General features: G+C 70.7%; 47 protein-coding genes (1 of these 47 running past the window's edge). 30 read left to right on the top strand and 17 right to left on the bottom strand.

What is annotated here, in order from left to right; all coding sequences use genetic code 11:
• Nucleotides 1-100: 100 nt before the first annotated feature.
• Nucleotides 101-520 carry a winged helix-turn-helix transcriptional regulator gene (locus ACI2K4_RS23105; protein WP_404514392.1) on the bottom strand — a complete coding sequence of 140 codons (420 nt, stop codon included), beginning with the start codon at nt 518-520 and terminating at the stop codon, nt 101-103.
• 108 nt (nt 521-628) lie between these two features.
• Here ACI2K4_RS23105 and ACI2K4_RS23110 point away from each other — a divergent pair, with 108 nt between their 5' ends.
• Complete coding sequence (locus tag ACI2K4_RS23110) at nt 629-1,177, top strand: PaaI family thioesterase (RefSeq protein WP_404514091.1); 549 nt, start codon at nt 629-631, stop codon at nt 1,175-1,177.
• Between the two features lie 80 nt (nt 1,178-1,257).
• On the opposite strand, the gene ACI2K4_RS23115 is transcribed toward ACI2K4_RS23110, so the two are convergent.
• Nucleotides 1,258-2,748, bottom strand: coding sequence for a PLP-dependent aminotransferase family protein (locus tag ACI2K4_RS23115; protein ID WP_404514092.1), 1,491 nt, complete (start codon nt 2,746-2,748; stop codon nt 1,258-1,260).
• 182 nt (nt 2,749-2,930) lie between these two features.
• Here ACI2K4_RS23115 and ACI2K4_RS23120 point away from each other — a divergent pair, with 182 nt between their 5' ends.
• The gene (locus tag ACI2K4_RS23120) at nt 2,931-6,200 is read left to right on the top strand and encodes an AfsR/SARP family transcriptional regulator (protein WP_404514093.1); all 3,270 of its coding nucleotides are present in this window, start codon (nt 2,931-2,933) and stop codon (nt 6,198-6,200) included.
• Here the strand turns inward: ACI2K4_RS23120 and ACI2K4_RS23125 are convergent.
• Nucleotides 6,194-6,697 (bottom strand): Calx-beta domain-containing protein, encoded by a 504-nt coding sequence (locus tag ACI2K4_RS23125; protein ID WP_404514094.1) that lies wholly within the window; start codon nt 6,695-6,697, stop codon nt 6,194-6,196. The genes ACI2K4_RS23120 and ACI2K4_RS23125 overlap by 7 nt on opposite strands.
• 211 nt (nt 6,698-6,908) lie before the next feature.
• Between ACI2K4_RS23125 and ACI2K4_RS23130 the strand changes: the two genes are divergently transcribed.
• From ACI2K4_RS23130 to mmsB, 10 genes are all read left to right on the top strand, one after another.
• Nucleotides 6,909-7,523, top strand: a complete 615-nt coding sequence (locus tag ACI2K4_RS23130; protein WP_404514095.1) for a hypothetical protein — start codon at nt 6,909-6,911, stop codon at nt 7,521-7,523.
• Nucleotides 7,524-7,545: 22 nt separating this feature from the next.
• Nucleotides 7,546-8,247: an SdpA family antimicrobial peptide system protein gene (locus ACI2K4_RS23135; RefSeq protein WP_404514097.1), complete on the top strand. Its 702-nt coding sequence runs from the start codon at nt 7,546-7,548 to the stop codon at nt 8,245-8,247.
• Entirely contained in the window at nt 8,241-9,251 is a 1,011-nt protein-coding gene (locus ACI2K4_RS23140; protein WP_404514098.1) for a sporulation-delaying protein SdpB family protein, read from the top strand. Before ACI2K4_RS23135 ends, ACI2K4_RS23140 begins: the two co-directional genes overlap by 7 nt.
• Nucleotides 9,252-9,738: 487 nt before the next feature.
• Nucleotides 9,739-10,725 (top strand): LacI family DNA-binding transcriptional regulator, encoded by a 987-nt coding sequence (locus tag ACI2K4_RS23145; protein WP_404514394.1) that lies wholly within the window; start codon nt 9,739-9,741, stop codon nt 10,723-10,725.
• 248 nt (nt 10,726-10,973) lie between these two features.
• Nucleotides 10,974-12,713, top strand: coding sequence for a ribulokinase (gene araB / locus ACI2K4_RS23150; RefSeq protein ID WP_404514099.1), 1,740 nt, complete (start codon nt 10,974-10,976; stop codon nt 12,711-12,713).
• Nucleotides 12,710-13,390: an L-ribulose-5-phosphate 4-epimerase gene (locus tag ACI2K4_RS23155; RefSeq protein ID WP_404514100.1), complete on the top strand. Its 681-nt coding sequence runs from the start codon at nt 12,710-12,712 to the stop codon at nt 13,388-13,390. The genes araB and ACI2K4_RS23155 overlap by 4 nt, the downstream gene beginning before the upstream one ends.
• 32 nt (nt 13,391-13,422) lie before the next feature.
• Nucleotides 13,423-14,934 (top strand): L-arabinose isomerase, encoded by a 1,512-nt coding sequence (gene araA / locus ACI2K4_RS23160; protein ID WP_404514101.1) that lies wholly within the window; start codon nt 13,423-13,425, stop codon nt 14,932-14,934.
• An 88-nt stretch (nt 14,935-15,022) separates the two neighbouring features.
• On the top strand, nt 15,023-16,150 hold the full coding sequence (chvE, locus tag ACI2K4_RS23165) for a multiple monosaccharide ABC transporter substrate-binding protein (protein ID WP_404514102.1): 1,128 nt from the start codon (nt 15,023-15,025) through the stop codon (nt 16,148-16,150).
• A gap of 105 nt (nt 16,151-16,255) precedes the next feature.
• Nucleotides 16,256-17,788 (top strand): multiple monosaccharide ABC transporter ATP-binding protein, encoded by a 1,533-nt coding sequence (gene mmsA, locus ACI2K4_RS23170; RefSeq protein ID WP_404514103.1) that lies wholly within the window; start codon nt 16,256-16,258, stop codon nt 17,786-17,788.
• A 6-nt stretch (nt 17,789-17,794) separates the two neighbouring features.
• Nucleotides 17,795-19,063, top strand: coding sequence for a multiple monosaccharide ABC transporter permease (gene mmsB, locus ACI2K4_RS23175; RefSeq protein WP_404514104.1), 1,269 nt, complete (start codon nt 17,795-17,797; stop codon nt 19,061-19,063).
• 90 nt (nt 19,064-19,153) lie between these two features.
• Here the strand turns inward: mmsB and ACI2K4_RS23180 are convergent, their stop codons facing one another.
• Together ACI2K4_RS23180 and ACI2K4_RS23185 are read right to left on the bottom strand one after the other, a co-directional pair.
• A complete protein-coding gene (locus ACI2K4_RS23180; RefSeq protein ID WP_404514105.1) occupies nt 19,154-19,909 on the bottom strand; it encodes a hypothetical protein in 756 nt (251 codons plus the stop codon).
• A 140-nt stretch (nt 19,910-20,049) separates the two neighbouring features.
• A complete protein-coding gene (locus tag ACI2K4_RS23185; protein WP_404514106.1) occupies nt 20,050-21,063 on the bottom strand; it encodes a zinc-binding dehydrogenase in 1,014 nt (337 codons plus the stop codon).
• 115 nt (nt 21,064-21,178) lie between these two features.
• On the opposite strand from ACI2K4_RS23185, the gene ACI2K4_RS23190 reads away from it, so the two are divergent.
• A complete protein-coding gene (locus tag ACI2K4_RS23190) occupies nt 21,179-22,894 on the top strand; it encodes a dihydroxy-acid dehydratase (RefSeq protein WP_404514107.1) in 1,716 nt (571 codons plus the stop codon).
• 150 nt (nt 22,895-23,044) lie between these two features.
• Here the strand turns inward: ACI2K4_RS23190 and ACI2K4_RS23195 are convergent, their stop codons facing one another.
• Nucleotides 23,045-23,800: a hypothetical protein gene (locus ACI2K4_RS23195; RefSeq protein ID WP_404514108.1), complete on the bottom strand. Its 756-nt coding sequence runs from the start codon at nt 23,798-23,800 to the stop codon at nt 23,045-23,047.
• 112 nt (nt 23,801-23,912) lie between these two features.
• Between ACI2K4_RS23195 and ACI2K4_RS23200 the strand changes: the two genes are divergently transcribed.
• The 5 genes from ACI2K4_RS23200 to ACI2K4_RS23220 all read left to right on the top strand — a co-directional run bounded on the left by ACI2K4_RS23200 (nt 23,913) and on the right by ACI2K4_RS23220 (nt 26,270).
• Nucleotides 23,913-24,077: a hypothetical protein gene (locus ACI2K4_RS23200; protein ID WP_404514109.1), complete on the top strand. Its 165-nt coding sequence runs from the start codon at nt 23,913-23,915 to the stop codon at nt 24,075-24,077.
• 438 nt (nt 24,078-24,515) lie between these two features.
• On the top strand, nt 24,516-24,854 hold the full coding sequence (locus tag ACI2K4_RS23205; RefSeq protein WP_404514110.1) for a hypothetical protein: 339 nt from the start codon (nt 24,516-24,518) through the stop codon (nt 24,852-24,854).
• Between the two features lie 128 nt (nt 24,855-24,982).
• Nucleotides 24,983-25,315, top strand: a complete 333-nt coding sequence (locus tag ACI2K4_RS23210; protein WP_404514112.1) for a putative quinol monooxygenase — start codon at nt 24,983-24,985, stop codon at nt 25,313-25,315.
• A 92-nt stretch (nt 25,316-25,407) separates the two neighbouring features.
• The gene (locus tag ACI2K4_RS23215; protein ID WP_404514113.1) at nt 25,408-25,749 is read left to right on the top strand and encodes a hypothetical protein; all 342 of its coding nucleotides are present in this window, start codon (nt 25,408-25,410) and stop codon (nt 25,747-25,749) included.
• Entirely contained in the window at nt 25,746-26,270 is a 525-nt protein-coding gene (locus ACI2K4_RS23220; RefSeq protein WP_404514114.1) for a gamma carbonic anhydrase family protein, read from the top strand. The genes ACI2K4_RS23215 and ACI2K4_RS23220 overlap by 4 nt, the downstream gene beginning before the upstream one ends.
• A 32-nt stretch (nt 26,271-26,302) precedes the next feature.
• Here ACI2K4_RS23220 and ACI2K4_RS23225 read toward each other — a convergent pair whose 3' ends face one another.
• Entirely contained in the window at nt 26,303-27,250 is a 948-nt protein-coding gene (locus tag ACI2K4_RS23225) for an N-acetylglucosamine kinase (RefSeq protein WP_404514115.1), read from the bottom strand.
• A 128-nt stretch (nt 27,251-27,378) separates the two neighbouring features.
• Between ACI2K4_RS23225 and ACI2K4_RS23230 the strand changes: the two genes are divergently transcribed.
• The 6 genes from ACI2K4_RS23230 to ACI2K4_RS23255 all read left to right on the top strand — a co-directional run bounded on the left by ACI2K4_RS23230 (nt 27,379) and on the right by ACI2K4_RS23255 (nt 33,660).
• Entirely contained in the window at nt 27,379-28,296 is a 918-nt protein-coding gene (locus tag ACI2K4_RS23230) for a MurR/RpiR family transcriptional regulator (protein WP_404514116.1), read from the top strand.
• Nucleotides 28,293-29,051, top strand: a complete 759-nt coding sequence (locus tag ACI2K4_RS23235) for a sugar isomerase domain-containing protein (RefSeq protein WP_404514117.1) — start codon at nt 28,293-28,295, stop codon at nt 29,049-29,051. Before ACI2K4_RS23230 ends, ACI2K4_RS23235 begins: the two co-directional genes overlap by 4 nt.
• Before the next feature lie 21 nt (nt 29,052-29,072).
• Nucleotides 29,073-30,494 carry an N-acetylglucosamine/diacetylchitobiose ABC transporter substrate-binding protein gene (gene ngcE, locus ACI2K4_RS23240; RefSeq protein ID WP_404514119.1) on the top strand — a complete coding sequence of 474 codons (1,422 nt, stop codon included), beginning with the start codon at nt 29,073-29,075 and terminating at the stop codon, nt 30,492-30,494.
• A gap of 16 nt (nt 30,495-30,510) precedes the next feature.
• The gene (locus tag ACI2K4_RS23245; protein WP_404514396.1) at nt 30,511-31,428 is read left to right on the top strand and encodes a carbohydrate ABC transporter permease; all 918 of its coding nucleotides are present in this window, start codon (nt 30,511-30,513) and stop codon (nt 31,426-31,428) included.
• Nucleotides 31,425-32,318 carry a carbohydrate ABC transporter permease gene (locus tag ACI2K4_RS23250; RefSeq protein WP_404514120.1) on the top strand — a complete coding sequence of 298 codons (894 nt, stop codon included), beginning with the start codon at nt 31,425-31,427 and terminating at the stop codon, nt 32,316-32,318. Before ACI2K4_RS23245 ends, ACI2K4_RS23250 begins: the two co-directional genes overlap by 4 nt.
• Nucleotides 32,319-32,448: 130 nt before the next feature.
• Nucleotides 32,449-33,660, top strand: a complete 1,212-nt coding sequence (locus ACI2K4_RS23255; protein ID WP_404514121.1) for a carbohydrate-binding protein — start codon at nt 32,449-32,451, stop codon at nt 33,658-33,660.
• Nucleotides 33,661-33,729: 69 nt separating this feature from the next.
• Here ACI2K4_RS23255 and ACI2K4_RS23260 read toward each other — a convergent pair whose 3' ends face one another.
• Nucleotides 33,730-34,626 (bottom strand): neutral zinc metallopeptidase, encoded by an 897-nt coding sequence (locus ACI2K4_RS23260; protein WP_404514123.1) that lies wholly within the window; start codon nt 34,624-34,626, stop codon nt 33,730-33,732.
• Between the two features lie 194 nt (nt 34,627-34,820).
• Here ACI2K4_RS23260 and ACI2K4_RS23265 point away from each other — a divergent pair, with 194 nt between their 5' ends.
• Both ACI2K4_RS23265 and ACI2K4_RS23270 read left to right on the top strand, forming a co-directional pair.
• Complete coding sequence (locus tag ACI2K4_RS23265; protein ID WP_404514124.1) at nt 34,821-36,428, top strand: phospholipid carrier-dependent glycosyltransferase; 1,608 nt, start codon at nt 34,821-34,823, stop codon at nt 36,426-36,428.
• A gap of 10 nt (nt 36,429-36,438) precedes the next feature.
• Nucleotides 36,439-37,533, top strand: a complete 1,095-nt coding sequence (locus ACI2K4_RS23270; protein ID WP_404514125.1) for an amidohydrolase family protein — start codon at nt 36,439-36,441, stop codon at nt 37,531-37,533.
• On the opposite strand, the gene ACI2K4_RS23275 is transcribed toward ACI2K4_RS23270, so the two are convergent.
• Together ACI2K4_RS23275 and ACI2K4_RS23280 are read right to left on the bottom strand one after the other, a co-directional pair.
• Entirely contained in the window at nt 37,523-37,660 is a 138-nt protein-coding gene (locus ACI2K4_RS23275) for a hypothetical protein (RefSeq protein WP_404514126.1), read from the bottom strand. The genes ACI2K4_RS23270 and ACI2K4_RS23275 overlap by 11 nt on opposite strands.
• Nucleotides 37,657-39,147 (bottom strand): OFA family MFS transporter, encoded by a 1,491-nt coding sequence (locus ACI2K4_RS23280; protein WP_404514127.1) that lies wholly within the window; start codon nt 39,145-39,147, stop codon nt 37,657-37,659. The genes ACI2K4_RS23275 and ACI2K4_RS23280 overlap by 4 nt, the downstream gene beginning before the upstream one ends.
• A 455-nt stretch (nt 39,148-39,602) precedes the next feature.
• Between ACI2K4_RS23280 and ACI2K4_RS23285 the strand changes: the two genes are divergently transcribed.
• Nucleotides 39,603-40,346 (top strand): ANTAR domain-containing protein, encoded by a 744-nt coding sequence (locus tag ACI2K4_RS23285; protein ID WP_404514129.1) that lies wholly within the window; start codon nt 39,603-39,605, stop codon nt 40,344-40,346.
• Between the two features lie 21 nt (nt 40,347-40,367).
• Here the strand turns inward: ACI2K4_RS23285 and ACI2K4_RS23290 are convergent, their stop codons facing one another.
• The 5 genes from ACI2K4_RS23290 to ACI2K4_RS23310 form a co-directional block, all read right to left on the bottom strand.
• A complete protein-coding gene (locus ACI2K4_RS23290; RefSeq protein ID WP_404514130.1) occupies nt 40,368-41,336 on the bottom strand; it encodes a helix-turn-helix transcriptional regulator in 969 nt (322 codons plus the stop codon).
• A gap of 120 nt (nt 41,337-41,456) precedes the next feature.
• Nucleotides 41,457-42,443 carry an AraC family transcriptional regulator gene (locus ACI2K4_RS23295; RefSeq protein WP_404514132.1) on the bottom strand — a complete coding sequence of 329 codons (987 nt, stop codon included), beginning with the start codon at nt 42,441-42,443 and terminating at the stop codon, nt 41,457-41,459.
• A 193-nt stretch (nt 42,444-42,636) separates the two neighbouring features.
• Nucleotides 42,637-43,929 carry a YibE/F family protein gene (locus ACI2K4_RS23300; protein WP_404514133.1) on the bottom strand — a complete coding sequence of 431 codons (1,293 nt, stop codon included), beginning with the start codon at nt 43,927-43,929 and terminating at the stop codon, nt 42,637-42,639.
• A gap of 98 nt (nt 43,930-44,027) precedes the next feature.
• The gene (locus ACI2K4_RS23305) at nt 44,028-46,448 is read right to left on the bottom strand and encodes a M14 family zinc carboxypeptidase (RefSeq protein WP_404514135.1); all 2,421 of its coding nucleotides are present in this window, start codon (nt 46,446-46,448) and stop codon (nt 44,028-44,030) included.
• 307 nt (nt 46,449-46,755) lie between these two features.
• A complete protein-coding gene (locus tag ACI2K4_RS23310; protein WP_404514136.1) occupies nt 46,756-48,426 on the bottom strand; it encodes an amidohydrolase family protein in 1,671 nt (556 codons plus the stop codon).
• Between the two features lie 225 nt (nt 48,427-48,651).
• On the opposite strand from ACI2K4_RS23310, the gene ACI2K4_RS23315 reads away from it, so the two are divergent.
• The 3 genes from ACI2K4_RS23315 to ACI2K4_RS23325 are packed head-to-tail and all read left to right on the top strand — an operon-like array spanning nt 48,652 to nt 53,121.
• On the top strand, nt 48,652-49,296 hold the full coding sequence (locus ACI2K4_RS23315) for a TetR/AcrR family transcriptional regulator (protein ID WP_404514137.1): 645 nt from the start codon (nt 48,652-48,654) through the stop codon (nt 49,294-49,296).
• Nucleotides 49,297-49,330: 34 nt separating this feature from the next.
• Nucleotides 49,331-51,064 carry an ABC transporter ATP-binding protein gene (locus ACI2K4_RS23320; RefSeq protein WP_404514138.1) on the top strand — a complete coding sequence of 578 codons (1,734 nt, stop codon included), beginning with the start codon at nt 49,331-49,333 and terminating at the stop codon, nt 51,062-51,064.
• Between the two features lie 38 nt (nt 51,065-51,102).
• A complete protein-coding gene (locus ACI2K4_RS23325; protein ID WP_404514139.1) occupies nt 51,103-53,121 on the top strand; it encodes an ABC transporter ATP-binding protein in 2,019 nt (672 codons plus the stop codon).
• Nucleotides 53,122-53,179: 58 nt separating this feature from the next.
• Here the strand turns inward: ACI2K4_RS23325 and ACI2K4_RS23330 are convergent, their stop codons facing one another.
• Together ACI2K4_RS23330 and ACI2K4_RS23335 are read right to left on the bottom strand one after the other, a co-directional pair.
• Nucleotides 53,180-56,731, bottom strand: a complete 3,552-nt coding sequence (locus tag ACI2K4_RS23330; RefSeq protein ID WP_404514140.1) for a ThuA domain-containing protein — start codon at nt 56,729-56,731, stop codon at nt 53,180-53,182.
• A gap of 161 nt (nt 56,732-56,892) precedes the next feature.
• Nucleotides 56,893-57,671 carry the 3' portion of a sugar phosphate isomerase/epimerase family protein gene (locus ACI2K4_RS23335; RefSeq protein ID WP_404514141.1) on the bottom strand. The gene runs 103 nt beyond the window's last position, so only the last 779 of its 882 coding nucleotides appear in the window; its start codon lies off the right edge, out of view — the gene reads right to left on this strand; the stop codon is at nt 56,893-56,895.

Genomic DNA, 57,671 nt, shown 5'->3' on the forward strand with positions numbered 1-57,671 from the left:
GCTGCGAACCTCGAACATCACAACCCCTGACACGATCAGGCGTTGCAACGATCCCTAGAACCCGAGCGCTATGCGTTAATAAGGGGCCCTTCCTTACGCTTCAGTGGCGTTGGCGTAGGCCCGGCCCCGGGCGTGGCACCACGTCGCGGGGGCCGGCGACCTGGTGCCCGTCGGCGCAGTGCAACTCGATCCGTACCGGGGCCTCGCAGTCGCGGTGTGCGGCGACCAGCGGTGCGCCCTCCGGGTCGGCCAGGTAACGGTCGCCCCAGGTCAGGAGCGCGACCAGCACCGGCCAGAGGTCCAGGCCCTTCTCGGTGAGGCGGTACTCGTGCCGCTGCCGGGCGCCCGGCTCCCGGTAGGGCTCCCGGCGCAGCAGACCCTGTTCGACCAGTCCGGCCAGCCGGTTGGTCAACACCTGGCGGGGGATGCCGGTCCGTACGCGCATGTCGTCGAAGCGACGTACGCCGGTGAACACCTCGCGGAGCACCACCACGGTCCAGCGTTCGCCGAGGATCGCCATCGCCCGCGCGATGGTGCAGTTGTCCGGCTCCCAGTCCACCACCGTCGACGTCACACCGACAGGCTAGGTCTGATTGACAGACCCAGCAACGCCTGCGACGCTGCGTTCGTGACTCAGACTCAGCCCGCCGGTCCCGCGGCCGGGATCCAGCAGCCGGGGCAGCGCAGCCGTACCTTCACCTGGAGCGACCCGGCGGTCAACGCGGCGAGTGTGGGCCGGCGCGGTGGGCTCGAGACACTCCGCTCGATGATCGCGGGCGAGCTGCCGCCACCGCCGGTGATGCACCTGATCGACATGACCCGGATGACGGCCGACGAGGGCCGGGTGACGGTCGAGCTGGTGGTCCAGGAGTTCCACTACAACCCGCTCGGCAGTGTGCACGGCGGCGTGCTCTCCACGCTGCTCGACACCGCCGCCGGGTGCTCGGTGCACAGCACCCTGCCGGCCGGCGTCGGGTACACCTCCCTCGACCTGAACGTGAAGTTCCTGCGTCCGGCCACCGTCGCCTCGGGCACGCTGCGCTGCGAGGGCACCGTGCTGCAACGGGGCCGGCGTACGGCACTGGCCGAGGCGAGGGTGCTCGACGGCGCCGATCGGCTGATCGCCCACGCCACCTCCAGTTGCCTGATCTTCGACCTGGACGCCCCGGCGACGTAATCCGACCACCGGCGACCCGGCCACACCGGTTACCGGCGACCTGGCACGCCGGACGGGTGGCCCGGGCCGTGCGTCCGGCGTCAGAACGGCTCGGAGAGGGCGTCGACCAGGCGGGACATGCTCCGGCGAAGCTCCGAATCCGGCTGGTGGCCGAAGCCGATCACCAGTGCCGGCGGCACCCGCCGCCCGGAGAAGTGGTACGGCGCCAGCGTCGACACCCGTACGCCGTGGGCGAGTGCCCGTTCCGCCACCTGCCGTGCGTCGAGCTGGTCCGGCAGGTGCAGCACCTCGGTGTTCACCCCGTGGCGGGCGCCGAGCCGGACCCGGCGCAGCGGAGCGAGCGACGACTCGACGATCCGCCGTCGGGTCGCGTACCGGCGACCGAGGCGGTGCATCAGTCGCACGATCACCCCGTCGCGCAGCAGCGACGCCAGCGCGAGCTGGGTCAGGTACGGCGGTGCGGCGGCGTACTCGCCGAGCAGTCGGGCGACCGGGGCGGTGAGGTCGCGCGGTACCAGCGCGTACCCGAGGTTGAGTGCCGGGGTGAGCAGCTCGCAGAAGCCGCCGACCAGGATCGACCGGGTGCCCGCGGGGCCGTACAGCCGGGGGAGCTGACTGACCGACGGCCGGAACACCGGGTCGCAGGCGATCTCCACGATGTGCCCGCCGGTGCTCGCGCCCCACGCCACCGCCGCCCGGCGCCGTGGCGCGGAGAGCACGTGTCCGAGCGGCACCTGGGCGTCCGCGCTGACCACGATCGCCCGACAGGCCGGGCCGACCAGGTCGACGCGGGCGCCGTCGCCGTCCACCGGCAGCGCGGCCGGACGTTCCGTCTCACCGCCGGCCGCCCGGTGCAGGGCCGGCGGTACCGGCTCCTCGATCGCCACCTGGCGCCCCCGCAGCCCCAACGCGTCGAGGACCAGCCGCAGCCCGTGCGCGGTGCCGCCGGTGATGATCACGTCCCGCCCGGCCAGCGTCACCCCGCGCTGCCGGGCCAGGTGCTCGGCGACGGCCCGGCGCAGCTCGGGCAGGCCGAGCGGCGGCAGCGGTTGGGCCGGCGGCCGGTTGAAGCTCGCCCGCCGCCAGGCCGCACGCCAGGCGGGCAGGGGGCAGGCCTCGATGTCCACCTGACCGGGGCGCAGGTCGAGGATCCCCGGCCGCCCGGCCGGCGGGCGGGGCAGCGCGGCGGCGCCCCGGTCGGACAGCGGGCGGGGCGGAGCGGCGGCGCGGTCGGTCGGCCCCGGTCGGCGTCGGGCCGCCGGGTTGCCGCCGGTCCGTCCGGAGCCGCCGGGCTGCTGGCGCGACGCCGGGTGGCCGGCGACGTACGTCCCCGAGCCCGGGTGGCTCTCCAGGTAGCCGCGGGTGAACAGCAACTCGTACGCCGCCGTCGCGACGCCCCGCGAGACGCCCAGCAGGGAAGCGAGCGTACGGGTCGACGGGAGCTGCGTACGGTGTGCCAGCAGACCGTGTTCAACGGCGGTGCCGACCTGGGTCGCGATCTGTTCGTGCAGTGGCTGCCCGGCCTGCCGGGTCACGGTGATCGGGATGGTGAGGATCGCCTGGTGACGCATGACTCCGGTCTACGGAACCTGGGCTGCGGCCGGGTTGTCCGCCGGTTGTGCTCCGGTTGTGGAACTGTCCGGGATCGGTCGCGCGGAACCCACGGTGATTGCTGTCCATCGATCGGTACGGGACCTATGCTGCGGGGGAGGCGACTTCGAAACGCGTGTTCGCCCGCGCGGGAGGGGGAACCGTGGGGGGCACGTCGGCGGTCGGGAACGCCACCGGCTCGGCCCCGGACCAGCCGGTCGGGGCTACCCCGGTGCAGCGGTGGGTCCGCCTGCTCGGGCCGGTGGAGGTGGTCGGTCCGGCCGGTCCGGCGCTGCTCGTCGGGGCACGCCAGCGGGCCGTGGTGGGTCTGCTCGCGTTGAAGGCCGGCACCGTCGTCCCGCAGTGGCGTCTGGTCGACGCGCTCTGGGGACAGCGTCCACCCCGTACGGCGGTCAAGTCCCTGCACAGTCACATCGCCCGGGTCCGCTCGGCGCTGACCCTCTGCGGCCTGCCAGACGTCCTGGTGACCAGGGATTCCGGGTACGCGTTGCGGCTCGCCCCGGAGACGGTCGACGCGATCCGCTTCGAGGAGTACGCCCGCCGGGGGCGCGAGGACCTGGCCGCCGGTGAGCCGGCGCGGGCCGTCGCCGGGTTGCGGGCGGGGCTGGGGCTGTGGCGGCACGAGGTGGCCCTCGCCGACGCCGAACCGACCGGGTGGGGCGCGGCGGAGGTGGACCGACTCGGCGAGGTGCGGCTGGTCGCGGTGGAGGACCGGTGGGACGCGGAACTCCGGCTCGGCCGGCATGCCGTAGCCGTCGGCGAGCTGGAACGCCTGCTGGTGGAGTACCCGTCCCGGGAGCGGCTGGTCGGTCTGTTCATGCTGGCGCTCTACCGCAGCGGCCGGCAGACCGACGCGCTCGACGCCTACCAGCGGCTGCGGGTCGGTCTGGCCGAGGAGTTCGGCGTCGATCCGGGCCCCGACCTGGCCCGCCTGCACACCCGGATCCTGCGACGCGACCCGGCACTCGACCCCGAGCCGCTGCCCGACCCCGGTGCCACCGGCACGTCGTCCCGGCCGCCCGGCTCCGCCCCACCACCCGCGTCCGGCACGTCCGACGCGCCCGCCCGGTCGGGCCCGGCCGAGGCAGGCGGGCATACGACCGACGGCGGCGGGCACAGGACCGATGGCGGCGGACCGTCGATGCCGACCCCGAGGCAGCTTCCGGCGCCGGTCGGGTTCTTCACCGGCCGCTCACCGGAACTGTCCGTCCTGGACCGTCTGCTCGACGACCCGGAGGCGGACCTGCCGCTGGCTCTCATCTCCGGTCCGGCCGGCATCGGCAAGACGGCGTTGGCCGTGCAGTGGGGACGCCGGGTCGCCAACCACTTCCCCGACGGCCAGCTCTTCGTGGACCTGCGCGGACACGAGCGGGACGCGACCCTGCCGCCCGGGCACGCGCTGTCGCACATGTTGCGCAGCCTGGGCGTGCCGGCCGACCGGGTTCCGGCCGAGCCGACCGAGCAGGCCAGCCTCTACCGTTCGTTGCTGCACGGCCGCCGGATGCTGATCCTGCTGGACAACGCCGGCACCGCCGACGACGTACTGCCGCTGGTCCCGGGCAGTGCCGGCACCATGCTCCTGGTCACCAGCCGCAGCGCCATCGCCGCGCTGAACACCCACCACGCGGTCTGCCCGGTCAGCCTCGACGTGCTCCCGGTGGACGAGGCGCTCGCCGTGTTGGTCCGGCTGCTCGGCGCCGCCGCGGTGGAGCGGGAACGGGCCGAGGCGGCCGAACTGGTCCGGCTCTGCGACCGGATGCCGCTGGCACTGCGGATCGCGGCGGCGAAGCTGGCCAGCCGGCCGAACCGTACGATCGGCACGCTGGTGGCCGAACTGGCGGGTGCGAACCGGCTCGACGCGCTCAGTGTCGACGGCGACTCGCGCAGCGTACGGACCGTGTTCGCCAGCGCGTACCGGGCGTTGAGCGGTCCGGCCGCCCGGCTGTTCCGGCTGCTCGGGCTGCATCCCGGTCCGACCTTCCACACCCTGCTCGCCGCTGCCGTCGCCGACCTGGGGGTGACCGAGGCCCGCCGGATCGTCGACGAACTGGTGGTGGCCCATCTCGCCGTCGAGACCGGGGTGGACCAGTACCGGTTCCACGACCTGATCGCGCTCTTCGCGCAGCAGTGCGCCACCGTCGACGAGACGACACCGGCCCGGGACGAGGCCGTACACCGGATCGTCGACTGGTATCTGGCGGTCGCGACCGCCGCGAACAAGGTGCTCGACCCGGGGCGGGACCGGGTGACGGCGGTACTGCGGCACCCGCCGGCGCAACCCCCGTTCCCGGCCGAGCACCACGCCGCGCTCGCCTTTCTCGACGCCGAGCGGGGCAACCTGCTCCCGGTCACCCGGTACGCGGCCCAGCGGGGACTGCCCACCGCCGCCTGGCAGCTCACGTACCTGCTGATCGGGTTCTACGACTCCCGGGGGCACTGGCCCGAGCGGGTGGAGATGTGCCGGTGGGCGGTGACCGCGGCGCGCCAGGTCAACGACCCGGCCACCGAGGGGCTGATGCTCAGTGGGCTCGGCGTCGCCCTCATCATGTCGAGACGCTTCGACGCCGCGCTCTCCAGCCTGCACGAGGCACTGCCGCTGATGCTGGCCAGCGACGACCGGCGCGGGGCCGGGCACGTCTACAACAACATCGCCGCCGCGTACAGCGGTCTGCGCCGGTTCGACGAGGCGGTCACCGCGTTCCGGCACGCGCTCGCCATCCACACCGCCAGCGGCTACCGCCTGGGTATCGCGCTCGCGCTCAACAACACCGGTCACACCTACGTCCGGATGGGTCGGCCGGAACTGGGCACGACCGATCTCGCGCAGGCGCTCACGATCAGCCGGGAGGTGGGCAACCCCAGGCTGGAGGCGGCCGTGCTGCACAGTCTCGGCGAGGCGGACCTGGGCCGGGGGCGGCTCGACGCCGCCCTGGACCACCTCGGCCAGGCGCTCCTGGTCTACCAGGCGATCGGCGACCGACGGTACGAGGCGGAGACGATGAACGGCCTCGGGCTGGCGCTGCTGCGCAAGGGCGAGCCGGCGGCCGCGATCAGCCCGTTGCGGCGGGCCCTGTCGCTCACCCGCGACCTGGCCGACCAGCACCTCGAGGCGGTCACCCGGCACCACCTGGGGCAGGCGTACCTGCGAGCCGGCGACCTCACCGGCGCGGGCGACGAACTCCGGCACGCGCTCGCCCTGCGGGCACGGACACCGGACCCGTACGAGGAGGCCCGGGTTCGTCAGGATCTCGGCGAACTGGGCCGGCGCCTCGGCGACCGGACCGCTAGCGAGCACCACTGGCGGCTCGCCGTCGGGCTGTACCGGCGGGCCAACGCCGTCGCGGAGGCCGGTGAGCTGGCCGTACGTCTCGAACGTGACGCACGGCCAGCCGTGGCTCCGGGTGCCTACTGACCCCTCGGGCCCTTCGGCGGGGCGCCGTCCTTGATCACCACTTCCGCCCGGCCCTGTCCGATCGTGCCGGTGGACGGGTCGGAGATGCTGACCACGAACCACTCGTCGGGCTCGCGCAGGCCGTCGTCCCGGATCTCCACCGGCACCTCGACACCCTTCGCGCCGGCCGGGATCGTCACCCGCTGCTGCCGGATCGCGACGTAGTCCTCCGGTGCGACGGCGGTGCCGTCGGCGGTGCGGAACAGGACGGTGACCGCCTCCTTCACCGGCTGCGACAGGGTCACGGTGACGATCGCCCGGCCGTCTCGTGCGCGTGTCGCCGGGGCGCCGTCGATCGGGGGCTGCTCCCAGCAGATGGTGCCGTTCACCGAGACCAGCAGGCGGTCGTCGGCGGGGTCGCAGCAGGCGTGGCTGGCCGCCGGGGTCAGACCCAGCAGCGCCGTGGGAAATACGACGGTGGCGGCAAGCCGGCCAATCCGCCAGCGCGGACGTGTCATCGGGTCCTCTCCTTCGGTTGCCGTGGAGCCTCCATTAAGACCGTTGGCGGTTGTGGCGTGGTTGTGGCGCACATCGACGCCCCTCGTGTCCAGTGCCACTACCCCGGTGAACTGGGCGGGACAGCGGTCCTGTCCGGCGCGGCCCGGATCGGCTGATCCTGATCTCAGGCGGGTGCCGAGGGGGCATCCGCCAGATCGCAGGTCAGGGAGGGTGAACGAGTTGGTATTCATCGACGCGTTTCGAAGGAGATGGGTGTGGGCGGTCGCGCTGGTCGCGATCGTCGCGGTCGGTCTCGGGTACGCCGGCCAGGTGCGGGCCGATGCGCCGGCGGCTGCTCCGGCGTACAAGGCGACGGAACTCGCCGACGCGATCCTGTTCGCCGAGGGTCCGGCGGCCCGGCACCTGACCGGGCTGGAGCGGCCGAAGATCGAGTGGACCGAGGAGGCGAAGCGGTCCAGGGACGCGATCGGCGAGGCGATCGCCAAGGACGAGAAGTGGGGCGAGTCGTTCGCCAGCCGGGTCCAGTCCGGTGACCCCAACGAGATCGCGCCGGCGCTGCACGACCTCGGGGTGAAGTCCCGGCTGGCGCTGGACGACCTCTGGGGCCGGGACACCATGGACAAGGCGATGGAGGTGGCCGTCGGCGGCTCCTCGGCCAGCACCATCCTGGTCTGGCAGCGGTACGTGGTCGTCTACCGGATCATCGTGATCGTTCGGCACATCTACGTGGTCTGGTCGCTCAGCATCAAGGACCGGTTCGCCACCGGCAACCTGCCGGACGAGATCACCATCCGCACCATCGCGCAGAACCTCAGCGTGCGCTGACGAAGGGACGGAGGAAAGCCTGATGGATACCAGCAGCGCGGTGTGGCGGCACCGCACACCGGCCGACAGTGCCGGCACAGCCGAGGACACGGATCGTCCCGAGCCGACCGACGACGCCGACGGGACCGTCGTCGCCGGTGGTGCGGGTGACGGCCGACCGGAACCGGAGTCGTCCGCCGGGGACCGGGTGGATCTGCGGCTGGGCCGGAGTATCGCGACGCTGATCGCGCTCGCCGCGGTGGCCGTGGTGTACGTGCTCCACGCCGCGCTGCCGGCCACTCCCTTCGAGTTGCCGTTCGGCAACCCGCAGGCGTTCCGTACGGTGGTGCCCGAGGGTTGGGGTTTCTTCACCATGAGTCCGCGTACGCCGGACGTGATGGTCTACGGCGTCCGCGCCGACGGCGGCTGGGACCGGTTGACGGTCGGCGCGCACGAGGGCGCGGGGAGTCTGATGGGGCTCAACCGGCGCAACCGGTCGCAGGGGACCGAGGTGGCGATCGTCGCCAACCAGTTGCGGCCGGAGGAGTGGACCGACTGCGAGCGGGAGCCGCTCGACTGTCTGGGAGCGTTGTCGGCCCGCCCGCAGCGGGTCGCGAACGTCTCCAACCTGCGAAGCGTCTGCGGCGAGGTTGGCCTGGTCATGCAGGACGTACTGCCGTGGGCCTGGCGCGGGTTGCCGACGGTGATGCCGTCGAAGGTCATCCGGGTGGTGGTCTCGTGCTGACCCGGTCGTTGATCTCTCTCGGTCGGTGGGCCCGACCGAGGCTGGCCGAGGCGCCCTGGGGCTCGGGGCTGGGCCTGGCCCGGACCCTGCTCGCCCTCGCCACCCTCGGTACGTTGCTCGCCACCAGCTCGTCGGTGCTGCTGTCGCCGCTGGCCGACGGCACCAAGGGCGCGGTCTGCGCCGGCCCGATGCAGGCGGGTCTGTGGTGTGTGGTGCCGGCCTGGCAGGGCGAGGCGGCCCGTTGGCTGAGCGTGGCGGTGCTGCTGGTGGTGGCGTCCGGTTGGCGTCCCCGGTTCACCGGTGTGCTGCACTGGTGGGTCTCCTGGAGCCTGCTGGTCAACACCTCGATCGTGGACGGTGGGGACCAGGTCACGGCGGTCCTGACCCTGCTGCTGATCCCGGTGACGCTGACCGACCCGCGCCGCTGGCACTGGTCCCGCCCGCCCGTACGGGAGCCGGGTCTGGCCCGGCTGGTGGCGTGTGTCGTGCTGATCCTGGTCCAGGTGCAGGTCGCGGTGCTGTACCTGCACGCCTCGGTGGCGAAGCTCGGCGTACGCGAGTGGGCCGACGGGACGTCGTTGTACTACTGGCTGCGCAACCCGACCTTCGGGGCACCCGACTGGCTGCGCCCGCTGGTCGACGTGGTCACCGACTCGTCACTCGGCGTGGCGCTGCTTACCTGGGGTTCGGTGGCGCTCGAGTTCGCCCTCGCGCTGGCGATCCTGCTCGGGCCGGCGGCGAAGCGCCGCCTGCTGGTCGCCGGGCTGCTCTTCCACGCGTCGATCGCGATCGCGATGGGTCTGATCAGCTTCAGTACGGCGATGGGCGCGGCCCTGCTGCTCTACCTCCTGCCGATCGGGCACCACCTGTCGCCGCCCCGGCCGGCGCTGCGGCTGGCCGACCGGGTGTCCCGGCTGCCGGCGCGACGCCGCGAGGTCCGACCGGAACCGGCCCGACCGGGCTTGTCGACGGTGCCGTCGGTCCGAAGGTCGATCCAGTGGTGAGCACACGACGGTGGTGAGGTCGTGCCGGTGGTAAGGACGTGACGGTGGTCCGGTCGTGACGGTGGTGTGGGGGACGTCGTGACCCTGGGTGGTCGGGCGTGGGCGGTCGCCGGTGTTGTCCGGTGGTCGCCCACGCCCGTTCCCGGGGTACGTCCACCGGGTCGGGTAGGCGGTGTGGCCCCTTGACGAGCGTCGTGTTATCGCTAACATGATCGCCACCAGGGCGACGCCTGCCCGGGAGGAAGAGGAGTGGGGCCGATCCGCCCACCGATCGATCGACATGACGCACGGTGTCGATGTGGATCGGTCGGAAGGGTGGGCGTACCGGACGGGCCGGTTGTCGTACCCGTTCGCGGGCTGGTGGGTCCCGTGGGGTGGCCGACGATAATCGTTTCCCTGGCGGCGCCCATCGCCCGCTGCGGCGATATGTGAGCATTTCCCCGAGTGAGGTAGCGAAGTGGATAACAGGGTGACGCGCAATCCCGCGATGACCGACGTCGCGCGGCTTGCCGGGGTGTCCCACCAGACCGTCTCCCGGGTGCTCAACGACCATCCGAACGTCCGCGAGCAGACCCGCAGCCGGGTCCGCGCCGCCATCGCCGAGCTGGGCTACCGACCGAACCGGGCGGCCCGCACCCTGGTCACCGGCCGGTCGCAGTCGATCGGCGTGGTCACCCAGAACTCCACCCTCTACGGCCCCGCATCCCTGCTGGAGGCGTTCGAGCAGGCGGCGGCGGAAGCCGGTTTCGCGGTCAGCGTGGCCAGCGTCAGCGTGCTCGACCGGCCGTCCATCGCCGAGGCGGTCACCCGGCACCTGGACCACCGGGTCGCCGGGATCATGGTGATCGCCCCGGTCACCTCGGCCAACGAGGCGCTGGACGCGTTGCCGGCGGACGTACCGCTGGTGGCCGTCGACGGCGACCCGCAGCGGTCGGCCGCGTTGGTCACCGTGGACCAGGTCAGCGGCGCGCGGGACGCCACCCGGCACCTGCTCGATGCCGGTCACCGTACGGTCTGGCACGTTTCCGGCCCGCCCGAGTGGTTCGACAGCGCCGGCCGGATCGAGGGCTGGCAGGAGGCGCTGCGCGCGGCCGGCGCCGAGTTGCCGCCGCTGATGCCGGCCGACTGGACGGCCGCGTCGGGTTACCGCGCCGGGCAGATGCTGGCCCGGATGCCCGAGGTCACCGCGATCTTCGCGGCAAACGACCACCTCGCGCTCGGCATCCTCCGGGCGATGAGCGAGCGCGGGCGTCGGGTGCCGGAGGAGGTGAGTGTGGTCGGCTTCGACGACGTTCCCGAGGCGGCGTACTTCATCCCTCCACTGACGACGGTCCGGCCCGATTTCCGTGCCGTGGCAAGGGCGAGCCTCTCGCTCCTGCTGGAGCAGATCGAGTCCGGACGGCCGACGACCGAGCGGTACACCGTCGCGCCGACCCTGGTCTCCCGACAGAGTGTGGCGCCGCCACCGGACTGAGTCGGACGTGACGCAGGTCTCTCCGGTGACGCCCCTGGCCACCGGCCCGTCCGGCGTCGGCCCACCCCGGCGTTCCGGCCGCCGCCGGCTAACGGAATGTAGCCAGTTGGGTCACGGGAGATCGCCTTGTCGTTACTGAAATGTTACGGCTCCCGGTTGACCCGCTAATTGTTAGCGATAACACTCTGGGTCCGAGCCTGCGATCCGAGGCCCGGTCCCTGTCCGCCTGCCCCATGAAGGTGCCAGACATGTCGATCGATCCGTCAGATGCCCTCGTAGTCGGAGTCGACTACGGGACGCTGTCCGGCCGTGCCGTCGTGGTACGGGTGTCGGACGGCGCCGAGCTCGGGTCGGCGGTGTACGAGTACCCGCACGCCGTGCTCACCGACACGCTCCCCGGTGGTGTGCCGCTCGGTCCGGACTGGGCGTTGCAGGTGCCGAGCGACTACGTCGACGTGCTGCGGCACGCCGTACCGGCCGCGTTGGCCGACGCGGGCGCGGACCCGGCGGCGGTGGTCGGCATCGGCACCGACTTCACCGCCTGCACCATGGTCCCGACCCTGGCCGACGGCACCCCGCTCAACGAGTTGCCCCGGTTCGCCGACCGGCCGCACGCCTACGTCAAGCTCTGGCGTCACCACGCCGCCCAGCCGCAGGCCGACCGGATCAACAAGCTCGCCGCCGACCGCGACGAAGCCTGGCTGCCCCGCTACGGCGGGCTGATCTCCTCGGAGTGGGAGTTCGCCAAGGCGCTGCAACTGCTGGAGGAGGACCCCGAGGTCTACGCGGCGATGGAGCGCTGGGTCGAGGCGGCCGACTGGATCGTCTGGCAGCTCACCGGCAGCTACGTACGAAACGCGTGCAGCGCGGGTTACAAGGGCATCCTCCAGGACGGGCGGTACCCGGACGCCGAGTTCCTCGCCGCGCTCAACCCCGGCTTCGTCGACTTCGTGACCACCAAGCTCGACCAGCCGATCGGTGCCCTGGGTGCGGTCGCCGGCACGCTGACCGCCGAGGCCGCCGGCTGGACCGGGCTCCCGGTCGGCATCCCGGTCGCGGTCGGCAACGTGGACGCGCACGTCACCGCCGCCGCCGGCAACGCGCTGCAACCGGGCCAGATGGTCGCCATCATGGGGACCTCGACCTGCCACGTGATGAACGGCGACGAGCTGCGCGACGTACCGGGCATGTGCGGGGTGGTCGACGGCGGCATCGTCTCCGGGAGCTGGGGGTACGAGGCCGGACAGAGCGGCGTCGGCGACATCTTCGCCCACTTCGTCGAGACCCAGGTGCCGGCGGCGTACAGCGAGGCCGCCGCCGCCTCGGGGCTGACCGTGCACGAACACCTCACCCGACTCGCCGCCACCCAGCGGGTCGGCCAGCACGGACTGGTCGCGCTCGACTGGCACAGCGGCAACCGTTCGGTCCTGGTCGACCACGAACTCTCCGGACTGCTGGTCGGGGAGACCCTGGCCACCCGCCCGGAGGACGTCTACCGGGCGCTGCTGGAGGCGACCGCGTTCGGCACCCGGACCATCATCGAGACCTTCGCCGGAGCCGGCGTACCGGTCTCCGAACTCTTTGTCGTCGGCGGTCTGACCAAGAACAAGCTGCTGATGCAGATCTACAGCGACGTCACCCGGTTGCCGCTGTCGCTGATCACCTCGGCCCAGGGGCCGGCACTCGGTTCGGCCATCCACGCCGCGGTCGCCGCCGGGGCGTACCCCGACGTGCGCGCGGCGGCGGCCCGGATGGGGCGGGTCGAACGTTCGGTCTACACCCCGGACGAGGCGGCGGCGGGCCGCTACGACGAGCTGTACGACGAGTACCGCCAGCTCCACGACCATTTCGGCAGGGGAGGGAACGGGGTCATGCGCAGACTTCGCGCCATCCGCCGGCAGGCCCTGGCCGGTACGACCGAGACCGGTACGACCGCGACCACGACGACCGAGACCGGCACGACCAGCGCCGCCGAGGTGACCCGGTGACGACCGTGACCGCCTCCGTCGCGGAGACCATCCGTACGCTGCGCGCGCAGGTGGCCGCGCTCCACGCCGAACTGCCCCGCAACGAGCTGGTGGTCTGGACCGCCGGCAACGTCTCGGCCCGGGTGCCCGGTGCCGACCTGCTGGTGATCAAGCCGTCCGGGGTGAGCTACGACGAGATCACCGCCGACAACATGGTGGTGACCGACCTCGACGCCAACCTGGTCGACGGCGACCTCGCCCCGTCGTCGGACACCGCCGCGCACGCCTACGTCTACAAGCACATGCCGCACGTGCACGGGGTGGTGCACACCCACTCCACGTACGCCACCGCCTGGTCGGCGCGGGCCGAACCGATCCCGTGCGTGCTCACGATGATCGCCGACGAGTTCGGTGGCGAGATCCCGGTCGGCCCGTTCGCGCTGATCGGCGACAACTCGATCGGACAGGGCATCGTCGCCACCCTCACCGGACACCGGTCGCCCGCCGTGCTGATGCAAAACCACGGGGTCTTCACCATCGGGGCGAGCGCCCGCGCGGCGGTCAAGGCGGCCGTGATGTGCGAGGACGTGGCGCGCACCGTACACATCTCGCGCCAGCTCGGCACCCCGCTGCCGATCGAGCAGCGCGACATCGACTCGCTCTACGCCCGCTACCAGAACGTGTACGGGCAGGCGTGATCATGCCCGGGACAGGAGGACCCGCCACCACCATGGCCACTCAACCCCAGATCTGGTTCCTCACCGGCAGCCAGCACCTCTACGGGCCGGAGACGCTCCAGCAGGTCGCCGACCAGTCGCAGGAAATCCAACGTACGTTGGCCGCCACCGGCCCGATCGCCGCCGAACTGGTGTGGCAGCCGGTGCTCACCGACGCCGCCGCCATCCGGCAGGTCATGCTCGCGGCGAACGCCGACCCGGACTGTGTCGGGGTCATCGCCTGGATGCACACCTTCTCCCCGGCGAAGATGTGGATCAGCGGGCTCGACGTGCTGCGCAAGCCGCTGCTGCACCTGCACACGCAGCTCAACGCGGCGCTGCCGTGGGCGTCGATCGACATGGACTTCATGAACCTCAACCAGGCCGCGCACGGCGACCGCGAGTTCGGGTTCATCCAGACCCGGCTCGGCGTGGCCCGCAAGACCGTGGCGGGTCACGCCTCCGACCCGGCCCTGGTCGCCCGGATCGACGGTTGGGCCCGTGCCGCCGCCGGCTACGCGCACCTGCGTACGCTGCGGCTGGCCCGGTTCGGTGACAACATGCGGGACGTGGCGGTCACCGAAGGCGACAAGGTCGAGGCGGAGCTGCGGTTCGGCGTCTCGGTCAACACGTACGGGGTCAACGACCTGGTCGAGCTGGTCGACCGGGTGGCCGACGACGCGATCGACAAGCTGGTGACCGAGTACGCCGACCAGTACCGGCTCGCCCCGGGGCTGGAGCGCGGCGGTGACCGCCACGCCGAACTGCGCTACGCGGCCCGGATCGAACTCGGCCTGCGGCAGTTCCTCACCACCGGCGGCTTCGGCGCGTTCACCACCAACTTCCAGGACCTGGGCGGGCTGCGCCAACTTCCCGGCATCGCCGTACAGCGGCTGATGGCCGACGGCTACGGCTTCGGCGGCGAGGGCGACTGGAAGACCTCCGCGCTGCTCGCCGCGGTGAAGGCGATGGGCGCCGGGACCGGGCGGGGCACCTCCTTCATGGAGGACTACACCTACCACTTCGGCCCCGGCGAGCCGAAGATCCTCGGCGCGCACATGCTGGAGGTCTGCCCGACCATCGCCAGCGACCAGCCGTCGTGCGAGATCCACCCGCTCGGCATCGGTGACCGGGAGGACCCGGTCCGGCTCGTCTTCGACGCGCGGCCCGGCCCCGGCGTGGTGATCGGCCTGGCCGACCTCGGCGACCGGTTCCGGTTCGTGGCCAACGAGATCGAGGTCGTGCCGCCGGACGAGCCGCTGCCGAACCTGCCGGTCGCCCGCGCGGTGTGGAAGCCGGCACCGTCGCTCTCCACCTCCGCCGAGAGCTGGCTCACCGCCGGCGGGCCGCACCACACGGTGCTGACCCAGGAGGTCGGGGTGGAGACCCTCCAGGACTTCGCCCACATGCTCCGCACCGAACTGCTGGTGATCGACCAGCAGACCACCACCGGCGGCTTCACCGACCGGATGCGCTGGAACCAGGCCTACTACCGGCTCGCCCAAGGGCTGCCGGGCAGGGGATGAGGCCAGTCGCTCTGTCCGCACCACCCGCCGACGGCCCCCCGGCCGACCGGCACCTGAAACAGAAGGCTCTGTACTCAAAGGAGAGAACATGAGGTTCGTACGGCTCGCGTCGGTGGCTGGCGCCATCACGCTCGCCGCTGCCCTTGCGGCCTGCGGCTCAAGCACCAAGACGGTCGACCAGGCCGGCGAGGGCGGCGACAACAGCGGTGCCCTGGTCGGCGTGACCATGCCGACCCGCTCCTCGGAGCGGTGGATCCACGACGGCGACAACGTCAAGGCCGCCCTGGAGAAGCTGGGTTACAAGGTCGACCTGCAGTACGCCGAGAACGACATCCCGACGCAGGTCAACCAGATCGAGAACCAGATCACCAAGGGCGCCAAGCTGCTGATCGTGGCCTCGATCGACGGCACCGCGCTGACCACCCAGTTGCAGGAGGCCGGGGACAAGAAGATCCCGGTCATCTCCTACGACCGCCTGATCCGCAACAGCCCGAACGTGGACTACTACGCCACCTTCGACAACTTCAAGGTCGGCGTCGAGCAGGCCACCTCGCTCCTGACCGGCCTGGGCCTGAAGAAGGCCGACGGCACCGACGGCGACGCCAAGGGCCCGTTCAACATCGAGCTCTTCGCCGGCTCGCCGGACGACAACAACGCCACCTTCTTCTTCAACGGCGCGATGTCGATCCTCCAGCCGTACGTCGACAAGGGCACGCTGGTGGTGAAGAGCGGTCAGAAGGACTTCAAGACCGTGGCCATCCTGCGCTGGGACCCGTCCACCGCGCAGCGGCGGATGGAGGACCTGCTGGCCAAGACGTACAGCGGCGGCACCAAGGTGCAGGGCGTGCTCTCGCCGTACGACGGTCTGTCGATCGGTATCCTCTCCGCGCTCAAGACCAGCGGTTACGGCACCGCGGGTCAGCCGTACCCGGTCGTGACCGGGCAGGACGCGGAGCTGGCCTCGGTGAAGTCGATCATCGCGGGTGAGCAGTACTCGACCGTCTACAAGGACACCGCGCAGCTCGCCGACGTGACCGTCAAGATGGCCGACGCCGTGCTCAAGGGCGGCAAGCCCGAGGTGAACAACACCACCGACTACGACAACGGCAACAAGGTCGTCCCGTCGTTCCTGCTCCAGCCGGTCGTGGTGGACAAGGCCAACTACCAGAAGGCCCTGGTCGACACCGGCTTCTACACCGCCGACCAGCTCAAGTAGTCCGATCGCCGGTGCCGCCGCCGGGTCCCGTCACGGGGCCGGGCGGCGGCACCGGCGGGGCGACGTGGTTACGGCGGACCAGCACTGCCCGGAGGGACAGCAGGCATGACCGACGACAACATCCTGCGGATGAGCGGGATCACCAAGACGTTCCCCGGGGTCAAGGCGCTCCAGGACGTCAACCTGTCCGTACGCCGGGGCGAGATCCACGCGATCTGCGGCGAGAACGGCGCGGGCAAGTCGACTTTGATGAAGGTGCTCTCGGGCGTCTACCCGCACGGGTCGTACGAGGGTGAGATCTACTTCGACGGCGAGCTGTGCAGGTTCGCCGACATCCGGCAGAGCGAGCAGGTCGGCATCGCCATCATCCACCAGGAGTTGGCGCTGGCCCAGCAGCTCTCGATCGCCGAGAACATCTTCCTCGGCAACGAGCTGTCCACCCGAGGGCTGATCGACTGGAACCGGACCAACCACGAGGCCGGGCTGCTGCTGCGCCGGGTGGGGCTGGACGAGAACCCGGTGACGCCGGTGCTCGACCTCGGCGTGGGCAAGCAGCAGCTCGTCGAGATCGCCAAGGCGCTCTCCAAGAAGGTACGGCTGCTGATCCTCGACGAGCCGACCGCGGCGCTGAACGACGACGACTCCGCCCACCTGCTCGACCTGCTGCGTGGGCTGCGCGACGAGGGCATCACCTCGGTGATCATCTCGCACAAGCTCAACGAGGTCAGGGCGATCGCGGACCGGATCACGATCCTGCGCGACGGGCGCTCGATCGAGACCCTCGATCCGTCCGTCGAGGACGTCTCCGAGGGCCGGATCATCTCCGGGATGGTCGGCCGGGCGCTGGAGAACCGCTTCCCGCCGCACGAGTCGAACGTCGGCGAGGAGGTTCTGCGGATCGAGGACTGGACCGTACACAGCCCGACCCAGCGTGGTCGGGTGGTGGTCTCCAACGCCAACCTGACCCTGCGTCGGGGCGAGATCGTCGGGCTGGCCGGACTGATGGGCGCCGGCCGTACCGAGCTGGCGATGAGTGTCTTCGGCCGCTCGTACGGCAAGGACATCTCGGGTCGGATCATCAAGGACGGCAAGGAGATCGAGCTGCGCTCGGTACGCGACGCCATCCGGCACGGGATCGCGTACGTGACCGAGGACCGCAAGCGGTACGGGCTCAACCTGATCGACGACATCAAGCGCAACGTCTCCGCCGCCGCCCTGCGCAAGCTCGCCCGGCGCGGCTGGGTCAACGAGAACGAGGAGTACCGGGTCGCCGACGACTTCCGGGCCAGCATGAACATCAAGGCCCCGAGCGTGGCGAGCATCACCGGCAAGCTCAGCGGCGGCAACCAGCAGAAGGTCGTGCTGTCCAAGTGGATCTTCACCGATCCGGACGTACTGATCCTCGACGAGCCGACCCGGGGCATCGACGTGGGTGCCAAGTACGAGATCTACTCGATCATCAACCGGCTCGCCGATGAGGGCAAGGCGGTGCTGGTCATCTCGTCCGAGCTGCCGGAGCTGCTCGGCCTCTGCGACCGGGTCTACGCCCTGTCGGCGGGACGGGTCACCGGTGAGGTCAGTCGGGCGGAAGCCAGCCAGGAACGACTCATGCAGTACATGACCAAGGAACAGGAGTAGACCCCGATGAGCAGCATCGCACCCGCGAGCGCCGATGCCGGTGCCGGTGCCTCGGTGGGCGTCGGCGACCCGAGGCCACCGGACGGTAAGCCACTGCGTCGATTCTCGCTGAACCTCCGGCAGAGCGGCATCTACGTCGCGTTCGCCCTGATCATCGTGTTGTTCTCGGTGCTCACCGGTGGCGATCTTCTGCAACCGCAGAACATATCAAACATCATCGTGCAGAACTCGTACATCCTGATCCTCGCGATCGGGATGATCCTGATCATCATCGCCGGGCACATCGACCTCTCGGTCGGCTCGGTCGTCGCGATGAGCGGCGCGATCGCCGCGGTGCTGATGGTCAACCACGATGTGCCCTGGCCGCTGGCCCTGCTGATCACGCTTGTCGTCGGTGGGCTGATCGGGGCCTGGCAGGGTTACTGGATCGCCTACTTCGGCATCCCCGCCTTCATCGTCACGCTCGCCGGCATGCTGCTGTTCCGGGCGCTGACCCTGACGGTCCTGGGCAACCAGGGAATCGGGCCGTTCCCGGAGCAGGTGCGGACCCTCTCCAACGGCTTCACCAGCGGCTACTTCGGCAACATCGGCCTCGGGCCACTCGGCGGCGCGGACCTGTTCAGCCTCCTGGTCGGGCTGGTCGCGGTGGTCGGCATCGCCGGCACCCAGTGGCGTACCCGCAAGGCCCGCCTCGGCTACCAGCAGACCGTCGAGCCGATGCCGATCTTCCTGCTGAAGATCATCGCGGCGGCGGCCGTGGTGCTGGCCGTGGTGGTGCAGCTCGCCCGGTTCAAGAACCTGCCCTGGGTGCTGGTGCTCCTGGCGGTGCTGGTCCTGGCGTACTCGCTGCTGACCAACCGGGCGGTCTTCGGCCGGCAGATCTACGCCGTCGGCGGCAACCTCCAGGCCGCGACGCTCTCCGGCGTAAAGGTCAAGTCGGTGATCTTCTGGATCTTCGTCAACATGGGTGTGCTCGCGGCGCTCGCCGGGGTCATCTTCGCCGGCCGGCTCAACCAGGCCGGGCCGACCGCCGGCACCTCCTTCGAACTCGACGCGATCGCGGCCGCCTTCATCGGTGGCGCGGCGGTCCAGGGTGGTGTGGGCAAGGTGGTCGGTGCCATCACCGGTGGCCTGATCATGGGTGTGATCAACAACGGGATGTCGCTGATCGGCGCGCCGAGCGAGCGGGTGATGCTGGTCAAGGGCATCGTGCTGCTCGCCGCGGTGGCGTTCGACGTCTGGACCAAGCGGCGCGCCGGCCTCTCCGGCCGCTGACCCACCGCTACGCCGAGAACGGCGGTCGGTGCCGAACCGGCACCGACCGCCGTCGGCGTTCCTGCTCCGGGGACCGGCCCCGGCGGCCGTTCAGCGTCGGAGCATCGCCAGGCCGTGCACGGCCGACCGTACGGCCGTCAGCCCACCCATGCCCTTCGCCGCCTGTTGCAGGCCCCCCGGTACGTGCCGCATCGCGCCGGGTACGTGCCGCATCGCGGCCGGCACCTGCCCCACGGCACCGGGCAGAAGACGCATCGCCTTGACGGCGTACCCGGTGGCGCCGGACCGGCGGCGCAGGCTGACGGCCCGGTGCAGCATCCCCCGGGCCACCTGGCCGGGCTTCTGCTGCTCCCCGGCGAGCGCGGTGACCACGATCAGCGCACCGGTGAGCGCGGGAATCGCCCACTGGAGCACCCGGAGTTGTCGCTGGCTCGACGCGATCTGACCCGGTGTCTCACGGCTGGGCTCGGTGGTTCCCTCGACCGGCGCACCGCCGGCCCGTTGCAGCTTCATCCCGAGCATCCGGCTGTAGCCGGTCACCGCCAGCGCCGCGACGGTGAGCCCGGTCTTGACCAGGCTCATCCGGCCCACCCCGGACTGGGCGATCACCCGTGGGCTCTCGGTCACCAGTTCGCCCGCCGCACCGGCCACGTGTGCCCCGATCGCGGCGGCGTTGACCGGGGTCCACCTGGCCCAGCCGGCCGAGGCGACCCCGAGCCGCTGGGTCGAGTCGTCCACCCGCGCCGCCGCGCTGTTGACCCCGACCGCGCCCATCAGCGAACCGCCGAACCAGGCCGCCAGCCCCAGATCGTGCATCGAGCGCAACACGGTATGTCGTTCGGACATCTGATCCCTCCCGCCTGGTGAGGATCGGCGTTTACCCGTACGCCCCGGCGCTAATCCCGACGGCTCGCGACCGCCCGGACCGGTGGTGGGTGCTGTGCCGTGGTGTGCCGGGCCGTCCGTTTCCGGGTCCGCCCCGATTCTCAGCGGCGTGGGTCGACGTGCACCTTTGGACCGGGGCCGGCGTTGTCCGGCAGCCGGCCGGCGAGCACCCCACCCACCTCGTCGAGACCGACGGTGGCGGCGACGAGCGGTCGGGGATCGACCGCCGCGTCGGCGTACCGGGCGATGGTGCCGGCCAGCCCGGCCGAGGCACCGAGGATGCCGACCGCCGTCACGTCCTTGAGCGCCAGCGTCCGGGTGTCGATCCGGCTCGGTGTCCCCGAGAGGCCGACGTAGACGATCCGGCCGCCCGGTTCGACCAGGTCGAGGGCGAGGGCGGGCACCGCCGGGTCGTTCGACGCGTCGACCACCGCGTCCCAGGGCAGCGCGGGAATCCGGCCGTCCGGCCACACCCCGGAGAAGCCCCGGGTACGGGCGAAGTCCAGCGACCGGGCCGAGGTGCCCACCACGTGCACCTCGGCGCCCTCGGTCCGGGCGAACTCGGCCACCAGCAGCCCGATCGTGCCCGGCCCGAGGACCAGCAACCGGTCGCCAGGGGTCAGCGCGGCACCTCGTACCGAACGCAGCGCGTTGCCGCCCGGCTCCACCAACGCGCCGGCCGTGTCGTCCACCGTGTCGGGCAGGGCGTGCAGCGCGGTGACCGGCACCGCCAACCGCTCGGCCAGTGCCCCGGCGAAGCCGCCCCTGATGCCGATCTCGGAGCGGTCCGCGCAGACGTGCCCACCCCCGGCGAGGCAGCGTCGGCAGTGCCCGCAGCCGAGCATCGTGTCACCGGTGACCCGGCGGCCGAGCCAGGCGGGGTCGACGTCGCGCCCGACCGAGGCCACCGTGCCGCACCACTCGTGCCCGAGCCGGATCGGATAACTCGCGTACCCCTGGTGCAGGTAGGCCATCTCGCCGGTGAAGAACTCGACGTCGGTCCCGCAGACCCCGACCCGGGCCACGTCGACCACCACCTGGCCCGCCCCGGCCTCGGGCGGCTCGACGTCCTCGACCGAGCCGCGACCTGGACCGGTGACCACGAAGGCCCTCACCCGACGCACCCGTGACGGGTGGACTCGCGGTGTCGGGTCGCCGGGCCTGATCTTGCGGTAGCCTCGGCCACGTCCAGATCCTAGGCTGGTGTTCCAGTGATGGGAAGGCGGGCACATGTCGGGACAGCGCAGCGCGCAGTGGTACGCCGGGACCGACCGCAACGCCTACATCCACCGCGCCTGGATGCGACGGGGCCTGCCGGCGAACGCCTTCGACGGTCGCCCGCACATCGCCATCGCGAACAGCGCCTCCGACCTGACCCCGTGCAACAGTCATCTGGACGAACTGGCCCAGAGCGTCAAGCAGGGCGTGTACGCCGCCGGCGGCATCCCGTTGAACCTGCCGGTGGTGTCGCTCGGCGAGACACAGGTACGTCCGACCGCGATGCTGTGGCGGAACATGGCCGCGATGGCGACCGAGGAGATGCTGCGGGCGAACCCGATCGACGGGGTCGTCCTGCTCGGCGGTTGCGACAAGACCATTCCGGCCCTGCTGATGGCCGCCGCCTCGGTCGACCTGCCGGCCGTGGTGGTGCCCGGCGGCCCGATGCTGACCGGCACCTTCCGGGGCGTGGCCCTCGGCTGCGGCACCGACGTGTGGAAGCTCTCCGAGGAGGTGCGCGCTGGCACCCTCTCGGAGGAGCAGTTCATGCGTTCCGAGTCGTCCATGATCCGCAGCCGGGGACACTGCAACACGATGGGCACCGCGTCCACGATGGCGCTGGTCACCGAGGCCCTCGGCATGACCCTGCCCGGCCTGGCCGGCACCCCGGCACCGGACAGTCGTCTGCTACAGGGCGCGCACGACGCGGGGCGGCTCGCGGTCGAGCTGGTCGCGGCCGAACGTCGCCCGAGTGGAGTGCTCACCCGTGCTTCGTTCCTGAACGCGATCGTCGCGCTGGCCGCGATCGGCGGCTCCACCAACGCGGTCGTCCACCTGCTGGCCGTCGCCGGCCGGCTCGGGGTCGAGCTGACCCAGGACGACTTCGACCGTACCGGCGCGGAGGTGCCGTTGCTGGTCGACCTCCAGCCGGCCGGTCGGTTCCTGATGGACGACCTGCACCGGGCCGGCGGTCTGCTCGCCGTGCTGCGCGAGGTCCGCGACCTGCTCGACCCGGAGGCGCTGACGGTCACCGGGCGCCCGCTCGTCGACTACCTCGACGACGCCCACATCTTCGACCACGAGGTGATCCGGGTACGCGAACAGCCGCTGCTCCCGCACGCCGGGATCGCGGTGCTGCACGGCAACCTCGCCCCGTCCGGCGCCATCATCAAGCCCGCGGCGGCATCACCCGAACTGCTGTCGCACCGGGGCCGGGCGGTGGTCTTCGACTCGATCGAGGACCTGCACGCCCGGATCGACGACCCGGACCTCGATGTCGACGCCGATTCGGTGCTGGTGCTCCGGGGGTGTGGACCGCGAGGTTATCCGGGCATGCCGGAGGTGGCGAACCTGCCGCTGCCGGCAAAACTGTTGCGTGCCGGCGTACGCGACATGGTCCGGGTCTGCGACGGCCGGATGAGCGGCACCGCGTACGGCACCGTGGTATTGCACGTCGCGCCGGAGGCGGCGGCCGGTGGGCCGTTGGCCCGGGTCCGTACCGGAGACATGATCGTGCTCGACGTGGACGCGCGTCGCCTCGACGTCGACGTGCCGCCGCAGGAGTGGGAGCAACGGGCGCCGGAGCCGGCGACCGTCGCGGCGTTCGCGGCCCCGAAACGCGGCTGGGAACGGCTCTACGTGGACACCGTCCGACAGGCCGACACCGGCGCGGACCTCGACTTCCTGATCGGGGCCAGCGGCGACCGGGTCGCCCGCGAGTCCCACTGAGAACACCACCGCCATCGGAACGGGGACCGGGAAGGGTTCCGTTGCCGAACCTTCCCGGTCCCCGCTCCAGGTCGCGCATCAGTGTCGGCGGCGCGGTCGGGGAACCTTCCGACCGTCCGGGATCACTTGTCCACGGCTCTTGGGAGCCGGCTAGATGATGTTCGCGGTGAAGATCATATTGTCGGCGTAGAGTGCGCGGAGTTGGCCGTGGATGAGCGCGAAACGGGGATCGACCTTCATGTTCCACTGATCGGGGAACCCGGGCTGCCAGGTCCAGTCACCCCAGCTCGTGAACGCCGTCCCGGGAGTTTGGCTCACCGTACCCCCGAGATAGACCAGCTTCGACCCGAGTTCGCGTCCGCCGAGCCGGAGTTCGTCTCCGCGTGCCATCAGTGTGGGGGCGCCGAGAATGTTGAAGCCGGTCCCGAAGTTGCGCGAATTTGGGATGTACCACCACTGGTTGGTCACCACACTGTTGTTGTCTATCTTGATGTACGAAACTCCGACCTGCCCGGAGGTCACCCTCATTGCCAGCATGGCGGTCCGGTAGTCGCCGCTCACCTGCCTGAGCGTCGCGAGAGCGGGGGCGTAGCTGGTGGCGCCTTCCGATCCAAGGACGGTCGTCCGCTGGTACCACCCGCCGCCGGGGTGTATGACGAGGGTGTAGACCGTGTTGCTGAATCCGGTGTAGGCAAGCAGCAACTGGCCGTCGTTGATTTCGGTGGCCGCGATCGGCACGGGGGTCGTGTCGGGGAACAGACCGTGGGCCCAGCCCGTCATCCGTCTCGTGTCCGTCGGGTACGCGTAGTTGATCCGGTTGTCCAGGCCCGCGTAGATCACGTACGGGATGTTGCGCCAGGTGACGACGGTGGGTGCCGTCAATGAGGTCGCTCCGGGTACCGACATCGGGAAATCGTCGTCCCGATGGATGTAGACCTGGTGGTCTCCGTTGTTCGAGAGGTACGCCGTGACCAGGTGGTCGCAGCAGCCGTCGTTGTAGGTCGCCTGGCTCGGTGAGATGTTCGACCTGACGTTCCTGAACTGGCCGACGGTGGACCATGCGTTCGGCGTGTCGGCCGAGGCGGGCGGCGCGACGGCAAATACCGTGGCGATCGCCGCTGCGGAAGCCACAACGATCTGTTGCCAACGTTTCGTGAACTGCAAGGCGTTGTATCCCTCCTGATTGTGCTACCGGTCGGGGCTGACGGGCCGGAGCCGCCGTTCGCGCGCGGAGGCGATCCGTCGACTTTTGAACAGGAGTGGCCCGGTAATCCCTCTTTCTCGACAGATCTAACGGGAGTACCACATGGCTCGGGAACCTTTCGGGCCTGTAACAAGAGGCACACGTCGGCGATTGAATTCTGGTCACCGGGTGGTGTTACCTGCCTGCCGATCGAGTTGATTCATGCTGGAGATGACGTCGCTGTGATCGGCCTCACCTGGGCCAACGACTCAGGGTGTGGGGGGCAAGTCTCGCTAAGTGCATGACCTGCCGACAGGTTGCGGTTCACAACTCGGGCACAGGTTTTCCCAAGTTTTCTCCCGGCGCGGAGTGCTCCAATGGAACGGTGGCGTCGGGCACTCCGGCGACAATCGCGACCGGTAGGAGAGGGGGCACGTCATGCGCTGGCTGTCCCGGCGGCGGCCCACCGCCGACGATCACACCCCGACGAAGCTCGACCGCGAGGCGACCCGCGATGATCTCGCCGCGCTGGAGGCGTTCATCGCCAGCCGGCGGGGCGTGGAGTTGTACCTCGAACCCGAGACCACCGCCACCGACACGACCGTGGTCGCCATCGCCGACGACGGCGAGTGGATCCGGCGGCGGACCGGCTCACCGCGTACCGCCGCCCGGCTGGCCCACCGCAGCGCGGTGCCAATGTACGAGGCGGCCCGGGTCGGCTACCCGGAGCGGATGCGGATCTGGAACCGGAACCACCCCGAGCGTCGGATGCGCTGACTCCGCTCCTGGCCGAGTCCCTCGCCGGGTGGGTGCGGGGAAGATCATGTGGGCGGTCGGCGTACTAGAATTTGGCGGGTGCGTGGTGGTCCCGCCCGTGCGTCGCGCCCAACCGGGGAGAGATCAGGATGATCTTCATTACCGCGAAGTTCCGGATCCTGCCGGAGTACGCCGACCAGTGGCCCGACATCGCCGGTGATTTCACCCGGGCGACCCGTGCCGAGCCGGGCTGCCTCTGGTTCGACTGGTCCCGCAGCATCGACGACCCCACCGAGTACGTCCTGGTGGAGGCGTTCCGTGACGGCGAGGCCGGCGCGGCGCACGTCGGCTCCGAGCACTTCCGTACGGCCCAGCGGACGCTCCCCGCGCACCTGGCCGAGACGCCCCGGATCGTCAACACCACCATCGAGCAGGACGACTGGTCGCTCCTCGGCGAGATGGCCGTACCCCAGCGCGACTGACCGGGCACAGCGCCGCCGGGCGTGGGAAGGCCCTGTGGGAAAGGCAACGACAGGGTTGACGGCGGCGCACGGGGAGACCGACGGTGACGTCCATGAGCAGTTTCCCCGGTGCGGACGGGGCCGACGACATCCCCGTCGAACTGGGTCGCCTCCGCAACGCCATCGCGAACGAGTTGCACGCCCAACTGGCGCTGCGCGGTGAGACGATCGAGCTCGCCGACGTACCCGAGGTCGCGTACGCGGTGGCCGTGCAGCTCGGTCACGCGTTCCGGGTCGAGTGGGCGCCCCGGTGGGTCGACGACCGCGAGGACGACGGCTCGGTCGGCCTGGACGCCGCGACCTGGTACGGGTCGGCTCTGCCGGACGGCGGGAACCAGGAACGGGTGGACCGGTATCCGGTCTTCGACCACGGGTGGCCGGAGGTGCGCCGATGATCGCTGACTACGAGGACCGCCGGCCCGAGATCGATCCGAGCGCCTGGGTGGCGCCGGGCAGCACGGTGATCGGTTCGGTCCGGCTGGCCGCCGACGCCAGTGTCTGGTACGGCTCGGTCCTGCGCGGCGACACCGAGCAGATCACCATCGGGGCCGGGAGCAACATCCAGGACGGCTGCGTGGTGCACGCCGATCCGGGCTTCCCGGTCACGGTCGGCGTCGGGGTGTCGGTCGGCCATCGGGCCGTGCTGCACGGCTGTTCGGTGGCCGACGGCGCCCTGGTCGGCATGGGTGCGGTGGTGCTCAACGGCGCCGTGATCGGAGCCGGCTCGCTGGTCGCCGCCGGTGCGGTGGTGCTGGCCGGAACCGTGGTCCCGCCCGGTTCGCTGGTCGCGGGCGTGCCGGCCAAGGTCCGGCGCGAGTTGACCGAGGCCGAGCGGGCCGACCTGCGCGGCACCGCCGAGCGGTACGTGCGGCGAAGCCGCTCGCACGCGACCTCGGCCCGGCCGAGGACGAGCTGAGCCGGCGAGTAGCCGGGCGCGGGTAACCCGGCTCAGCCGGCGAGTAGCCGGGCGTGGATGGCCGGGTCGCTGTCCGGTGCGACCAGTCGGGTGGCGAGCCAGGCGGCGCCGGCCGCGCCGTCGCCCGCGAGCAGGCCGGGGCGGCCCAGTTCGGTGACGAGCCGTTGTTGCACGGCGGTGCGGATCTCCGGGATCCCGGTCAGGACACCGCCCGCGAGCACCACCGGCCCGGGGGCCGGGTGCAGCGAGAGCAGGGTGTCGGCGAGCCGTCGGGCGGCCGTACGGACGATGTCGGCGGCGGTCGGGTCCCCGGTGCGCGCGCAGCTTGCCACGACCGGTGCGAGCGCCGCGATCCGGTCCCGGTCGAGCTGGTAGACCCGGGTCACGAAGTCGTCCGGTTCGGTCGCGCCGACCTGCGCGCAGACGGTCGCGCCGAGCGACCCGGGCGCCGACGGTCGGCCCCGGTAGAGCGCTCGCGCGGTGGCCCGGACCGAGGCGAGGCCGAGCCAGTAACCGGACCCCTCGTCGCCGAGCAACCAGCCCAGCCCGTCCGCGATCGGCCCGATCGTGCCCCGGTCCAGCACGGCGGCGACCGCGCCGGTGCCGGCGATCAGCACGGTTCCGGTGTCGGCCGGCGCACCGGCCGCGAACGCCACCAGCGCGTCGCCGACCGGCTGGATCGGGCAGCTCAGGCCGGCGCGGCTCCAGCGGCGCGCGTACCCCTCGGCGACCTCGGGGTCGGCCAGCCGGGACACCCCGGCGAGTCCGACGACGCCACCCGCGACCCGGCCGGGGTCGTGTCCGGCGAGCGCGTCCCGGATCGCCGCGCCGAGCGCCGTGGCCGTCCGCGCCGGGTCGGTGGCGACCGGGTTGCCGGCGCTCGCCCGGCCCCGGCCGACGATCCGGCCGTCCAGGGTGGCGACGACGACGCGGGTGGCGGTGCCCCCGGCGTCGGCGCCGAGGACGAGCGGAGTGGTCACGTGCCGATGGTGCGGGTCGGCGGGGACCCACCACAAGGGGTACGGATCGAAAAAGTTAAAGCTATTGACTCCATGGCCACTGTGGTCATAGTTTTTCTCACCAACACGCAACGGTGAAAGGAATGTTGATGGAGGAGAGCGGGCTGCTGGGCCGGGTGCGCACCGAGCTGAGTGCGTTGCCGGTCGCGTTGCAGCGGGTCGCCGAGCAGATCCTGATCGCCCCGGAGGAGGCCGCCCGAGCGACGATCATCGACCTGGCCGAGCGGGCCGGCACCTCCACCGCCACGGTGACCCGGTTCTGCCGGGTCTTCGGATATCGCGGCTACGCGCAGTTGCGGGTCGCCATCGCCACCGAGACCGGCCGGGCCGCCCAGGCGAGGTGGGACACCGACATCGACCGCGAGATCGGCCCCGACGACCCGCTCGACCACCTGCTCGAAGTGGTCGCGAGCGCCGACGCGCGGGCCATCCAGGACACCGCCGGTCAGGTCGACCTCGCCGCCGTCGACCGGGTCGCCGCTGCCGTCGCGCAGGCCCAGCGGGTCGACCTGTTCGGCTTCGGCAGCTCCGGCAACGCCGCCCGGGAGATGGCCTTCCGGCTGGAGCGCATCCGCATCCCGGTCTGGCACCGCGCGGACGCGCACGCCGCGCTGACCAACGCCGCCCTGCTCGGTCCGGGTGACGTAGCGATCGGACTGTCGCACAGTGGGCGTACCCGTGAGGTGATCGAGGTGCTCGCCGAGGCCGCCGACCACGGCGCGCTCACCGTCGCGGTCACCTCCTTCCCCCGCTCGCCGCTGGCCGAGGTCGCCGACGTGGTGATGACCACCGCCGTACAGGAGACGACGTTCCGGCTGGCCGCGCTCTCCGCCCTGCACTCACAACTGCTGGTGCTGGACCTGATCTACGTCGCGGTGGCGCAGCGGACGTACCAGCGCACCACCGAGGCGTTCGAGGTCACGGCGCGCGCCGTCGACGCGCACCGACTGCCGGACGAGTCGCACCGGGCGACCCGTCGACGCGTCAAATCCACGGAGGGGTCATGACCACCACCATCAGCGCACCGGCCTACCTGACCGCCGTCACCGCCGCGATCGGCCGGGTCGCGCAGACCCAGGCCGAGAACGTACGGGCCGCCGCCGACCTGATCACCCACGCGCTCGACCAGGGTGGCGTGGTGCAGGCGTTCGGCTGCGGCCACTCCGAGGCGCTCTCGATGGAGATCGCCGGCCGGGCCGGGGGACTGGTGCCGACCAACCGGATCGCCCTGCGCGACCTGGTGCTCTACGGCGGCGCCGACCGCGCCGTACTCGACAACCCGCTGCTCGAACGGGACCCGGCGGTGGCCCACCGGCTCTACGAACTGGCGCCGGTCAAGCCGGACGACGTCTTCGTGCTCACCAGCAACTCGGGCGTCAACGGCGTCATCGTCGAGTTCGCCCTGCTGGCCAAGGAGCGGGGCCACCGGCTGATCGGAATCACCTCGCTGGACCACACCGCGCGGGTGGAGTCCCGACACCCGTCCGGGCGGCGGCTGGCCGACATCGCCGACGTGGTGCTCGACAACGGCGCACCGTACGGCGACGCCGCCCTGACCATCCCCGGCGGCGGTGCCGTCGGGGCCATCTCGTCGATCACCGGTGCCCTGCTGGCGCAGCAGATCGTCACCGAGGTCGTCGCGGACCTGCTCGCCGCCGGTCAGACCCCGCCGATTTATTTGTCGGCGAACGTGCCCGGGGGAGACACCCACAACAACGAACTCGAGGCGCGGTACGCCGGGCGTATCCGACGCACCGCCTAACAGAAGGCGAGGCCGCCGACCATGGATCCCTCTTCCACCCGGGTCGTACGCCGTCCCAGTCGACGCAGCGTGTTACAGGCCGCCACCATCGGCCTGGCCGCCCCGGTGCTGACCGGGTGCGTGACCAGTGGTGGCGACGACGACGGTTCCACCAGTGCCAAGGGCCGGACCAGCGCGGAGAACCCGCTCGGCGTACCGGACAAGACCCCGCTCGAGGTGGTCATCTTCAAGGGCGGGTACGGCGACGCCTACGCCACCAACGCCGAAGCGCTCTACCAGCAGCGGTATCCCGGCGCGACGATCGACCACAAGGGTATTCAGAAGGTCGGCGAGGCGCTGCAACCGAGGTTCGTCGCCGACACCCCGCCGGACGTGGTCGACAACACCGGCGCCGGCCGGCTGGACCTCGCCACCCTGGTCTCCGCCGGCAAGCTCACCGACCTGACCGAACTGCTCGACGCCCCCTCGCTCGACGACCCGGCCCGCAAGGTACGCGACACCCTGCTGCCCGGGGTGGTCGAGGACGGCACGCTCGACGGCAAGGTCTACTCGCTCAACTTCACGTACACCGCCTGGGGCCTCTGGTATTCGAAGGCCCTCTTCGACCGGCACGGCTGGACCTACCCGACCACCTGGGAGGCGATGCTCGCCCTCTGCGCGGAGATCAAGAAGGCCGGCGTCGCGCCCTGGACCTACCAGGGCAAGTACCCGGAGTACCTGAACGACCCGCTGCTGGCCATGGCCGCCAAGGCGGGCGGCCCGGACCTGGTCAAGTCGGTCGACAACCTGCAACCCGGGGCGTGGAAGCAGCAGCCACTGCTCGACGCCGCCGGGGCGATCGCCGAGCTTGCCGGGCGCGGTTACCTGCTCCCCGGGTCCGAGGCGCTGTCGCACACGGAGTCCCAGGCCGCCTGGTCACAGGGGAAGGCCGCGATCATCCCGTGCGGGTCGTGGCTGGAGGCCGAGCAGAAGGGCATCACCCCGGACGGCTTCGACATGGTGATGGGCGCGGTGCCCACCCTCGGGGCCGGCGACAAGCTGCCGTACGGTGCGCTGCTCGCGTCCAGCAGCGAGTCGTTCCTGGTGCCGGCGAAGGCCAAGAACCCGCGCGGTGGACTGGAGTTCCTCCGGATCCTCTTCTCCCAGCCGGCCGCCCGCAAGTTCGCCGAGCTGAACAGCACCCTGCCCAGCGTCGCCGGTGCCACCGACGGGCTCACCGTCAGCACCGGACTCGGCTCGGTCCGTTCCGCCGTCCAGGCCGCCGGGGCGAACACCTTCACGTACCGGTTCCGCACCTGGTACGCCCCGCTGGCCAAGGCGGTCGACGACGCCACCGGTGAACTGGCCACCCGCCGGGTCACCCCGGCGCAGTGGGCCGACCGGATCCAGCAGGCGGCCGACGGGATCGCCAAGGACACCACCGTCGCCAAGTACAGCCGGTAGTCCGGCGATGGCAGCCATGCGGCACGGCAAATACCGGTTCCTGGCCGGCGCGATCCTGCCGGGGCTGCTGCTGTACGCGGTCTTCGTGCTCTCCCCGTACGCGCAGGCGTTCTACCTCTCCCTGACCGACTGGACCGGGGTGTCGGGGCAGGTCGCCTTCGTCGGGCTGGACAACTACCAGCGGCTCTTCGGTGACCGGTCGTTCCTGGCGGCGCTGCGCAACAACGGGCTGATGCTGCTGGTCGTGCCGCTGGCCACCATCGGGCTCGGGCTGCTGCTCGCCGCGCTGGTCAACTTCGGCGGCCGGCGTAGCAGCACCGCGCTGGCCAGCATCCGGGGCGCGGAATTCTACAAGATCGCGTACTTCTTCCCGCAGTTGCTCTCGTTGCCGATCGTCGCGATGCTCTGGCAGTTCGTCTACCACCCGAACGAGGGACTGCTCAACGGTTTCCTGCGGGCCGTCGGACTGGACGCGCTGGCCCGGGTCTGGCTCGGCGACCCCGGGCTGGCGCTCTGGGCGGTGATGGCGGTGCTGGTCTGGTCGTCGGTCGGCTTCTACATGGTGCTCTTCTCCGCCGCCATGGAGTCGATCCCGCGCGACGTGCTGGAGGCCGCGGTGCTCGACGGCGCCGGCCGGTTCGCCACCCTGCGCCGGATCATCGTCCCGCTGCTCTGGGACAACGTGCAGGTCGCCTTCGTCTACCTGGGTGTGCTGGCGCTGGACGGCTTCGCGATCGTACAGATCATGACGGTCGGCCCCGGTGGCCCGGACAGCGCCACCGAGGTCATCGGGCTCGGCCTCTACCGCAGCGCGTTCACGTACGGGAAGTTCGGTTACGCCGCCGCGATGGGCGTCGCCCTCTTCTTCCTCACCCTGGCCTTCGCGGCGATCGCGTTGCGGGCCAGCCGGCGGGAACGGGTGGAGCTGTCGTGACCGCCGTTGTCGACCGACCCGCGCCGACCGCCGCCGGTACGAGACCCGGCAGTCCGCCGCCGCGACCGGGGCGGGGCGCCGACCGGGCCGCGCACCTCTTCCTCGTCGGCTGGGCGGTGCTGGTCACCGTACCGCTGCTCTGGGCGGTGGTCAGCTCGCTCAAGACCGACCGGGAGATCCTGACCAGCCCGTGGACCCTGCCGGCGCAACCGCAGTTCGACAACTGGTCGCGGGCCTGGACCCAGGCGTCGATCGGCGGTTACTTCCTGAACAGTGCGATCGTGGTCGGCGGGGCGCTCGTGCTCACCATGCTGCTCGGTTCGCTGCTGGCGTACGCCTTGGCCCGGTACAGCTTTCCCGGCAACCGACTGCTCTACTACCTCTTCGTCGCCGGCATCCTGTTCCCGGTCTTCCTCGCCCTGGTGCCGCTCTTCTTCGTGGTCAAGCAACTCGGCCTGATCGGCACCTACCCCGGCCTGATCCTGGTCTACAGCGCGTACGCGCTGCCGTTCACCGTCTTCTTCCTGCACTCGTTCTTCCGGACCCTGCCGACAGCGATCGCCGAGGCCGCCTTCCTCGACGGCTGCTCGCACTCCGGCGTGTTCTTCCGGGTGATGCTGCCACTGGCCCGGCCGGGCCTGGTCAGCATCGCGATCTTCAACTTCCTCGGGCTGTGGAACCAGTACCTGCTGCCCCTGGTGCTCAACCCCGATCCGGACCGGTACGTGCTCGCCCAGGGCCTCGCCGCGCTGTCGGTCAGCCAGGGTTACCGCAGCGACTGGAGCGGCCTGTTCGCCGGGCTCACCATCGCCATGCTGCCGGTCCTCGCCGCGTACGTGCTCTTCCAGCGTCAGATCCGTTCCGGCCTCACCGCCGGTGCGGTGCGCTGACGCCCGCTCCGGCTTCCCGAGCCCGGTGCGGTGCGGTGGCGCCCGCTCCGGCTTCCCGACCCCGGCACCGCACGGCCGACCACCGTCGTCCGGCCCCATCCATACCCCTCTTCCCCGTGAGGAGATCCCCGTGTCCCCAAGACCCACCGCGAGAAGTCTCGCGGCCGGCGTGGCGGCCGCACTCGCCGCCGGAACCATCGCCGGCCTCACCGCGACCGCCTCCGCCGGCACCGCACCGACGGCCGCACCCGTCGTCGCCGCCAACTGCGGCGTGCTCTTCGACGACTTCGCGTACGCGTCGTCGTCCGACCCGGCCATCGCCGCCCGCAACTGGACCGTACGCACCAACTCCGGCGGACCGGGCGTGCCCGGCGCGGCCTGGCCGGCGGCGAACGTCAGCTTCCCCACCGACGGCGGACAGAAGGTCCTCCAGCTCACCGCGAAGACCGACGGTACGGCCGGCGGCACCAGCCACTCCGAGTTCTTCCACCAGCGCAAGTTCTTCGAGGGCACCTACGCCAGCCGGGTCCGGTTCACCGACGCACCGACCTCCGGGCCGGACGGCGACCACCTGGTCGAGACGTTCTTCACCATCACCCCGCTGGACCGCCCGCTGGACCCGAACTACGGCGAGATCGACTTCGAGTACCTGCCGAACGGCGGCTGGGGCGAGCAGGGGCCGATCTTCTACCAGACCACCTGGGAGACGTACCAGAACGAGCCGTGGCAGGCCGACAACACCCACACCGCACAGCGGACCAGCTTCAACGGCTGGCACGACCTGGTCTTCACCGTCTCCGACGGGCGGGTCAGGTACTACGTGGACGGTGTGCAGGTCGCCGACCACGGGGACCGGTACTACCCGGAGACCCCGATGTCGATCAACTTCAACCTGTGGTTCATCGACCTGACCGGGCGTACCGGAACCGGGCTGGCGACGTACATCCAGCAGGTCGACTACCTGTACTACGCCGACCGGGAGGTGATCACCACCGCCGAGGCGAAGAACCGGGTCGCCGCGTACCGGACGGCGGGCACCAACCACGTCGACACCGTCGGTGCCGGCGGTGCCTGTCCGACCACCCCGCCGACCACCCGGCCACCGACAACTCCACCGACCACCCGCCCGCCGACGACCCCGCCGACCACCCGGCCGCCGACCACCCCGCCAACCACCGCCCCGCCGGCCAACTGTGCGGCGGCACCGGCCTGGGACTGGGGCACCGTCTACCTGGAGGGTGCGCGGGTGAAGCACAACGGCCGCCTCTGGCAGGCCAACTGGTGGACCCAGGGCTCCGAGCCCGGCCTCACCGCCCAATGGCGCGACCTCGGCCGCTGCTGACCCGCTTTGAGGTGTAAGGAAGGGCCCCTTATTAACGCATAGCGTTAATAAGGGGCCCTTCCTTACACCTCAGCGCCCGGCGGCGAAGGTGTCGCAGGACTTGGGGTCGCCGGTGTCGTAGCCGCGCTTGAACCACTCCTGGCGCTGGGCGGAGCTGCCGTGGGTGAACGACGACTCGTCGATCTGCCCGCCGGAGCGCTGCTGGATGGCGTCGTCGCCGATCGCCGAGGCGGTGTCCAGCCCCTCCTGGATGTCCCGGTCGGTGATGCTGGTGAAGATCTTCTGGCCGGAGGCGTCGGCCGTGCCGGTGGCGTTCTTCGCCCAAGCGCCCGCGTAGCAGTCCGCCTGGAGCTCCAGCGCCACCGAGAGTTCGTTGGCCTGTCCCGGGTCGCGGGCCTGCTGCCGCCGTAGCTGCGCCTCGGTGCCGAGCAGGTCCTGTACGTGGTGCCCGTACTCGTGGGCCAGCACGTACGGTTGGGCGAACTGGCCCGGTGCGCCGAGTTGGTCGGCCAGTTGCTGGTAGAAGCTCAGGTCGATGTAGACCTTGTCGTCCGCGGGGCAGTAGAACGGGCCGACGCCGGAGTCGGCCGCCCCGCAGCCGGTGTTGACCGCCTGCTCGAAGAAGACCGTGTCGGAGGCGGTGTACGTCTTGCCGAAGGACTCCGGCAGGGCCCGCTGCCACCACGCCTGGATCGAGTTGACGTACAGCGTGTTGCGGCAGTCGAGTTGCCGCAGCGCGTCGTCGGCCGAGCACCGCTCCTCGATGGCGGTGTTGTCGCCCTGCCCGTCCCCACCGTTGGTCAGCGCGTTGAGCCCGAACCCGCCACCCACCAGCGCGACCAGCACGGTGACGACCAGACCGACCAGACCTCCGCCGCCGCCGAGGGAGATCCCGCCCAGCCCGCCCGACCCACGACGGTCCTCCACCTGGCTCGTGTCGATCTCCGCGTTCTCGTTCAGCTCCATGTCGACTCCAGTCCGACGGGGCGTCGTTCGTTGACGTGGCCGGACCGTCGCGCGCTGTGCTGCCGCCACGGTCCCGGCTGGCGATGCGATACCCCGCGAGCCAGATCGGTAATCAGAGGCTGCTCCTCGTCGCGGATGACGTGCTAAGTTCCGCCGATGCATTCGGCGCCCGTCCCGAACCGAGAGCCGCAGTGATGGTCACGGTCGCCCCGTCCGCCGGGGGTCCGCGCGACCTTCGTGACCGGGCCCGCGCCCACGCCGTACGCCTGCCCGGACAGCTCCGCCACCTGTTCCGCCGACACTGGGCGTTTCTCCTGCTGCTGCTGGCCGGTACGGTGCTGCGACTGCTCGTCGTCGTCGGGTACGACCCGGCGCTCTGGTACCAGGGCGACAGCCAGAGTTACCTGGCGCTGGCCTACCTCGGAGAACCCTCCACGGTCCGACCGTACGGCTACAGCCTCTTCCTGAGCATGCTGGTGGACCTGCACTCGGTTCGGGCGATCATCGTGATCCAGCACCTCACGGGGCTCGCCATGGTGGTCGCCGCGTACGTGTTCCTGCGGCGTCGCGGTGTCTCCCGGCTGGTCGGCGCGCTCGCCGCGACGCCGCTGCTGCTGGACGCCCGTACGGTGGCGGTCGAGCACTACCTGCTCGCCGAGACCCTGTTCACCGCCCTGCTGGTGCTCGGCATGCTGGCCCTGACCTGGCGCCGGACCCCCGGCTGGCCCGCCGTCCTGATCGCCGGGGTGGCGTTCTCGTGGGCGGCGACGACCCGGTCGATCGGGCTGGCGGCGCTGGCGGTGCCGGTGCTCTACCTGCTCCTGCGCCGGGTGGACTGGCGCCGGGCCGGGGTGTTCGTGGCCGTCGTCGCCGTCTCGCTCGGCGGCTACCTGGTCTGGTACCACAGCTTTCACGGGCAGTACTCGTTCGGCTCCGGCGGATCGCGCTTCCTCTGGTCCCGCACGATGACCTTCGTCGACTGCGACCAGCTCGACCTGACCGACGAGGAACGCCTGCTCTGCCCGGACCAACCGCTCGGCCAGCGCCTGCCGCCGGACCTCTACCTCTGGGGGCCGGGCAGCAAGAAGGAGTTCGCCGCCATGCCGGACGCGGTGTTCGGCACCTTCGCCCGCAAGGCGATCCTGGGCCAACCCGGTGACTTCCTCGGCATGGCCGCCCTCGAAACCTGGCGTACGGTGCGACCCGGCCCCTACCCGAACGAGCGCGTCGCCTGTGTGGCGAGCGTCTGGGACTTCCCGGCGCCGGACGACCCGACCTCCTGCTCGCAGTACATCGCGCCGGACGACCCGGCCAAACGCCGCTACGCCGGACCGGCCAGGGAACACGAGCACCCGCTGATGAACCCGCTGCACGGCTACTCCGAGGTGGCGACCGTACCGGCGACCCTGGTGGCACTCTGTTTCCTGCTGGTGCTCCTGCTCGGTTGTCACCGCCCGAGGGCGTCGAGCCTGCGGGAATGGCTCGACCCGTTGGCCCTGGTGGTGCTCTCCTTCGGCATGATCGTGGCGAGTGTCGCGACCTCCGCGATCGATCCCCGTTACACGGTCCCGTCGCTCCCGCTCGGGCTGATCGGCGCCGCGTTGGCCTGGCGACGGTTCCGGGCGGTCCGACACGTCGCCGCGCCGGCCACCGGATCCACCCCGCCGCTGCCCGACCGCTCGCCGTCGGAGTTGCCCGACTCATCGCCGTCGGAGTTGCCCGACTCATCGTCGCCGCAGCCGCTCGGGCCGTCGTCGTCGGTCGGGTCGCGGGGTGACGGCTCGGTGACGCCCACCGGGTGACGCTGGCCGGGTGACGATCGACGTGCACGGACATCTGAGTCCACCCGAGTCGAGGCGGCGTTACCCCATGCCCCGTACGCTCGGGCAGGTCGAGGAGATGATCTCGGCGAAGCTCGACCGTGGCGTACGGACCACCATCGTCGGCAGTCCGGTCGGCGGCGGCGCGATGGTTCCCCTACCCGGGGTCGACAACTACGCGCAGAGCGAGGACGACCTGTCCCGGCACGACGAGTGGTTGGCCGGTCTGGTGGACCGGCACCCGGAGCGACTGCGGGCGTACGTCTACGTCAACCCGTTCGGCGGGGCCGCGCACCTGCGCCGGGTGGCGCGGACCGTACGCGAACCGCAGTTTGTCGGGCTGATCGCGAACACCAGTGTCGCCGGCCGCTATCTCGACGCACCCGAGGCGGAGGACTTCTTCGCGCTCGCGGCCGAGCTGGACCGGCCCGTACTGCTGCATCCACCGGCGATGCCCGCGGCCGGCTCCGGGCTGGACAACCTGCTGCTGATCGAGCAGTTGGGGCGGTTCAACGACATCACCGTCGGGATGGCCTGCTGCCTGCTCGGCGGCTGGCTGGACCGCTTTCCCGGGCTGAAGCTGATCGCCCCGGCCGCCGGTGGGGCGCTCGGCCTGCTGGGCGAGAGACTCGACCGGGTCATGGCGCCGGCACACTGGGACGGCGGTGGTGGACCCACCCGTCCCGGTCCGGCCCCACCCCGGCTGATGCGGCGGTTGGTCGCGTTGGCGCGACCGCCGAGTGCCTACCTGCCCCGGATCTGGGTGGACACCGCCACCCCGAGCGCGAGCGCGGTGAAACTGGCGGTCCGCGTCTTCGGCCCGGATCGGGTGCTGTTCGGCACCGACTCACCACCGATGCCGCACTCGGAGCCGGGCGCCACGCTCGACCTGCTCGACCGGCTCGGGTTGCCGGGTGCGACCCGTGACGGGATCTGCGAGGGCAACGCGCGGGCGCTCTTCGGCGACCGCCTGCCACCCTCGTCGGCCGGCACCGCCCCGGCGACTACGTTCCCGCCACCGACCGTCGGTTCGGGGCCGGGTCGTCCCGCCGGACGGGACGACCCGGTCGCGGGCCTCAGTGGGTGAAGAGGTTCACCGCGGTACGTACCGTCTGCACCACGCCGTAGCCGAGCAGGACGATGACGAGCAGCCAGGACACCGCGAGACGGAGCCCCTGCCCACCGACCGCCGGCCGCTCCTCTGATCCGGTCATCTCGTCGACTCCTTCTGCTCGCTGGTCCTCGCGGTGGTCGTGCCGGTGGTCGCGTCGACGGGAACCTGGGCCGGTACGTCGGCGACCACGGCGGTCACCGGTTCGGGCGGGGTGCCCGGCGGGAGTGGTTCGTGGAATCGTTCGGGCACGGGACGGATGAGCAGGTTCGCCACGAACCCGATGGCCAGCACCCCGACCATGGTGAACAGCGCGGGCCGGTAGGCGGCGGCGGTCAGGGTGCCCGGCTTGCCCTGGGCGTCGAGGAACCCGTTGATGATCAGCGGGCCGGCCACCCCGGCGGCGGACCAGGCGGTCAGCAGCCGGCCGTGGATCGCGCCCACCTGGAAGGTGCCGAACAGGTCCCGCAGGTAGGCCGGTACGGTGGCGAATCCACCGCCGTAGAAGGAGAGGATCACGCAGGCGAGTAGCACGAAGAGCGCGGTCGACGCGTGCCCCACGGCGGCGAGCAGGGCGTAGAGCACCATCCCGCCACCGAGGTAGAGCAGGTAGATGGGCTTGCGGCCGATCAGGTCCGAGGTGGAGGACCAGACGAACCGGCCCGCCATGTTGAACAGCGAGAGCAGCCCGACAAAGCCCCCGGCGGCGGCGACCGCGACGGTGGAGACCCCGTTCTCCCGGAAGAAGTCCTGGATCATCGGGCTGGCCTGCTCCAGGATCCCGATGCCGGCGGTGACGTTGCAGAAGAGCACGATCCACAGCAGCCAGAACGACCGGGTGCGTACGGCGTTGGCGGCCGAGACGCTGGCGGTGGTGACCAGCGGCTTGACCGCGACCGTGGCCGGGTCGAAGCCGGCCGGGCGCCAGTCCGGTGCCGGCACCCGGACGTTCACCACCCCGAACATCATGATCACGAAATACCCGATGCCGAGGGTGAGGAAGAGTCCGACCAGCGCGCCGCCGGAGGCGACCGAGGCGGCGTTCGCCGGGTTGTAGTCGGCGTCGTAGAACGAGAGCAACTGGCGGGAGAGCGGGCTGGCCAGCAGCGCGCCACCCCCGAACCCCATGATGGCCAGGCCGGTGGCGAGGCCGGGGCGGTCCGGGAACCATTTGATCAGGGTGGAGACCGGCGAGATGTAGCCGATGCCGAGTCCGATCCCGCCGAGGAAGCCGTAGCCGAGGTAGACCAGCCAGAGCTGTTTGGTCGCGATGCCCAGGGCCCCGACGAGGAAGCCGGAGGCCCAGAAGCAGGCGGAGACGAACATCGCCTTGCGCGGGCCGTTCGCCTCGACCCAGGTGCCGCCGACCGCCGCCGAGAGCCCCAGCATCACGATCGCGATGCTGAAGATGATGCCGATCGCGGTCTGGCTGGCGTCGAAGTGGGCGATGAGCGAGTTCTTGTAGACACTCGTGGCGTACGCCTGGCCGATGCAGAGATGCACCGAGAGCGCCGCCGGTGGGATGAGCCAGCGGCTGTAACCCGCCGGCGCGATCGTGTGGGCGCGGTCGAGCGCCGAGAGTAATGGCACGTGACACCTCTTCTCCGAGCCACTGCGCGGGGGCCGTCGACGGTCGGCGGTACGCCGGTGGCGAATCCTCCGCATACCGTGCGGAACGGTAACGCCGGGGCGACCGGGAAGCGCCGGACGTGATCTTCTACGCGACGGGCGGTCCGACCGGTGAGCCGAGCGGCAACCCGCCCGCCCGGGGGCGTCGCGCCGTGCCCGTCCTGGTGTTCACAAAGCGCACGAACTGTTCGATTCGCGCGTCTTCGAGCGGCGGTCGTGGACAGATCGTCGTGGTCAAGAGCAGATTGAGGTGGCCGCGCCCGGAGCCCAGCTTCGCGGGGCGGCGGGGCGGGGCGGTTCAGCAGCGAGCCGCCCCGTACCCCCGTCGTGTCGCCGCGCGCGGCCGGCGACGGCTTGGCGGCAAACTGGTCGCTATCCGTGCTGACGGGCGGCGGCGGCGCGGGCATCGTTACGGCGTGAGCGCGGAATCGCTGGCGGAGCGGATGGCCTTGTGGGCGCGTACGTTGGCCGCGGAGCCCGATCAGGGGGCACTGAGGAGCAGCGTCGCCACGATGACGGTGGCGGAGGTACCGGGCGCGTACGCGGCGGGGGTGTCGCTCCTCGGCGGGTCGAGGTTCTCCGCGCGGGCGACCGAGGGTCGGGTCCGGATCGAAGCCGCCCAGTACGCGGTCCGCGAGGGCCCCTGTCTGGACGCCCTCGCGGCCCGGGCCAGCATCCGCAGTGACGACCTTACGGTGGACGCCCGTTGGCCGAGGCTCGCGCCCCACGCGGTCAAGGCCGGCGTACGGTCGGCGCTCGCGCTGGGGCTCTTCGTCACCGGTCAACCGTTGGGTGTGCTGAGCGTCTACGCCCCGAGCGCGGGTGCGTTCGGGCAGCTCGCGGAGGCGGTCGCCGGTGTGCTGGCCGCCCATGCCTCGGTGGCGATCGCCTCGGCCAACGCGCAGCTCGAACTGCGTACGGCGTTGCGGTCCCGGGACCTGATCGGGCAGGCCAAGGGGGTGTTGATGCAGCGGTACGGTATGACCTCGGAGGAGGCCTTCGACTGGCTCGTGACCACCTCCCAGACCAGCAACACCAAGCTCAGGGACGTTGCCCGGGAGCTGATCACCTCTCGCGATCCGACGTCGTGGAGATTCGGCCCGCCCACCGGCCCGCCCACGGTGCGTCCGTCCGGGCGCGAGTCGCGGCGGGGTTGGTGACGAGATCCTCGGTCCGGTGGGTCAGGAGCGCAGGGTCCGGCTGGGATGCTGGCCGTACGCTTTGCGGTAGTCGACCGAGAAGCGACCGGGATTGGTGAAGCCCCAGCGGCGGGCGACCGACGCGACGGTGGCTCCGGTGGTCGCCTCGGCGTCCTGTAGGTCTCGGTGCGCGCGTTCCAGCCGTACGCGGCGCAGGTAGCCCATGGGTGTGGTGTCCAACTGGCGGCGGAACGCCTCCTGTAGAGCCCGGGGGCTGACACCGGCGGCGGTGGCGATCTCGGTCACGGTGACGGGCAGGTCCGCGTGCGCCTCGATGTGCCCGATCGCCCGGCGTACGGGGGCCGGGGTGACGTGTCCGGTACGCGGCAGCCGGGCGGCGGTCATCGCGGTGTTCGGGAACACCGACAGCAGTGACATGACGGCCAGTCGTCGCAACTGGTCGACGACCAGCGTGAGTCGCTCGACCCCGGGCGCGGTGAGCTGACGGCACAGGTAGCCGACGGTGTCGCACCAGTACCGCCGCATCGGCGCGGACACCGGTGTCAGTGACGTGAACCGCAGATTCGCTCCAGGCAGCCCGGTCACCTCCTCCGCCAGCTCCGCGACCTCGGCACCCGGGACCCGAACGGTCGCGACGACCAGGTCGCGGTAGCTCATGTCGACCGGCGCCCCGACCGGGTAGAGCATTCCGTCGTTGCGCGCCATGGCGACATCGGCCCCGGCGGCGCTGGCGCGACCGCCGCCGGCCAGGACGAGAAGCCCGACCGCGTTGCCCGACGCGGCCACGGTGCCACTGTACGTGACCCCGTTCAGCCGGACCAGGTCGGCGCCGAAGCCGTCACACGTGACGGACCGGACTCGGAATTCGGCCGCGCCGGGATCGTGCACGCTGATCCTCGCTCGGTGAGCCCCGATCCGGTTGATCGCCTCCGCGACCGCGTCGTGGTTTCTGGTGTGCAGCTCGCTGCGTTGCACAGTGCGCTCCGACACCGTGGACACCTCCAGTCGGCCCGGCTCTCTCTCATGGAGCCGGGGCGTTGGGCTTCCCCGTGTTCAGGTCTTCGGTTCCCGGTCGGGCACCCGCCCAGGTTCTCCTCCGCCTTTCCCGCCTCAGCCGTACAGGGTGTTGTGTGGGGAGCGCCCGTACGCGCGCCGGTAGGTGGTGGCAAAACGTCCGGGGTGGGGAAAGCCCCAGCGGGCGGCGATGGCGGTGACCGTGTCGCCGTTGGCGGGATTGCCGCTGTCGAGGTCCCGGTGGGCGTGTTCGAGACGGGCGTCGCGCAGGTAGCCGGTGGGGGTGGTGCCGAGGTGTCGTCTGAAGGCGCGTTGGACGGCGCGACCGGTCGCCCGTGCGGCGAAGGCGATGTCGCTGAGGGTGATGTTGTCGCCGACGTGTGAGTCGATGAATTCGATCGCACGGCGCAGGACGAGCGGACTGGCGTCGGTCCGGTCCTTCCAACTGCACTGGTCGATCGAGTTGTTCGGGAAGACGGTGAGGGCGGTGGCGGCGAGGATTCGGGCCGCGTTGGCGATCGCGAGTGGGCTGCGGGCCACCTCGGGGTTGGGCAGGACGCTGTCGGCGAGGTAGCCCACGGTGCTCAGCCACAGCCGGGCACCGGCCGGACACACCGGTTCGAGGCTGGTGAGTCGCGTCGCCGCCCCGGCCGGAGTCTCGCCGAGCACCTCGTCGAGCGTGGCGCAGTCGATCTGGACGATCTGCATGCGGACGGTGTCCCAACGTACCGTGAAGGGCTTGCCGGGTCGCGCCATCACGAAGACGTCTCTCGGTCCGGCCCGGACCGTCTGGTTCTCGGTGTCGCGTTCGAATCGGCCACCCAGCACCCGCCCTATCACGAGCTGCCCGGACGGTTCGTTGGCGCACTCGACCGAGACGGTGTGCAGGGCGGTGGCGATCGAGAAGCGCCCGGTGGAGCGGTGCGTGTGTCGGAACCTGAAAGCGTCGCGGGTTTGCCGGAAGCGCACCGTGTTGTCCACGTAGTGGGAGCGGATGAAGGCGTGCGCCTGCTCGGGGTCGGTGGTGCGGAAGACAAACTGGGCCGGCAGCGTGGAGTCGGGAGTGCCCGGTGAGACCGTCATGGTGGCCAAGCTTTCGAAAACGCGGGTCGCATGCCCCCTGTTGGACAGAGGCCGTTGACCTTCGATCGCACACCGCGACGATGTCCGGCCGGTCTGACAGTATCACCACATGTCCGGAATGCGAAGATCAACTGACCGCGTCCGCGGTTCGTGGACAGTTGGCCAGGTGGTGGTCGTAGGCGGTCGCGCCCGATCAGCCCGGCTGACCACCCACCGGCTCGGCCGGCACCGCCCCGGCCACCCGACCGTCCCCGTCGTCGTCCCGCGATCCTGGCGCGGACGCCCGCGCGCCGCCGACCGCCTTCACCACGGCCACCGCCACCCCGGTCGTCAGCGGGATCGCCAGCACCAGGCCGATCGAGGCGACCAGCGTACGGACGATCTCCTCGGCGATCTGCGCGCTGGTCAGTACGGCGAGCACCGGCCGGTCGTAGGCGTTGATCAGCAGCATGATCGGCAGCGCGGCGCCGGCATAGGCGAACGCGATGGTGTAGACGGTCGACGCGATGTGGTCCCGACCGATCCGCATGGCGCTGGCGAAGAGTTGGCGCGCGGACCGTTCGGGCGCGAGTTCGTGCAGCTCCCAGACTGCCGAGGACTGGGTGATGGTCACGTCGTTGAGCACGCCGAGCCCGGCCACGATGATGCCGCAGAGCACGATGCCGGAGAGGTCGATCTGTCCGCTGTAGACGGCCAGGCTGATCCCGTCGCTGTCGCCGAGCCCGGTCAGGTGGGCCGCGCTGGCCGCCCAGAGGCCGAGCCCGGCCGTGGCGAGCAGGCCGAACAGCGTACCGGCCAGTGCGGTGGTGGTCCGGGCGGAGAAACCGTGCGCGAGGTAGAGGACGACGAACATGATCGCCGACGCGCCGACCAGGCCGACCAGCAGGCCGGACTCGCCGACCAGCAGCGCCGGCAGCATGAACTTGACGATCACCAGGTACGCGAAGCCGAGACCGATCAGCGCCTTCAGCCCGCGCATCCGGGCAACCGCGATCACGAGCAGGGCGAACACCGCCGCGAGGATGCCGATCGGCACCGTACGGGCGTAGTCGTAGAAGGCGTACATCGCGGGCCCGGTCTGGTGGTTGAAGACCCGGACCACCTTGATCCGGTCGCCGACCTCGAGCCCGCTACGGTACGACTCCGCCGGCACCTCGACGGTGACGATGCCGTCGCGTTCGGGACCGGTCTCCAGTCTGGCCTGCACGGTGGCACAGGTGACCATGCGGGGACCCGCCTCGGGGCCGGTACGCTGGCCCGGCGCCGGACACTCGTACGGTGCCACCGTCTGCACGGTCGCCTCGGGGTGGCTGAGCGTGCGCCCGGCGGTCCCCGAGGACGCGTCGGAGACCTGCTCTCCCCCCGGCCAGAGCAGGAGCAGCCCGACCAGCGTGAGTACGGCCAGCGGGGCGAGGATCGCGGTCAGCAGCACCACCGCCCGCCGTCGCCGCCCACCAGCCAGTTCACCGTGCCCGTGCGAGTGCATCAAACGCTCCATCCTGACCCGATCAACGACGGTCCCACCCGGGGGAGGACAAGGGTGTGGCCGCCGACCCTGGGCAGGGGCGGCGGCCACGTTGAGCCTCAGCTCTTCGGTACGTTCAGAACCTTCTCCTGTACGTTGCCGACGTTGCCGGCGATGTCGACGGCGAGCCAGCGGACCGTGGTCTTCGCGGTGATGGTGATCCGCTCCGGCCCTTCCCGGTAGCCGGCGAAGCCGAGCTTCAGCGACGACGTGGTCGGCGTGCTGCCGTCCAGGGTGTAGTAGACGTTCGCCGCCTCACTGGTGGCGAAGGTGAAGTCGGTCGTACCGGCGCCCTTGCTCTTCACGACCAGCTCGGCCGTCGGCTTCGACTGGTCCGCCGCGTACGCCTTCGCCACCTCGAGGATCGCGATCTGGCCGCTGGAGAACTCCATCGCCTCCTCGTGGCCCTCGGCGAAGTCCGGCTGGAAGCCGACCGCGTCCCAGCGGTTGGTGGCGGGGTTGTACTTGTCCGCGCCGACCTCGAAGTTCCAGGCGATGATGCCCTTGTTGTACCAGTGCGCGTCGGCACTGTTACCGGCCGCCGAGTAGAGCACGTCGGTGGTCGGGCCGGTGCGACCCGGCCAGATCGCCGTACCCCGGTGTGACTGGACCGCGTTCAGGATCTTCGACGAGGCGTTCCAGAAGAAGTTCTCGGTGCCGAAGTCGGTCCGGGGCAGCACCTCGCGACCGGCCGTCTTGTACGCGCCCGGCGCCCACATGAAGTACCCACCGTACGAGTGGGTGTTCATCGAGAACTTGATGTTCGGGTACGTGTTGATCAGCCAGTCCTCGTTCTTCGCCTCCGGCTCGGACTGCTCGCTCGGGCCGGCGTAGGTGCCGCTGGTGCAGCTCGTGGAGGCACCGCTGTAGCCGTCGAAGAGCGAACCGGCGTTCTGGTTCCGGTTCAGGTCGACGCCCCACGAGTTGCGGTTCGCCGGGTCGCCGGTCGCGTCCGGGCAGTGGTTGGTCATGTTCTTACGCTGCGAGTTGAAGTCGTACATGCTGTAGTGCGCGCCGTCCGGGTTGACCACCGGCAGGACGAAGATGTCCAGACCGTTGACCAGGTTGCGGGTCTTCGTGTCCTGCTCGTAGTTGCGCAGCAGCCGCTCCGCGGTCTCCAGGCAGGTGAGCGGGGTGACCCACTCCCGGGCGTGCTGCTGGCAGAAGAGGTACACACCCGGCTTGGAGCCGTCCTTGGCCCGGCCGATCCGCAGCGCCTTCATCTGGAACGGCTCGCGGGAGATGCTCGCCGGGGCCTGGAGGTTGTCGCTGAGCCGGGTCGCCCCGGCGGTGGCCACCAGGCCGGCACCGGCGTTGCCCCGGTAGAGGCTGGCGGTCAGCAGGGCGGACGAGGCGGCGTTCGCGTTCAACGCCGCGACGACCTGGGCGGCGGTGCTGGTCAGCGCGCCGCTGCCGTCGGTGGCCAGGGAGACCACCACGGTCTTGCCGGCGACCAGTACGGTCAACGCCTGGTTGGCCGCACCCGGGTTGATCAGCGAGACGCTGGTGTCGTTGCCACCCTCGTGGCCCCACGCCTTGGTGGTGACGTAGAAGGTGCTCGCCGCCGCCGTACCGAACTGCGCCTGGGCCTTGCGGCGGTAGCCGTTGGTCAGGTTCGGCAGGTCGATGATCTGGGTGATCTTCGGGAACTCCGCCGCCAGGCCCTCGATCCGCTCGGTGATCTCGGTCGGGTCCATGTAGTGGTCGACGAAGTCGGAGACGTAGTGCGGGTCCGGCGCCTCCTTCGGCTTGCCCAGCCACTGCGTCACCGACGCCTTGACCGTGCCGCCCTTGCTGCTGGTGAAGGTGACCCGGTTCGGCTCCGCCGTGGTCAGCGCGAGCGGGCTGCTGAACCGGTGGTACATGTACTGCCCGGCGTCGGTGAACCGGGACATGGTCGCGGTGCCGCCGGAGGCCGGCGGGGTGTCCATGCCGGTGTCCCAGCTTGCCGTGATCACCGTGTCGGCGTCGGCACCGGCGTTCGACTTGACCTCGAACGACAGGAAGCGGTTGCCGTCCAGGCTGGTGAACCACTCGGCCCGGAGCACGGTGAGCTGGTCGGTCGCGAGCAGCTCCGCCGCGTCGGCGGCGGCGATGGCGGCCTTCCGCTCGGCGACGTTGGCCCGGTAGTCGTCCTGGTCGGAGATCTTGCCCCGCAGGTCGAAGCCCATCTCCCGCAGGGCGGCGCTCTCCTCGGGGCTGAGCACGGCGTGGACCTCGATGCCGTCCTCCACCGGCTTGCTGTACTCGACCAGGTCGACGCCGAGGTCGGCGAGCCGGTCGACCTCGCCCTTGTCGGCGGCGACGATGCGCATCAGCGCAACGCCGTTCTGCTCGGTGCTGGACTTACGGGTCGGTTCCACCTGCCCGTTGTCGGCGGGGCTGGCGAGGGTCGGCAGCGCGCCCAGGAGCAGCGCGGTCGGGACGGTGAGTAGGGCTACCAGACGACTGACTCTGGCCGGTTTGCTGATACTCCTCATACGAGGCTTCCTCCGGTCGTGGCGTGCACGGAGACCGCCCACGGCGGGTCGATTGCCGGGGCGGTCATTGATGATCACGTTGGCCGCAGTCTGTTGTGTGCCACGTCACCTTGTCAAGGATCATGGATGTGTGGCTGATCGGCGGTTTTCCGGCCAGCGGCTGATCGTCGATTCCGGGTAGCCCGTGTGCCGGACCGAGGGTCAGCCGAAGGTGTGAACAGGGCGTCCATCATGGACACCAAGGTCACGGTTGTCCACCTTGTCGGCTCCGGCAGTTGGTGCGGATTCGAGGTCGGCGTCGGCGCGTCTACCTGCCGCCCTGCCGCATCCGCCTGGTCGGCGCGGAGGTGGGGGCGGCAAACGGGTGACAGGGACAGGCGAGGCGTCGGGTGGTCACGGTGAGCACGCCGGGTTCGGCCGCCGCCGCCTCCACGTCGGCGAGCATCCGGGTACGCATGCCGGACGTGATCAGGCGGCCCCGGGTCACCACGGCGTGGATCCGCCGGGTGTTCTCGATGTCGGTCAGCGGGTTGGCGTCGAGCAGCACCAGGTCGGCGACCTTGTCCGGGGCCACCGTGCCCATGCTCCGCTCCTCGCCCAGGTAGCGGGCCGCGTCCCGGGTCACGCTCTGCAACGCCTGAAGCGCGCTCAGGCCGCTGTCGACCAGGAGCGACAGTTCGTCGTGCAGGCTGAACCCGGGAAAGCAGTACGGGTTGCCGCAGTCCGTACCGCCGACGATGCCGACGCCGGCCTGCCGGGCCTGTCCCACCAGCCGGCGCAGGACCCGGAAGAAGGCGCGCTGCCGCATGGTCTGTTCCGGTGTGGTGGGCGCGAAGATCCTGATCCGCTCGGCCCACAGCTCCTGGTACGCGGCGGGGATGTACTTCAGCCGGGGGTCGTTGGCGAACATTGCGGCGGGGGAGTTCACCACCCGGTTTACCGCCAGGGTCGGTGACAACCAGGTGTTGTTGCGGACCAGGCGACGGAAGAGCGCACCCGCTCGGCGTGAGCTCCAGTTCTCCGCCGCCTCCCACTCGATCTCGCGCATCAGGTGGAAGTACGCGGTCGGGTCGGTGAGCGGGGTCTGGGCGATCCGCTGGCTGAACTCCCGCTCCCGGGACGAGGCCGCCACGGGCAGGCCGAACAGGTGCTCGAAGGAGTGTTGTCCCAGGTCGCTCGCCTCGACGGCGCTGACCCGGTAGGGCAGGTGTCCGGCCAGCGGCAGCCGTTGGCGGCGGGCCTCGTGGGCGAGGGCGAAGTAGGTGTCGCGGCCGAGGTAGGAGTAGACCTTGACGAAGTCCGCCCCCTCGTCCTTGGCCCGGCGTACGGCGGCCCGCGCCTCGCTCGGCGTACGGACCAGGACGGCCGGCGGGCCCAGGATCGACGGCGGTTCGTCGATGATCGGACTCGCCACCCGCATCCGGGGTCCGGCCACCTCCCCGGCGTCGATTCGTCGGCGCAGCGCCTCCACCTCGGGGTAGCCCCACATCTCCCGGATTCCGGTCACCCCGTTGGCCAGGTGGAGCGGGAGGAAGATGCGCTCGTCCACGGTTCCGTGCGCGTGCATGTCCCAGAGGCCGGGAACGACAAACTTGCCGCGTGCGTCGACCACCCGTACGCCGGCGGCCCTCGGTGCCGGCCGCCCCTGGACCAAACTGATGATCCGGTCGCCGATCAGCACCACGCTGGTGTCCGGTCGAGGTGGTGCCCCGGTGGCGTCGATCACGGTCCCGCCGGCCAGCACCAGGATGCCGGTGTCGGCGGGGTCGCCGGCCCGGACGTCCGGCGTCGTGGCGAGCAACGCGGCGCCGGTGGTGCCGACGCCGACCCCGCCCAGGGCGAGCCAGCGCAGGAAGTCCCGTCTGGTCGGCTCGGATCCCGCCGAGGTGGAGCCAGGCCCCGTGGAGGTGGAGCCGGACCGCGCCGAGGTGGGTTCGGGCCCCGTTGGGGTCGACTCCGGTCGTGCCGCGTCGGACATTCCCTCGTCCCTTCGTCGCGTCGTGTACGAGGGCGGCAGGAGGGTGCCGCGGCGGAGCGCGATCCCAATCTAACGGTGTGCCCGGCCGGATCGTATCGGCGTGTCGCGATGCCGACGGGCAGGCCGCGCCGGCGGCACGGGGTCGGGCGGCGGTGCCCGTGGAGGTCCGTGCCAGCCAGGGAAATCACTTGTGAGTGAGTCGCTCACTCAGTTACTGTCGCCCCCGTGCGCCCCACCCCGCCCATCGAACCGGACCAACCGCCCCACTGCCTTCCCGGCTCCGGGCGGGCGCGTCCGTTGCCGCCCGACGAGCGCCGGGCGGCGCTGATCGCCGCCACGTTGCCGCTGGTGGGCGAGCACGGGATCAAGGTCACCACCCGTCAGATCGCGGAGGCGGCCGGCGTCGCCGAGGGGACGATATTCCGCGTCTTTCCGGACAAGCAAGCGCTTATCCAGGCGGCGGTCGCGGCGGCGTTGGACCCCGAGCCGGTCTACGCGGAGTTCGCCGCGGTGGATCTCTCGCTGCCGCTGCGGGAACGGCTGATCCAGGTGACCACCATCATCCAGCGCCGGCTGATCAGGGTGATCAATCTGGTCACCGCGGTCGGTCTGAACGGGCCACCGCCCAACCGCGAGGAGCACCGCGCCCGGGTCCGCCCCACCAACGAGCGGATCCAGGCCGAGGTCGCCCGGATCATCGAACCCGACCGGGACCAGTTTCGTTGCACCACCCAGGAGGTGGCCCGGCTGCTGCGGCTGCTGGTCTTCTCCGGTTCCCATCCCATGATCAACGACGACGACCCGCTCTCCGCGGAGCAGATCGTCACCGTGCTACTCGACGGCCTCCGACACCGTACGGAACCGTCATGATCGTCCGCCGCATCCCTGATTCGGGGGGTCACCGATGCTGACTCGCTTACTCCGTACCTACCTGCAACCGTACCGGCGGCCGCTCACCGTGGTGGTGCTGCTGCAACTGGTCGGCACCATGGCCTCGCTCTACCTGCCGAGCCTCAACGCCGACATCATCGACCAGGGCATCGCCCGGGGCGACACCGACTACATCCTGCGGATCGGCGGCTGGATGCTGCTGGTCAGCGCCGTACAGATCGCCTGTGCGATCGCCGCCGTCTACTACGGCGCCCGGACCGCGATGAGCTTCGGCCGGGACGTACGCGCGGCGATCTTCAACCGGGTGATGAGCTTCTCCGCCCGGGAGGTCAACCAGTTCGGCGCCCCGTCGCTGATCACGCGGAACACCAACGACGTGCAACAGGTGCAGATGCTCGTCGTGGTGACCTGTACGTTGCTCGTCGCGGCGCCGATCACCTGCGTCGGCGGCGTGATCATGGCGCTCCGCGAGGACCTCGGCCTCTCCTGGCTGATGGTCGTCTGCGTACCGCTGCTGGTCCTCTCCATCGGCCTGATCATCCGCAAGATGGTGCCGCAGTTCCGGCTGATGCAGACCCGGATCGACACGGTCAACCGGGTGCTGCGCGAGCAGATCACCGGCATCCGGGTGGTCCGCGCGTTCGTTCGGGAGCCGTTCGAGACCCGCCGGTTCGGCACCGCCAACGCCGACCTCACCGCGACCGCGCTGCGCACCGGGCGGCTGATGGCGCTGATCTTCCCGATCGTGATGCTCGTGCTCAACGCCTCCAGTGTCGCGGTGCTCTGGTTCGGCGCGTCCCGGATCGACGCCGGCCAGCTCCAGATCGGCGCGCTGACCGCCTTCCTGAGCTACCTGGTGCTGACCCTGATGTCGGTCATGATGGCCACCTTCATGCTGATGATGGTGCCCCGGGCGGCGGTCTGCGCCGAGCGGATCGTCGAGGTGCTCGACACCGACTCGTCGGTCGTGCCGCCGCCGCGACCGGTCAGCGAGGTGACCACGCGTGGTGAGTTGGAGCTGCGCGACGTGCGGTTCCAGTACCCGGGCGCGGTCGCGCCGGTGCTGCGGGACATCTCGTTCCGAGCCGGCGCGGGTCAGACCACCGCGATCATCGGCAGTACCGGCGCGGGCAAGACCACGCTGCTCGGGCTGGTGCCCCGGCTCTTCGACGCGACCGGTGGCACCGTGCTGGTCGACGGTGTCGACGTACGGGAACTCTCCCCGGACATCCTGTGGCAGCGGATCGGGTTGGTGCCGCAGCGTCCGTACCTCTTCTCCGGCACCGTCGCGAGCAACCTGCGCTACGGCAACCCGGCGGCGACCGACGACGAGCTCTGGGTCGCCCTGGAGATCGCCCAGGCCCGTGACTTCGTCGAGGCGCTGCCCGAGGGGCTCGAGGCGCCGGTCAGCCAGGGCGGCACGAACCTCTCCGGCGGTCAGCGCCAGCGGCTCGCGATCGCCCGCGCGCTGGTCCGCAAACCGGAGATCTACCTCTTCGACGACTCCTTCTCCGCGCTCGACCTAGGCACCGACGCCCGGCTGCGGGCCGCGCTGCGGCCGGTCACCGCGGACGCGGCGGTGGTGATCGTGGCGCAACGCGTGTCGACCATCGTCGACGCCGACCAGATCGTTGTCCTGGAGGACGGCGCGATCGTGGGAGTCGGCCGGCACCAGGACCTGGTCGAGACCTGCCCCACCTACGCCGAGATCGTGGAGTCCCAGCTCAGTGTGGCGGCGGTGGCATGAGCGGCCGACCGGCACCGGACCAGACACGGAGTACCGGCATGAGCGACAAGACCACCGCGACCGCCCCGGCGCGGTTGCCCGCCGCCGCCCGGCGCGGCGGCGGCCCGCCCTGGATGGGCGCGGGCATGCCGGCCGAGAAGTCGATGAACTTCCTGCCCTCGGCCAGGCGGCTGATGGCCCGGCTCCGGCCACACCGGCTCGCCCTGATCGGGGTGATCACGCTCGCCGTCGCCAGCGTCGCCCTCAGCGTCACCGGCCCGAAGATCCTCGGGCACGCCACCGACATCATCTTCTCCGGCGTCCTCGGCAAGCAGTTGCCGGCCGGGACCACCAGCCAACAGGCGATCGACGCCGCGCGGGCGGCCGGCAACGACTCGTACGCCGACATCCTCGCCAAGGCGAACGTGGTGCCCGGGGTCGGCATCGACTTCGACCGGCTCGGCCGGGTGCTGCTGCTGGTGATGCTGCTCTTCCTCGCCGCCAGTGTGCTCGCCTGGTTGCAGGGTTACATCCTCAACGGGGTGGTGCAGCGGACCATCCGGCAGCTCCGCTCCGACGTCGAGGACAAGCTCAACCGGTTGCCGTTGCCGTACTTCGACAAGCAGCCCCGGGGCGAGCTGCTCAGCCGGGTGACCAACGACATCGACAACATCTCGCAGAGCCTCCAGCAGACGCTGAGCCAGTTGCTGACCTCGCTGCTGACCCTGGTCGGCGTCGTGGTGCTGATGTTTGTCATCTCACCGCTGTTGGCGGTGGTCGCGCTGGTCGCGGTGCCGCTGTCGATCTGGGTGACCAAGCAGATCGCCAAGCGGTCGCAGAAGCAGTTTGTCGCCCAGTGGAAGCACACCGGCGCGCTCAACGGTCAGATCGAGGAGGCGTTCACCGGCCACGAGCTGGTCAAGGTCTTCGGCCGGCAGCGTGAGATCGAGGCGTCCTTCGCCGAGAAGAACGACGAGTTGTTCAAGGCGAGCTTCGGTGCCCAGTTTGTCTCCGGCATCATCATGCCGTCGATGATGTTCATCGGGAACCTGGGCTACGTGGCGATCGCGGTGATCGGTGGCCTGCGGGTCGCCTCGGGCGCGATGAGCCTCGGTGACGTACAGGCGTTCATCCAGTACTCGCGGCAGTTCACCCAGCCGCTGACCCAGGCGGCGGCGATGGCGAACCTGCTCCAGTCCGGGGTCGCCTCGGCCGAACGGGTCTTCGACCTGCTCGACGCCGAGGAGCAGAGCCCGGACCCGGCCGCCCCGGCCGGGCTCGCCGACCGGCGCGGCCGGGTCGAGTTCGAGCGGATCTCCTTCCGGTACGAGCACGACAAGCCGCTGATCGAGGACCTGTCGTTGGTGGCCGAACCGGGTCACACGGTGGCGATCGTCGGGCCGACCGGTGCCGGCAAGACCACCCTGGTCAACCTGGTGATGCGCTTCTACGAACTGGACAGCGGCCGGATCACCCTGGACGGGGTCGATCTGACCGACCTGACCCGGGACGCCCTGCGCTCGGAGATCGGCATGGTGCTCCAGGACACCTGGCTGTTCGGGGGCACGATCCGGCAGAACATCGCGTACGGCAACCCGGAGGCGAGCGAGGAGGAGATCCTCGCGGCGGCGAAGGCGACCTTCGTCGACCGGTTCGTCCGTAGCCTGCCCGACGGTTACGACACGGTGATCGACGAGGAGGGGAGCAACGTCAGCGCGGGCGAGAAGCAGTTGATCACGATTGCCCGCGCGTTCCTGTCCAACCCGTCGCTGCTGATCCTGGACGAGGCGACGAGTTCGGTGGACACCCGTACCGAGGTGCTGCTGCAACGGGCGATGGCCGCGCTGCGCTCGGACCGGACCAGTTTTGTGATCGCGCACCGGCTCTCCACCATCCGCGACGCCCACCTGATCCTGGTGATGGAGAGCGGCCGGATCGTCGAGCAGGGTACGCACGCCGAACTGCTCGCGGCGCAGGGCGCGTACCACCGGCTCTACCACGCCCAGTTCTCGCAGCCCGCCGTCGACGTGGACGAGGCGCCCCCGGCCCCGACCAGCCCCCTCCTCCGCCAGCGTTGAGTGTAAGGAAGGGCCCCTTATTAACGCATAGCGTTAATAAGGGGCCCTTCCTTACACATCAGCTCAGCTGGGTGAGGCGCCAGCGTTGGTTGGTGGCGCCGCTACAGGGCCACTGGATGAGGGTGGCTCCGTCGTTGGCCGAGTTGCCGTTGACGTCGAGGCACTGCCCGGAGTGGGCCGCCCGCAACTCGTAGACGCCGCCGGACTGCGCCACCGGCTGCCAGCGCTGACTCGCCGCCGTACCGCAGGTGACCTGGGTGACGCCGGTGCCGTTGGCGGTGGAGCCGCCGGTCACCGCCATGCACTTGCCACTGTGTACGGCCCTGAGCTGCACCGTGCCGCCGCCCGCGTCGACCGCCTGCCAACGCTGGTTGGTGCCGCCGGTCGCCGCCCACTGGTGCACCACCGCCCCGTCGGCGGTCGACTGGCCGTTCACGTCGGCGAGCTTGCCGCTGTGGGTGGCGGTGAGGGTCCAGGTCCGCCCGGCGATGCCACCGGACGGGGTGGTGCCGACCCCGGCGCCGCCGAAGGTGAACGAGTCGAGGTCGAAGTTGTTGTTCGCCGACGACTTGAACACCATGTACAGCTTGTGGCTGCCGGCGAGCGCGGCGACCGGTACGGCGGCCTGTGAGACGTACGTGTCCCAGCCGCCGGTCGCCGCCACCGGCGCGGTCGCCAGCAGTTGACCGGTGGGGGAGTCGGCCCGCAGTTCGATCGAGCCGCCTCCGGAGGGGCTGGACAGCCGGTAGCTGACCGACGTGATGCCCTGCACGCTCATCGGGTCGAACATGATCCAGTCGTTGTTGCTGACGTCGCCGATCCGCTTGCCGCTCTCGGCGCCGCCCTGGTCGATCACGCGGATGCCGGACTGGCCGGTGAAGTACTCGGCCTGCTTGTGCTTCGGTTGCAGGATCGTGTGCGCGTAGCCGGTCAGCCGGGCCACCGATCCGGCCCCGTTGTCCTGGTAACGCGCGTTGAGCACGTAGTACAGGTTGGCCCCGTCCGGGTGCCCGCCGAGCAGTTCGGTGGAGACGGTTCCGGTGCAGCCGGCGTAGTCGCTGGTCGGGTGCTGGTGGTCGTCGTGTCCGAGGGCCGGGTTCAGGAAGACCTGGGAGCAGTTGACGGTGCCGTCCTCCGGGTCGGTCACCGACACCGCGTACGTCACCTGCTGGCCGAAGTCGAGCATGCCGCCGTTGGGTGGGCCGGTGATCGTCACGGTCGGCGCGGTGTTGCCGACGGTGATCGGTACGTTGGCGAAGGCGCTCTTGCCGGTGTTGTCGGTGACGGTCAACCGGGCGGTGATGTTGCCGTTGCTGGTGTAGGTCCGGGTCGGGTTGGCCGCGGTCGAGTCGGTGCTGCCGTTGCCGTCCAGGTCCCAGGCGTACGTGATCACGTCACCGGGGTCCGGGTCGTACGAGCCGGCGCTGGAGAACTGCACGGTCAGCGGCGTACGGCCGTTGTTCGGGGTGCCGGTGGCCTTGGCGATCGGTGACCGGTCGCCGCTGGAGTAGTCGATCCGGTAGAGGCCGGAGTCGTTGTTGCCGCCGCCGAAGTTGGCGCCCCACTCCAACACGTAGAGCGAACCGTCCGGCCCGAACCGCATGTCCATCGGCTTGTTGAAGAAGACGCCGGGCAGGAACGGGTTGATCTTCACCAGCCCGCCGTTGGCGTCGAAGTGGATCTCCTTGACGTAGTTGCGGGCCCACTCGTAGAAGAAGTGCACCCCGTCGTAGTACGCCGGGAACTTGGTCGGCGAGGTGGACGCCGCGTCGTAGCGGTAGACCGGTCCACCCATCGGTGCCGCTCCGCCCTCGCCCACCTCCGGGAACTGCGGCGAGACGCCGTAGCCGTACCAGACCTGGGGTTGGACCAGCGGGGGCAGGGTGGTCAGGCCGGTGTTGTTCGGCGAGTTGTTGACCGGAGCGTTGCAGTTGAACTTCGCCCCGACCACGCCGGTGTCCGGGTTGTACGGCGCGTACGCCTGGTTGTCGCCGTGGCAGAACGGCCAGCCGAAGTTGCCCGCCTGCCGGATCACGTTGATCTCGACCAGTCCCTCGGGTCCACGGTTGGTCGTCGGGCCGCCCCGGTCGGGTCCGTAGTCGGCCATGTTGATCCAGCCGGTCTCCGGGTCGACCTGGAAGCGGAACGGGTTGCGGAAGCCCATCGCGTAGATCTCCGGGCGGGTGTTCGCGGTGCCGGGGGCGAAGAGGTTGCCGCTCGGGATGGTGTAGGTGCCACCGGGCTCGGGGTGGATGCGCAGGATCTTGCCGCGCAGGTCGTTGGTGTTGCCGGCGGAGCGGGCCGCGTCCAGGAACGACCTGCCCGGCCGCCAGTCCAGCGGGGCGTAACCCTGCCAGGCCGGGTCGTAGTTCGGTGGGGTGTCGTCGCCGACCGAGAGGTAGAGGTTGCCGCCGGGGCCGAAGGCGACGTACCCGCCGGTGTGGCCGGGCTCCGGGTTGGTGCGCGAGCGGTACGCCGGCACGTCCAGCAGCACCCGTTCGCTGGCCGGATCGAGGGTGTCGCCGTTGACGGTGAACCGGGATAGCCGGTTGATGTCGGTGGTCGCGGCCGACGGCGAGTAGTAGAGGTAGATCCATCCGTTGGTGGCGAAGTTGGGGTCGAGTGCCATCCCGACCAGTCCGTCCTCGCCGCCGGTGTAGACGCTCAGCGTGCCCGAGGTGACCGTGGAACTGGTCGCCGGTTTGAAGATCTTGAGCTGGCCGGCGCGCTGGACGTAGAAGACCCGGCCGTCGGCGGCGATGTCGACCGCCATCGGGTCGACGGTGTTCTCGTCGAGCGCGACCTTCTCGAAGTTGCCCCAGATCGTGCCGCCGCAGTCGCCGGGCTTGTCGCCGGCCGCCCACTGCACGCCGCCGAGCAGGTGCTGACGGAACAGCGGTTCGCTGTACGACCCGGCGGCGTGCCCCATCGCGGTGGTCCAGACCCGACCGCCCTCGGCCTCGCGGCACCAGGAGATCGGGTGGTCGGCGCCCATCGCGGCGCCGCCCGGGTTGTAGGTGCGCTCGTCCGCCGTGACCAGCACGTGTACGTCGCCGCGCGGGTTGCGGTCGAAGTTGTACCACTCCTCGCTGCGGTTCCAGCGGTCCGGCAGCCCGACCGTGGAGGGGTGGGCCTTGTCCGCCACGTTCGCGGTGCCCGGCAGCACCCCGGGGGAGTGCTCGGGCATGTGGGCGCCGCCGTTGACCAGGTTGTCCCACCACGGGAACGAACCCTCGATGCCCATGTCGGTGGCGTTGTGGATGGCCGCGATTCCGCCGCCGGCCGCGACGTACCCCTGGATCGCCTGGCGTTGGGCGTCGTTGTCCCAGACCATGCCGGAGGTCTGGAACATGATCACCACGTCGAAGGTGGCGAGGTTGGCCGGGGTGAAGACCGCCGAGTCCTCGGAGGCGACCACGGTGAACCCGTGCTCGGCCGCGAGTTGGTTGAACATGGTGATGCCGGCCGGGATCGAGTCGTGCCGGTAACCGGCGGTCTCGGAGAAGAGCAGCGCGCGGAACGGGGCCGCCGCCGCCGGTTGTGCCGGCAGTACGAAGAACGTGAGTAGTACGGCGAACAGTGTGAACAGGGCCGAGAAACGGCGACGCATGCCGTCTCCTTTCGACGGGCAGCGGTGGTGGTGACCGCTGGAATGCGCCGCCGAACAGGGGACCGTCCCCCGCGCATTCGTATCCGGGTTCCAGGTTGACCTTATTGATCGATAAAAGTCAATGTCTTATGTCTTATTTGGCGGTGCCGGTGTTGGCGGGGTCAGCGTCCGGCCGGTGCCGGTGTCTCCCGCCCGGCGAGCAGCGACCGCAGGAAGGCCAGCCCGGCGGTGGCCAGCTCGTCCTGGCTCGGTGCCAGCGGGCGCCAGATCGCGGCGGCCGTGGCGATCGTACGGTTCTCCGAGGTGAACGACTCGATGCAGAGCGGGCCGGCGTATCCCACCTCGACCAGCGCGTCGACCAGGCCCGACCAGTCCAGGTGGTCGGCGCCCGGTGCGCCCCGGTCGTTGGCGCAGACCTGCACGTGGGCCAGCCACCGGCCGGCGGCCCGCAGCGCGGCGGGCAGGTCACGCTCCTCGATGTTCATGTGGAACGTGTCCAGGGCCAGGCCGAGCCCCGGGTCGCCGACCGCCTCGACCACCTCCAGCCCCTGCTCGACGGTGTTCACCAGGCTCGTCTCGAACCGGTTCAGCGGTTCCAGCGCGAGGGTCACCCGGTGGGACCGCGCGTACTCGGCGAGCGGGCGCAACCGGTCGGTCAGCCGCCGGATCGTCCGGCGACGCCTGGCCGGGTCGAGCGGCCAGGTCCGCCCGACCGGCGCGTAGATCGGCCCGGCGACCACCCGGGCGTCGATCCGGGCCGCGGCCCGGACACAGGCCCGCAGGTAGTCGGCGGTCGCCTCGGCCACGTCCGGGTCGTCGGTCACCAGGTCCCGGCCGGGCGGCATCACCGCGCAGGTGGTCGCGGTGAGCCCGAGCGAGGCCAGCAGGTCTGCGGTACGACCCGGATCCCAGTCGCCCGGCGACTCGATCGGCAGTTCGA

Source organism: Micromonospora sp. NPDC050397 (assembly GCF_044901685.1).
Lineage (GTDB): Bacteria > Actinomycetota > Actinomycetes > Mycobacteriales > Micromonosporaceae > Micromonospora_G.

Bases quoted from the DNA above. Each gene is read 5' to 3' on its own strand.
- ACI2K4_RS23105 (WP_404514392.1), bottom strand. From the start codon at position 520: ATGGCGATCCTCGGCGAACGCTGGACCGTGGTGGTGCTCCGCGAGGTG.
- ACI2K4_RS23115 (WP_404514092.1), bottom strand. From the start codon at position 2,748: ATGCGTCACCAGGCGATCCTCACCATCCCGATCACCGTGACCCGGCAG.
- ACI2K4_RS23125 (WP_404514094.1), bottom strand. From the start codon at position 6,697: ATGACACGTCCGCGCTGGCGGATTGGCCGGCTTGCCGCCACCGTCGTA.
- ACI2K4_RS23135 (WP_404514097.1), top strand. From the start codon at position 7,546: ATGGATACCAGCAGCGCGGTGTGGCGGCACCGCACACCGGCCGACAGT.
- ACI2K4_RS23145 (WP_404514394.1), top strand. From the start codon at position 9,739: ATGACCGACGTCGCGCGGCTTGCCGGGGTGTCCCACCAGACCGTCTCC.
- araB (WP_404514099.1), top strand. From the start codon at position 10,974: ATGTCGATCGATCCGTCAGATGCCCTCGTAGTCGGAGTCGACTACGGG.
- araA (WP_404514101.1), top strand. From the start codon at position 13,423: ATGGCCACTCAACCCCAGATCTGGTTCCTCACCGGCAGCCAGCACCTC.
- chvE (WP_404514102.1), top strand. From the start codon at position 15,023: ATGAGGTTCGTACGGCTCGCGTCGGTGGCTGGCGCCATCACGCTCGCC.
- mmsA (WP_404514103.1), top strand. From the start codon at position 16,256: ATGACCGACGACAACATCCTGCGGATGAGCGGGATCACCAAGACGTTC.
- mmsB (WP_404514104.1), top strand. From the start codon at position 17,795: ATGAGCAGCATCGCACCCGCGAGCGCCGATGCCGGTGCCGGTGCCTCG.
- ACI2K4_RS23180 (WP_404514105.1), bottom strand. From the start codon at position 19,909: ATGTCCGAACGACATACCGTGTTGCGCTCGATGCACGATCTGGGGCTG.
- ACI2K4_RS23190 (WP_404514107.1), top strand. From the start codon at position 21,179: ATGTCGGGACAGCGCAGCGCGCAGTGGTACGCCGGGACCGACCGCAAC.
- ACI2K4_RS23195 (WP_404514108.1), bottom strand. From the start codon at position 23,800: ATGTCGGTACCCGGAGCGACCTCATTGACGGCACCCACCGTCGTCACC.
- ACI2K4_RS23200 (WP_404514109.1), top strand. From the start codon at position 23,913: ATGTTCGACCTGACGTTCCTGAACTGGCCGACGGTGGACCATGCGTTC.
- ACI2K4_RS23205 (WP_404514110.1), top strand. From the start codon at position 24,516: ATGCGCTGGCTGTCCCGGCGGCGGCCCACCGCCGACGATCACACCCCG.
- ACI2K4_RS23210 (WP_404514112.1), top strand. From the start codon at position 24,983: ATGATCTTCATTACCGCGAAGTTCCGGATCCTGCCGGAGTACGCCGAC.
- ACI2K4_RS23215 (WP_404514113.1), top strand. From the start codon at position 25,408: ATGAGCAGTTTCCCCGGTGCGGACGGGGCCGACGACATCCCCGTCGAA.
- ACI2K4_RS23220 (WP_404514114.1), top strand. From the start codon at position 25,746: ATGATCGCTGACTACGAGGACCGCCGGCCCGAGATCGATCCGAGCGCC.
- ACI2K4_RS23230 (WP_404514116.1), top strand. From the start codon at position 27,379: ATGGAGGAGAGCGGGCTGCTGGGCCGGGTGCGCACCGAGCTGAGTGCG.
- ACI2K4_RS23235 (WP_404514117.1), top strand. From the start codon at position 28,293: ATGACCACCACCATCAGCGCACCGGCCTACCTGACCGCCGTCACCGCC.
- ngcE (WP_404514119.1), top strand. From the start codon at position 29,073: ATGGATCCCTCTTCCACCCGGGTCGTACGCCGTCCCAGTCGACGCAGC.
- ACI2K4_RS23245 (WP_404514396.1), top strand. From the start codon at position 30,511: ATGCGGCACGGCAAATACCGGTTCCTGGCCGGCGCGATCCTGCCGGGG.
- ACI2K4_RS23260 (WP_404514123.1), bottom strand. From the start codon at position 34,626: ATGGAGCTGAACGAGAACGCGGAGATCGACACGAGCCAGGTGGAGGAC.
- ACI2K4_RS23265 (WP_404514124.1), top strand. From the start codon at position 34,821: ATGGTCACGGTCGCCCCGTCCGCCGGGGGTCCGCGCGACCTTCGTGAC.
- ACI2K4_RS23275 (WP_404514126.1), bottom strand. From the start codon at position 37,660: ATGACCGGATCAGAGGAGCGGCCGGCGGTCGGTGGGCAGGGGCTCCGT.
- ACI2K4_RS23295 (WP_404514132.1), bottom strand. From the start codon at position 42,443: ATGACGGTCTCACCGGGCACTCCCGACTCCACGCTGCCGGCCCAGTTT.
- ACI2K4_RS23300 (WP_404514133.1), bottom strand. From the start codon at position 43,929: ATGCACTCGCACGGGCACGGTGAACTGGCTGGTGGGCGGCGACGGCGG.
- ACI2K4_RS23305 (WP_404514135.1), bottom strand. From the start codon at position 46,448: ATGAGGAGTATCAGCAAACCGGCCAGAGTCAGTCGTCTGGTAGCCCTA.
- ACI2K4_RS23310 (WP_404514136.1), bottom strand. From the start codon at position 48,426: ATGTCCGACGCGGCACGACCGGAGTCGACCCCAACGGGGCCCGAACCC.
- ACI2K4_RS23320 (WP_404514138.1), top strand. From the start codon at position 49,331: ATGCTGACTCGCTTACTCCGTACCTACCTGCAACCGTACCGGCGGCCG.
- ACI2K4_RS23325 (WP_404514139.1), top strand. From the start codon at position 51,103: ATGAGCGACAAGACCACCGCGACCGCCCCGGCGCGGTTGCCCGCCGCC.
- ACI2K4_RS23330 (WP_404514140.1), bottom strand. From the start codon at position 56,731: ATGCGTCGCCGTTTCTCGGCCCTGTTCACACTGTTCGCCGTACTACTC.